The organism is Oscillospiraceae bacterium, assembly GCA_035353335.1.
In the GTDB taxonomy this organism is placed as follows: domain Bacteria; phylum Bacillota; class Clostridia; order Oscillospirales; family JAKOTC01; genus DAOPZJ01.
The window spans coordinates 1-51,395 of the sequence record DAOPZJ010000012.1 but is presented as its reverse complement, the minus strand read 5'-3'; the positions used below and the strand labels follow the sequence as shown (position 1 = coordinate 51,395).

Sequence of the window (51,395 nt, the reverse complement as noted above, 5' to 3'; positions counted from 1 at the left end):
CGGATAAACGAGCCCGAGTTTATCCCTTGCGGTTTGCTCAATCTGCTGCTGTTCATCGGCAGCGAGCAAATCGTCAAGTTTGGAATTCTGCATCTCCTGCTGCTTGAGTTGTTCGGTCAAAAGCGTCAGCTTCTGTTGGGCCTCGTTGATTTGCAGCCGCAGGCTGATTACGGAGACGATCACATAGACCACAGCAAGCAAAAAAAGCCCGCGCCAAAGAAACTTATTATTCTTTTTCTTTATTATATTTGCGCTTTTCAACCGATTCACCTCGCTTTGGATTCAGATACCAAGGGCACAAATATCCTTGTAAATTATACAACACCGTTTGATTCGAATTCAAGAGTTTTATCCTTTTTTTTGCGCGGTTTTTTCAATTTTTTAGGTCTTTTTACCCGTTCGGTCTCTCTTTTTAGACGGGCTTGTGCCTTTTCATGCTTTCTGCGTAATTTTACCGCATTCCGTTTCCGCTTTGCTGCCTCTGATTTTTGATGCAGGTCCTTCTGTATTTTATCCGATATACGTCTAAAAAATCCGGCGATTGCAGCCGTAGAATTTGTCAGGATATCGCCGATTGTCAGATAATAAACCAATGCACCGATCAAAGCGCCGATTAAAACATAACCCCGCACGATGCCGTCGTTTTGCCAAATCGCAAACATGAAAACCGCCATCCCGCTCAAAAACCAGAATACAAAATCCTGAATGGCAATCACGACTGTATTAAATCTAATGACTATACGCAAAATCTTCAAAAAACTGAAAAATACGGAAAGAGCGACGCCGAGCAGGCACGAAAACCCGAATACGCTCAGCGCATAAGACACTTCGGAGTTGATAATCGGATTCATTTAAACAGCCGTCCCAAAAATCCTCCGCTGCTTTTCTGTTCACCCGCTTCATTAATGTAAGCGATACCACCAATATTGCCTTCAACTACGAGTTCGCCGCTCTCGACCATCAGACGCACGATGTGCAACTCGCTGCCTTCGATGATCATATCACCCTGCTCGGTCTTTGCCTCGATTTTGCCGTCGTCGAAATTGTCCACGTCAAGCACCCCGGTGATGCTCAACAGATGACGGTCGTCCATAACAATGCGGTGCGGTTTGGGCTGCCGAACCGGTTCTTCAAATTTCATCGGCATTTTGATCTTCCTTTCACTTTCAAATTTGTAAAAGGTATGCCGATGAGGTTCGAAAAATGTTTACTTTTTTATCGGCTTATCGTTCTTCGAGAATGCGGAACATTTCCTGTGCCTGTTCCTTTCGAGCATTTTCAATCACGCAGAGCACTTCGGCTACCGTGGCATGCTCGCCGATTTCAATACTGATTTTATCGCCGATTTTAACGTCATATGATGCCTTTGCGGTTCTCCCGTTGACGGTAATCCTGCCGCCGTCGCAAGCTTGATTGGCTACAGCGCGGCGCTTGATCAACCTACTGACTTTCAGGTATTTGTCTAATCTCATAATGGATCCTTTCCGATTTTATGACAAAGGCCGTCCCGCTCAAAAGCGGAACGGCCTTCAGCATATAAAAAGTTATTTTACGCCGTCCTTGAGCGCTTTTCCTGCTTTGAAAGCCGGGGTTTTTGCGGCAGGAATCGAGATCTTCTGCTTGGTGCGGGGGTTGATGCCGACTCTGGCTTTTCTGGTTCTGACTTCAAATGTACCAAAACCCGCCAGTGCGACTTTATCGCCGGTCTTCAGGGCACCCGTTACTGTCTCGACAAAGGCCTCAAGCGCCTTGTCGGAATCCTTTTTCGTAAAGCCCGTTTTGTCGGCGATGGAATTGATAAGTTCCTGCTTTGTCATTTGTAGTTCCTCCCGATAGATTTTTATTTATTCACCGGTTAAAGCACCGGGAATAGACGTTATTCTTCTTCTCTTCCCCGAGAGATAAAGTCATTGAGAAAGTCGGTGAAGACTTCTTCGGCGTCCAGCTTTTCGGTTACCGCGGTGCGAACCGCTTCCCAGATGAGTGCGCTGATCTTATCTTCGGCACCGGACTGCCTTTGAGTCGGTTGCAAAATCTCGCCTTTTATCGCTGCTTTTGCGATCTTTTGCCCCCGCATTAATGCGGGCAGCGAACGCGCGACCGCGTTCATCACATCTGTGGTATCAGCTTGTCCTTTTTCAGCTTTTTTAATCTCAGCCCAGTTGTCTAAGACCTTTTCAGCCGTGTCGGCTTTAACTTCGCCGAAGACATGGGGATGGCGTAAAATCAATTTCCTGCAGATTCCGTCGCAGACCTTGTCAAAATCGAATTCACCGGTTTCTTTTGCCATCTGGGCGTGAAAGATGATCTGTAAAAGCACGTCTCCGAGTTCCTCGCACAGCGCCTCGTCGTCGTTTTGCCCGATTGCATCCGCGGCTTCATAAGCCTCTTCGATTATGTTCTTTTTGATAGTAGTGTGCGTTTGTTCCCTGTCCCACGGACAGCCCTCGGGACTGCGCAAAATCCGCATGATCTCGAGCAGATCATCGATTTTGTAATTGGATTTTTCTTCAAAAAGGACCAAATTATACCTCCGCCTCGGAATTGTCTTAATTCTAACCGATTAAATGATGTTTTTCAAGTACCTTTGCGATATTTTTTCCTTTTGGGAGCGATAAAACGTCTTCTTTGCTGATTGCCCGGAATAAAAACAGCGAGATGACATATACGACGACTCCGGCGATAATCGCCGCCGCAGTCGAAATCATCGCAGAAAGCGAAAGCACATTGTGTACAAGCAAATATCCTCCGAATGCCGCAGCAGCGCAAAGCGCCGCGCAAGTTAACGGTTTGAAAAACGTATTTCGGAAATTGAGATTGATTTTTCCGATTATACAGGTATACCAGAGTTCGCAAAAGAAGATGAACGCATAACATAAAAAGGTGCCGACCGGAGCGCCGTTAATATTGAATTGCGGAATTCCGATTAAAATAAAGTTTGTCAAAAGTTTGATACCGATGCCGCCAAATACGATTTTTACCTGAAGATCAGGTCTTCCGAGCCCTTGGAGAATACTACCGAGCGGCGTGCAGAGAGCGCCGAAAATTAAAGTAATGGCCAATATTTGCAATAGCGGCGCCGCAACCGCAACCCCTGCAATCCCCATCGAGCCCTTATAAAACATTGTCAGAATCGGTTTAGACAGCACTGCAAGCCCTAATGCACCCGGATAGGCAATCAACGCGGTTACCCGGATCGCCCGTTCGATATTCTCATGCAGTTTGTCATGATCGCCGATGGTCCAATAATGCGTGACCGCGGGCAAGGCGCTGATCCCGAAATTGAGCGTAATCATCGGGATTAAATTATAAAATATGAGACCGTAACCGTATAACCCCCAAAGATAGTTGGGCAGTTTATCAAGCGAGCCGGCGCCGACTTTAGGGTCACAGATAATGGCTGCATACATGTTTTGAAAATATTCGGGGGACTTTTGTATCAGTGAGGTCATCCGGGCGTTGATGGTGATATTGTCAATCAGCCCCGAGAGGTTGAGCGCAATTGCACCGATGGCAATCGGAATTGCAATTTTAAGCAGTGCTCGCAGCATCCGCTTGTTACTGTCTGCGTTCGGAGATTCGGCGAGTTGCTGGGCGGTAACACCATCGCCTTTTATCGTATAATGTAAAATCAAATAGATTAACCCGATAAACGCCCCGATGGTAACACCTGCGATACCGCCGGCGGCAGCATAAGGCAGGCAGGCCTCTTTTGCCTGCTGCAGCGTCTCGCAGACCTTTCCGTAAACAGGCAAACCCGCTTCAAACGCCGAAAGGCCGTGTTTGATCGATGCGTTCGCGAGGAATAATCCAAATCCCAGTTTACAGATGGTCTCGATGACCTGGGAATACGCGGTCGGGTGCATATCACGAAGGCCCTCGTAATATCCTCGAAACGCTGACATTAAACAGACAAAAAGCAATGTCGGCGAGAGTGTGCGAATCGCGTAAACCGCATCCGATGAGAACAATTCCACCGTAGTAGGCGTCCAACCGGTACTCTGTGCGATTCTTGCTGAGAGCGATGTCAGTGCGTCTGCAAGGCCGGACATCATGTTTTCAAAGAAGAACATTATGACCATTCCGACGAATCCGGTACAGAGGAAGAAAGCCAGCGCAATCTTTAATATCCGTCTGATATTTTTGTAATTGCCTGTTGAATATTGCGCCGAGACCATGCGGGCGACCGCTGCAGGAAGTCCGGCAGTGGCAAGCACATAAATCGGCAGATAAACGTTATAGGCGGTTGAAAAATAAGCCGTACCCTGCGGCGTCAGGATATTATAAAGCGGGATTTTATAGATCGCACCGATGATTTTTACAATCAAAGTAGCGATGACAAGTGTAAAAGCGCCGCTTAAAAAGCTCTGTTTGGTTGATTTGCTGTTGATCTCGGTCACCCCTTCTTTTTTTAATTTATAGTCCGATGTTTTTAGGATACGCCCAATTATACATATTGAAACCGCTATATAATACCACTTTTCGCCTGCGATGTCAAAGATTTTCCGTTGAGGCAATCGTTTGACATTTGGATTGTTGAATTCATTGATTACTGTTAACGTAACAGTTCGTCGAAGTCACTTCACATTTTAGTTTAATTTTTACGCCTGAAATGGTGTTCGTTTTTATTGACAATATCGGTCGATTTTGGTAAGATAAAAGCAGGTGTAATTTCGGTTGCACCGAAATCATTTTTGAGGTGTTTATTTATGTCTCAAGCGGCCAAAAAGAATATTAACGTGGCTTTCTCGGGCTTGGGTCAAAGAGGTATCGGCTTGATGAATCTGATGCTCGAGACCATGCCCGATGTCAATATCATTGCTCTTTCCGATCGATATGCCGACCGTGTCGAACAAGCTAAAAACGATGTTATCACAAAACGCGGAAATACACCCAAAGGTTTTCTCGATTACCGTGAAGTACTCACACTGCCGGAAGTGGACGCGATAATCACCCCATCTAACTGGGAGTCGCATTTCCCGGTCTGCCTCGATGCGATGAAGGCCGGAAAAGCCGTCGCAACCGAAGTCGGCGGAGCCTATTCGATCGAACAGTGCTGGGATCTTGTAAAAACCCATGAACAGACCGGTGTGCCGGTCATGCTGCTCGAAAATTGCTGCTACGGCGAAACCGAGATGACGGTTCTGAATATGATCAAAAAAGGCATGTTCGGCGAGCTCATCCATGCCGAAGGGGGATATCGTCACGATCTGCGCGAACAAGTCGCGCTCGGAAACGAATTGCGCCATTACCGCCTGAACAATTATAAACACCGCAACGGTGAGGTCTATCCGACCCACGAACTCGGGCCGATTTCCAAATGGTTCTCGATCAACCGGGGCAACCGGATGCTCTCTTTGGCCTCGTTTGCCTCAAAATCCCGCGGCGTCAACGAATGGATCAAGAAAAATCGCGGAAATGATTTTGAAAATGCCGAATATACTTTTGCGTTGGGCGATGTCGTGACCACCGTCATCAAGTGTGCTCACGGCGAAACCATCGTATTGACCCACGATACCTCTCTGCCTCGTCCATATTCACGCGGAAACCTTCTGCAGGGGACAAAAGGCATCTGGATGGAGGATAAAAACGGCGTTTTCTTTGACGGCATCAGCCCACGCGACGGGTGGGATCACAAATGGGAGAGCATCGAAGATTACTACGACCACTACCGTCATCCGCTTTGGAAATGGTTCCGCGAACACGGTGTCGAAGGCGGACACGGCGGAATGGATTATCTGGTCCTGCGCGCTTTTATCGAGTCCCTCCAAAACGGCACCAAAACCCCGATTGACGTCTACGATATGGCAGCCTGGATGGCCATCACCTGCCTGTCGGAGGACTCGATCGCAATGGGCGGCCAGCAAGTTCCGATCCCCGATTTTACCAACGGCAAATGGATTGACCGTGAGCCGCCGGTACTCGGAAAATACTGCCTTGACGAGATCTGCGACTGCTGATTTAAAACCGGAAGGAGGCATTTCGGTGAATCTCACCGACGAACGCAAAAAGAGTTTTATTCTTACCTGTTTTTTCTGGGCAGTTGTGATCGGACTGCTTTTTGTTATCTTTAAATATGTCTTCCCTTGGTTTTTACCTTTTTTAATCGGCTTTTGCCTTGCATCAATCGCAAACTTCTTCGCAAGAAAATTGCTCCGTAAAATTAAAATCCCGCTTAAAATCGGCTCTGCGATTGTGACACTTTTGGTTTTGGTGGTCTTCGCGGCGCTGCTGACTTTGATTGGTTATGAAATTTACAAACAAATCGCAAAATTCATCAACGACCGGGTGATCGATGGCAATCTGGTCAGTCAGATTACGCTGACGCTCTCGAACCTGATTGCAAAAATCCCAGAAAAGTTCCAGTCATCGGCCAATTCCATGGTCGTCAATTTTGTCTCCGGTTTCGGCTCCACGCTGACTCGGTTTGTCACAAATGCGGTCAGTGCCGCCCCCGGCTTCTTTTTGGGTTTGGTCATCACAATCATCGCCTCGTTTATCTTCAGCGGGGATTATAACAGGGTTACCGATTTTATCAAACTGCAGCTGCCTGAAAAAATCCGACAGATGATTCCCGGATTTAACAATTCGATGAAAACCTCTCTCGGTAAGCTTTTCAGGGCTTATCTGCTGATCATCCTGATCACCTTCACCGAATTAACCGTCGGCTTGATGATTCTCGGCGAACCGTATGCCATTGCGATTGCCGCAATCACCGCGTTTATCGACATTCTGCCCGTCTTCGGTACCGGTTTTGTGCTTTGGCCGTGGGCAATCATCTCGGTGATCAATGGAAATTATCTCTTTGCTTTGGGCTTGTTGATTCTCTATGTCGTCATTCAGGTCGTCCGGCAGATCATTGAGCCGAAAATCGTCGGTCAATCCATCGAAGTCCACCCGATCGTCACGCTGATGGCAATGTATGTCGGCGTTAAAATCATGGGCGGTATCGGCATTTTCATATTCCCGATCTCGATCGTCATCATCAAAAATATGCAGGACAACGGTTACATCTCGCTGTGGAAGCCGATGCAGAAATCTGATTCCTTGCTTGATAAGTTCGGAAAACGGTCGAAAAAGCAGCCGATTAAGCCGGAGGATGGTGACATAAAATAATGAACGTTTTAATCGCCACCTTGGGTTGCAAAGTGAATCAAAGTGAAAGTCAGGCCGTCGGAGAGCTTTTTTCTCATGGCGGCCATTTCGTTTTAACACCGAGTTCAAAAATGACCCCCGACATCTGCCTCGTCAATACCTGCGCCGTGACAGTCGAGAGCGAACACAAGAGCCGGCAGGCACTTTCGAAAATGCGCAGAACCTATCCAAACGCCGTCGTTGTGCTGTGCGGATGTATGCCGCAGGTCGCCGAAAATCCCGCTTCTTATGATGCGGATATCATCGTCGGATCAAAAGGCCGCAAAGATATCCCCGCACTGGTCGAGCGCTTTTTAAAAGATAAAAAGCGAATCATACAAATCAATCCGCATTTGGCGAACGATACTTTTGAACAGCTTTCCCCTGTTTGCTTTGAACATAAAACCCGCGCGTTTCTAAAAATCGAAGACGGCTGCGACCGTTTTTGTTCGTACTGCATCATCCCTTATGCGCGCGGACGGGTTCGTTCAATGCCGCTTGCCGAGATTGGCGGACATATCAAAAACCTTACAGCCGCGGGGCACCGCGAAATCGTCCTGACCGGAATCAATCTCGCTGCATACGGGCAGGATTTGTGCTGCAGTCTTGCCGATGCCGTGAAAGAAGCGGCCAAAGCCGGAGCTGAGCGGATTCGGCTAGGTTCGGTCGAGGCGGATTTGATGCAAGACCGCTTTTTACACGCGCTTGCGGAAATACCGCAGTTCTGCCCTCAATTTCACCTGTCACTTCAAAGCGGTAGCGACACGGTGCTTTCGCGCATGAACCGTCATTATACGACCGAAGAATATTATCGACTCACCCGAAAACTCAAAACGCTGTTTCAAAATCCGTCGTTTACGACCGACATCATGGTCGGATTTCCGGGCGAAACGGACAATGAATTTGCCGAGAGCGTGGATTTTGTGCAAAAAGTCGGTTTTTCAAGGCTGCACGTTTTTGCCTATTCCGCAAGGCCGGGAACGCCAGCAGCCAAAATGACGCAGGTGCCGCCGGACGTCAAAAAGCAACGCGCCGCATCTATGGCTGAAATCGGGGACAAGCTGGTCGCCGATTTCGCTGTTTCGCAAATCGGGCAGACCGTTTCGGTGCTGTTCGAAACCGTGAAAAACGGACAATATTTAGGCAGAGCCGAAAACTATGTCCCTATTATTGTAGAGAGTCCAATCGACCTCCGAAAACAGATTCTTTCCGTGCTTGTCATTTCGAGTGAGGGCGAAACCTGTTTCGGAACCGTAATTTCATAAAAGGAGTACTATTATGCCTGTCTTCAGAAGCTACACCGAAAAGAAAGCCGGCTTTCGCGCCGACTGCGAACGGCTGCGCGGCGACTTCGCCAACGAACTCGGAATCCGTACCGTCGAATCGGTTCGCATCGTCAACCGTTACGACATCGAAGGAATCGAAGAAAACTTCCTCGAAACCGTGCGCACCAAAGTGTTCGGTGAGCCGGCGGTTGACGAGATTTTTGAGACGCTCACATTCGAGAAAACCGAGTTTGCGCTTGCGGTCGCTTATCTGCCCGGGCAGTTCGATCAGCGCGCCGACTCCTGCGAGCAGTGCGTGCAGCTGATCACCAAAGGCGTACGCCCCAAGGTGAAATGCGCGAAAATTTATATTTTTTCGGGTGTTCTCTCCGACGAAGACAAGATGGCCATTAAAAAATATCTGATCAATCCGGTGGACAGCTGCGCGGTCTCACTCGACCCATTTGTAACACTCGACGAAAAATTTGAAACCCCCGCCCTGCCCGAGACATTGGAAGGTTTTTGCAAGCTAAACAAATCGGAACTGGAAGAACTGCGCAAAAAGCTCGGGCTTGCAATGGATTACGATGATATCACGTTCTGCCAAACCTATTTTTCGACCGAGGAAAAGCGCGACCCGACCATCACCGAAATTCGGATGATCGACACCTATTGGTCTGACCACTGCCGCCATACCACATTTTTAACCGTGTTGAACGACATTAAAATCGAGGATGAAGAAGTCAAAGCCACATACGAGCAATATTTAAAAATGCGCGAAGTTGTCTACGGCGAAAAAGCCAAGACCCGCCCGATCACCTTGATGGACATTGCCACAATCGGTGCGAAATACCTGAAAAAGATCGGCAAGCTCATACGCATGGATGCTTCCGAAGAGATCAACGCCTGCTGCGTGAAAATCACACCTAAAATCGACGGCAAGCCCGAAGCTTGGCTGTTGATGTTTAAAAACGAGACCCACAACCACCCGACCGAAATCGAGCCGTTCGGCGGCGCGGCGACCTGCCTCGGCGGCGCCATCCGCGATCCGCTTTCGGGGCGCGCCTACTGCCATCAAGCCATGCGCGTGACCGGCGCGGCTGACCCGAATACCCCGTTTGAAAAGACCCTGCCGAATAAGTTGCCTCAGCGTAAACTCTGCCTTGAGGCCGCTGCCGGATTCAGCTCCTACGGCAATCAGATCGGACTTGCGACCGGCATTGTCTCCGAAATTTATCACCCCGGTTATGCGGCGAAACGGCTTGAGACCGGCGCGATTATCGCCGCTGCACCCGCCAAAAACGTGCGCCGCGAGACCCCGATGCCCGGTGATGTGGTTATTCTGCTCGGCGGCAAGACCGGACGCGACGGCTGCGGCGGTGCGACCGGTTCATCGAAAGCGCATAACACCGAATCGCTGCAGACCTGCGGTGCGGAGGTGCAAAAAGGCAACCCGCCTGAGGAACGCAAATTGCAGCGGTTATTCCGCGATCCCAAAGTTACCGCGATGATCAAACGGTGCAACGACTTCGGCGCGGGTGGCGTCTCGGTCGCCATCGGCGAACTTGCCGACGGGCTGAAAATCGACCTCGACGCGGTCCCGAAAAAATATGAGGGCCTCGACGCCACCGAGCTAGCGATCTCGGAATCGCAGGAGCGTATGGCGGTCGTGGTCGCCAAAAACGATATGGACAAGTTCATCGAATACGCAGCCGCTGAAAACCTCGACGCAACCCTTGTTGCGGTTGTCACGGACGACGAGCGCATGACGATGATTTCAAAAGGACAGGCCGTGGCCTCGCTCTCGAGGGATTTCCTCAACTCCAACGGCGCGTCCAAACACGCCTCTATCCTTGTGAAAAAACTGCAAAAACCCGAATTTGCCTCCAAAAAAGGGGGACTGCCCGACCAGTTCAACGCCGCTGTCTCCGGCTTGAACGCCGCATCCCAAAAGGGCCTCTGCGAACGCTTTGACGGCTCCATCGGCGCAGGTTCGGTCTTTATGCCGTTCGGCGGCAAGACCCGCACCACACCCCAACAGGCGATGGTCGCGCTGCTTCCGGTGCTCGGTGGACAGACCGACGACTGCTCGATAATGGCTTACGGCTTTAACGCCGATATCTGCGATCAAAACCCGTTTTTCGGTGCGTTTTCTTCGGTAGTGTCTTCGGTCGGAAAACTCGTCGCGGCAGGTGCGCCGCTAAATACGGATGCCGAGAACTGCTGGCTCTCTTTACAGGAATTTTTCCCGTCGCCGCGCAAAGATCCGGAGCGTTGGGCATTGCCTTTCTGCGCGCTGCTCGGCGCTTTGAAGGCGCAGGTCTCGCTCGGGTTCGCCGCCATCGGCGGCAAGGATTCGATGTCCGGCAGCTTTGAGAATATCGACGTTCCCCCGACATTGATCTCGTTCGCGGTATCGGAGACGACCGCCGACCGGGTAATCAGCTGTGAATTCAAAGATTCAAATCATCCGGTCTATTTGATCGCTCCGAAAACAGGAAGCGACCTGACCGAATCCATACCCGCGACCTTTACCAAAGTCGAAAAACTGATCGGGGAGAAAAAGATTCTCTCCGCTTATTCACTGACCGACTGCTCCGCTGCGGAAGCGCTTTGCAAGATGTGTTTCGGAAACGACATCGGTGTCAAACTCGCCTGCGTACCCGAGCAAAAATTCTTCTTTGACCCTCTGCCCGGCGGCTTTTTGGTCGAGGCCGAAAGCGAGCTCAACGAGTTGCTGATCGGCACCACGACCACCAACGGAGTTATCCAAACTCCGGATGGAAATATTGAAATCGGTAAATTGCGCTCTGCCTGGGAAAAACCGCTCGAAGCGGTTTACCGCACCAAAGTCAGCGCACCGACCGAGATTCGAAAATATACCCTTTATGCCGAGCGTTCCAACATTGCGCCTTCAATCAAAACCGCCCGCCCGAATGTACTCATTTCTGTCTTCCCCGGCACCAACTGCGAATACGATGTCGCCCGCCGGTTTGAAGAGGCCGGTGCGAAAGCCGATATCTTTGTGGTCAAAAACCGCAGCGCTTCCGATGTCGCTGAGAGTGTGGAAAACATGGTCAGGCAACTTGAACAGTCGCAGATTCTGATGATCCCCGGCGGCTTCTCGGGCGGTGACGAACCCGACGGCAGCGGAAAATTTATCACCGCTTTTTTTAATAACCCCGATATTTCCTCGGCAATCAACGGCCTGCTTTACAAACGGGACGGACTCGCGCTCGGTATCTGCAACGGATTTCAGGCGCTGATTAAACTCGGACTCGTGCCGTTTGGCGATATCCGCGCGATGACCGCTGACAGCCCGACTTTGACCTTTAACGCCATCGGCCGGCACCAGTCGATTCCGGTGCGCTTAAAAGTCATCTCGGCCAAGTCGCCGTGGATGAAATACGCAAATCCGGGCGAGGTCTACACGATTCCGGTCTCGCACGGAGAGGGCCGGTTTGTCGCTGATCCCGCGCTGATTGAGCAATTGGCGCAAAACGGGCAGATCGCCACGGTCTATGTCGACGAAAACGGCAATCCGACCATGCAAATGCCCCACAATCCCAATGGCTCGATGGCTGCGGTCGAAGGCATCACCTCGCCCGACGGCAGAGTTTTCGGGAAAATGGGTCATGACGAGCGCTGCGGCAAAAACCTGCTGCGCAATGTCGGCGGCTCGTCGATTGATTTGTTCCGCGCAGGAGTGGACTATTTTAAATAGGCGTTCATAAAGCTGTAGGTGCGATCCTATTGGTCGCCCGCCGTTTCTTCATTAATAATGAAAATTAATACTTTAACAGGTGTTTTTATGGAGAAGTGTAAACTTATAAAACCCGATATTTCTTATCAAGACGATATTATTTCGTTTCGTCAGGAAATGTTGGAAGCAAATAGTTCAATGGACGGAACAGGTCCGCTCAGACATATGGAAAACATCGAGGAATGGTTGGAATTTAATCGAAAATCAGAGAATCCAGACACCGTTCAAAATGAGTTAGTAACTGCCGAGCAATTCATCTATGTGCGTGAAACCGATCATAAAATAGTAGGTATGATTCAATTCCGTCATTATTTTATGATTTTCTTGAAAAATACGGCGGGCATATCGGTTATTCGGTTCGGCAGAATGAGAGAAGTAAAGGATATGCAAAGCAAATGCTTTCCGATTGTCTGAAAGCTTGCAAAGAATACGGACTCGACAAAGTTTTGATTACATGCCTTCAAGAAAACGAGGGCAGCAAGAGAACCAAAATAGCAAACGGCGGAATCTATGAAAGCACCGTGTATGATGAACGTGAAAGCGAATATCTTGAAAGATATTGGGTGAATTTATAATTCCTATATCTTGAGGAACGCCCTGTTTTCTAATTCAACCCGCCTCCGGCAATCTCATTGCGAATCTCGGCGATCATTTTTTCCAAAATCGGTGGAGGGTTGACTGCGAGTTTTATTGCGGCATTTTTGGCGGCGGCTACAGCGGAAAAATCGGATAAACTCCCTGCTAAACGTAAAATCGGAAGACCGCTTTGGCGCTCACCGAGAAAATCGCCCGGGCCGCGCAATTTTAAGTCTTTTTCGGCAATTTCGAAACCGTTTGAACTGTCTTTCATGATGTTCAACCGTTCATACGCCGTGTCGGAACAGGCATGTGCCACTAAAATACAATACGACTCGTGTGAACCCCTGCCCACTCTGCCGCGCAGTTGGTGAAGTTGGGCAAGCCCGAACGAATCGGCATCCTCGATGGTCATGATCGTGGCATTCGGCACGTCAATGCCGACCTCGATGACCGTAGTTGAAACAAGCAACTGTGTATTCCCTGCGATAAAATCGGACATGACCGCGTTTTTCTCGGCGGCTGCCAGCCGTCCGTGCAAGAGCGCGGTTTTATATTGCTTGAACGCGGGCTGAATCGCTTTTTCGTAATAGACCGCTGCCGCCTGCTTTCCCGATTCATTGTCGTCGATGGCCGGGCAGACGATATAGGCCTGCCGCCCCTTGTCCAGTTCCTTTTTGATAAACTCGAACAGGTGTGCACGGCTTTTTTCTTTGTAGATATAGGTCTTAATCTCCCGCCGGCCGTTGGGAAGTGTATCAAGCACCGAAAGGTCGAGATCGCCGTAGAGCATCAGCGCCAGTGTGCGCGGAATCGGGGTTGCCGACATGACAAAAAAGTGCGGAGAGATGCCTTTTGCCGCCAATTTCGACCGCTGACGGACGCCGAACCGGTGTTGTTCATCCGCAACCACCAAAGCTAGATTTTGATAAATCACATTGTCGGAAAACAGCGTGTGGGTTCCGATTAAAATATCGATTTCACCCGAGGCAAGCGATTCTGAAATTCGTTTGCGCTCGGCTTGTTTGGTTGCGCCCGTCAGCAATTCACAGCGAACACCGAGCCCGGAAAGAAGACCGTTCAAATTTTTGTAGTGTTGATTCGCAAGCAGTTCCGTGGGCGCCATCAGCGCCGACTGATAACCGGCTTTTGCCGTTCTGTAAAGCAATGCCGCACAGACAGCGGTCTTCCCCGAACCGACGTCACCTTGCAATAAACGGTTCATCGGCTTTTCGCCAGCCATATCCTCAAATGCCTGTTTGATGGCGTTCTTTTGGCAATCGGTCAGTTTAAAGGGCAGCGCGGCGACGAACAGCTTCATATCGCAACGCGGAATAATAACGGCCTGCCCCTCCCGCGCGCCTGCTTTCATGGCCTCCATGATCAAGTTGAAAGTCAGCAGTTCACCGAAGATCAATCGCTGCTTGGCAAGCTCATATGCTTGACAGTCAGAGGGGAAATGGATATTACGAAGTGCGTAGTTCAGCGAACAAAGCCCATATTCTTTTCGGATTTCATCGGGAAAAGGTTCTTCTATTAAAGGCAGGAAAATTTCGAGCACGGCAGCGATGATTTTTGCGATGGCAGCGCTGTTTAAGCCCTTTGTCTGCGCATAAATCGGTACCAACAGCCCGCGGTTTCCTTCCAGTGAGACATACTTTGGAGAAATCATCTCTACCCTGCCGCTTGTTTTGTCAATCTTCCCTGTAAAGCAATATTCCTTGCCGTCTTTGAGCCCTTCGGCGGCATATTGACTGTTGAAAAAAACCATGCGTCCGACCGCCCCGTCGGCGTCAACAACCCGCACGTTATACAGCGTGATGTTTCTATTTATTGTCGGCACCCGCACCGCTTTTCCTGTCACGGTGGCGTTGACCGAACAGACCTCTCCTTTTGTCGCGTTCTCAAAAGTTGAACCGGCGGAGAAGTCCATATGGGCGCGCGGGTAAAAATCGATCAAATCGGCTGCGGTTTTGAGTCCCAGTTTTAAAAGCAGCGCAGCCCTTGCAGGGCCAACACCCTTGATGAATTGGACGCCGGTCTCTTTTGCTTTCGGGCAATAAAAACTATTTAGCATCCTGACTCACCGTCGTTATCTCCTGCGTATATGCCAAATTATAAAAAGCATTTTCAAAGGTGTCTGACTGCGTCACGACAAGATTAGACGAAAATGCGGCAGCGCCGTCGCGATAAACGAGAGGAATAAACGGTAGTTCCGACTCAAAAGCAGCGAGGAAACGGGTGCTGTCGCCGGTCCTAAGATAAGCGTTGCGAGTGTCGCAGAGATATTGCGAACATAAAATTCCCTGCTGCGGGGTGAGTGAATCGATCAGTTCGTTAAAGTTATAATCCGCAGAGAGTTTGATTTCTCCAATGTATATATCACATCCGCCATAAAGTACGGCATTCTGATAGGCGCCGAAATCCAATGAGAGGAGGTTGACCGAAATGCCGATTGCCGAAAGCTCACGCTGCAATTCATTTGCTAAATTCACTTTCGCCGCATTGTCGCTGTTTACAACGAGCCGTAAAGTTCCCGTGAATTCAGACGCTTGGAATCTCGAAATTGCCGCCGTGGTGTTTTGCATCAAGTTGGTGCAGCTTGTTGTGATCTTTGAAAAATTAGGATTAAACGGCGTGTCCGCAACTTCGGAATAACCGCCGAAAAAGGCATTGACGCGGGTTCGGTCAATAGCGAGCGAAATCGCCGTCCGCAAGTTCGGATCGGCGCATACGCCCGCAGCGGTAAAACCGATGTAGACCATCCGGTTCTGCGGAATCTGATAGACGTTGCCCGAAATCATGGGGAGAGTATCTCCGACCAGTTCGCTGTAACCGGCATTGATGATGTTTGCCGCGAGCGAATCATTCATCGCTGTAAAATCCGGAATGGCTTTTAATAAAAACTTTTTTACTTTTGCGGTCCCTGCTCTCGGATGAAACGGGTTCAGCGATAGCTCTGCTCCATTATTATAGGACGGAGCATATAAACCGCTGCCCATATAATCGATCTTTGTCGAAGTTGGAACAGAATAATTGGCTTTTTTTATTACGGGAAAAGTCGTAGCTGCTGGGAAATTGATATTTTCCTTTACCAGCTTGACAATTACATCGTTTCCGCTTGCCTCTACGCTCGTAAAAATTCCGGAAAGATAGGCATAATTTGAGCTTGTGACGGCTTTTGTATAGGAAAAAACAACGTCAGCTGCCGTGACCGCAGAACCGTCCCAAAAGGTACGGCTTGAATTTAATATGATTTTATACTCAAGATCGGAAACCTTTTGGACTGAAGCTGCCAAAACCGCATAGGTCATCATATTGCTGTCCAGATTAAAAAGCGGCTCATAACAAAGCTTGGCGATTTCGCGGTTCAAATCGGTAATTTCCGCATACGGATCCAACGAATAGGATGAATGATAAGCTAAAATCAGATTATCGGCATCCGCTGTTACAGTCTGATTTTCGGCCGTATCATCGGAACCGAGTAATTGTCCGGGTTCGGATCCGCAGGCGCAATATGAGATCAATAGGATTGCCGCAATTAAAAACGAAATTCTTTTTTTCATCGCCCACTCCCGTTAATTTATTGACCGCAGATATCGCAGGTCTCAATATATTGCGATTTTTTATACCATCCATAGGCGGTGTTTTTGCAATTCGGGCCTGCCATCAGACCGCTGACTGTGCAATAAAGCCGACGCTCGACCAGATCCGAAGTAAAAAAGTCGGAGTCAGGTTTACCCTCATGAATCACCTTCATGATCTTGAGCCAAGCATCAAGCGACGGGTTTGCCAAGCTCTCGTCCATCTCGGTCTTGGTGTCGTAGCCGGTCCAGACGACGCCGACATAATACGGCGTGAGACCGACAAACCAACGGTCGTTGTAATCGGTGGTGGTACCGGTTTTAGCCGCTACCGGATATCCGAGCTGCGAAGCTTTGCGGCCTGTGCCGTTTTCACCTTCCACCACTCGCTGCATCAACCGGTTCATAATGAAGGCGCTCTCCTCGGTCATCACCCGGGTCGCGGTAGGATGTTTGGTTAAAATCACGTTGCCGCTGGCATCTTCAACTTTGGTATACGTGTACGGTTCGGTATAGAGACCGCCCTCGCCGCCGTAAATCTGATAAGCGGCCGCCATCTCCAACACCGTGACGCCGTTTGTCAGCGAGCCCATGCTCAGAGGTGCAAGCCCGATGTCGGAGAAAGTTTTGCCGTTGATCCTTTTGGATTTTACAAGGGTGGTCATGTGTAGTTTATTATATACGAAATTAAAGCTGACCTCCGGTGTGACCATTTGAAGCACACGGGCTGCAACGGTATTGGTCGAACGCTGAATCGCATAATCGAGGGTTACAAGCCCCTTATATCCGCTGTAATAATTATTCGGCCAATCGTAAGATACTCCGTAATCATCCTGCAGTTGAATCGGTCCATCGAGCAGTTTTTGCGACCAATAGATTAAATTTAGTTCGATTGCAGGTCCGTAAACAGCAAGCGGTTTAATCGCGGAACCCGATGAACGCGTGGAATCGGTCGCCCGGTTCCAAAGCAGATTGGCGGTTTTTTCGCCCTTTCCGCCCACGATACCGAGAACCCTGCCGTTGTAGTCCATGATTGCCATCGCCGACTGCGGCTGTTCGTCACGATTCTCTTTGATAAAATTGGCCTCGTTGTAATATTGGTCTTCCATGGCTTTCTGGATATTCTGGTCGACCGCCATATAAATGCGAAGACCGCCGTTTTGCAATAAATATTTAGCCGTTGTCGCAGTATAGCCGAGTTCGGATTGCAAATCTTTTAAAACATCTTCATAGACTTGATCCTCGTACCAGGAATAGACGTCGGTGGTCCTGACGGTTCCCGCATCGCCGACGAACACCAATTTTTGATTAATGGCTTCCTGATATTCCGGCCTGGTGAGCCAGCCCTGCTGATACATGACTCTGAGCACATACATGTAGGCCTGCTTGTTTTTCTCGGGATGCAGAAGCGGATTATTTGCGGTTGGGTAACGCGTGATGACAACAATGCTCGCCGCCTCTGCTACGGTCAGCTGCGAGACATCTTTTCCGAAATAGAATTTAGCCGCCGACTGGATGCCGTTGCAGCTGTAGCCCAAAAACATGGTGTTCATATAGGCCTCGAGGATGATGTCCTTTGAGACCGTCTTTTCAAGGTTAAGCGCGCGCATAATCTCCTGGACTTTCCGCTCGATCGTGACCTCGTCATCGCCCGTGATATTTTTAATCAGCTGCTGGGTCATTGTGGAACCGCCCTGCTTGTTGCCCCAAAAATTGAAAACCAGGTTAGCTGCCGCTCCGAAGGTTCTGACCCAGTCGACGCCGTGGTGGTCGTAAAACCGCTTGTCCTCCGAAGCCACAACGGCTTTTTGAACATGCTCCGGCACATCGCCGATGTCAACCCAGATGCGGTTTTCGTCGCTGTAGACTTTTGCGGTCTCGACATATTCGCCGGTTGTCGGATCCTGAGCAAGCATTAATGTCGTGTATTTCAATCCGGAGATATCGATGGTCGCGGTCGGATCAACGTATTTGATCACATAGACGGTCATCACGGCGCCGAATACACAGCCCGCGATGATCAGCATCATCATAAAGCCGGCGCAGAACTTCCAAAACTTCGCCCATCCGGCGCTTCTCTCTTTATTGTCCGGCCTCTGCTCTGCTCTTTTCGCTCTGAGTTTTTCGGCCAGGCTACTGATTTTCTGAATCATACCCGTTCCCGTCTCTTTTTCGGCCATATTTTCCTCCGAATATAAACTAAACACTGATCGAAAACGACCCATTATTTGTCGTCTCAGACATTATAACATACCCGCTTTGGTTTTGCAATCGAGGAAATCCGGACGGTTTCAAGCGCTCATTACGGTTTCAACAAATCAAAATCGGTGTTCCAAGATTCTGGGATTGTCGGTTCAAATAACCGACAATCCAAAACGAACCGAAACCAAGCGTCCTAAACACTAAATCTTCAACGGTTCGTTGCGCTTGAAGACTGCGCACTTATGAGGTATAATATACGGGCATTGTCACGATTGTGTGATTGGAGAGGTTATTTTTGTATTCTGAAACAGAGAAATATTTGATGAATGTCTCGAAACCGGGGCGGTATATCGGACATGAGACAGGCTGTGAGATGAAGGACAAAGCGGACGTCAAACTCCGCTTTTGCTTCTGTTTTCCCGATATCTACGATATCGGAATGTCTTACTTAGGCCAGAAAATCCTGTACGGCCTGCTCAATAACGACTCCGAAATCTGGTGCGAACGGGCATATGCCCCATGGCCGGATATGGAAAAAGTACTGCGCGACCATGATATCCCGCTCTACGGACTCGAAAGCGGCGACCCGCTGTCCGAATTTGACGTGATCGGTTTTACGTTGCAATATGAGTTATCCTATACCAATATTCTGAATATTCTCGATCTCGCGAAGCTGCCGCTTCGCGCCAAGGACCGCAAAACCGCATTTCCGCTGGTAATCACAGGCGGTCCCTGCGTTTGCAACATGGAGCCGATTGCGGATTTTGTGGATCTGGCCGTGCTCGGCGAAGGTGAGGAAGTCTTGCCGGAGTTGATGGCTGTTTGTAAAAAGGCCAAGGCAGATAGTTGGGACAAAGACAAGCTGCTAAAAGAAGCCGTTAAAATCACGGGCATCTATGTCCCCTCTTTTTACGATGTTGTTTATAATGATGACGGCACGATTCAATCGGTCACGCCCAAAAACGACGCGCCCGCGAAAGTGAAAAAGCGCATTGTCAAAGATCTTGACAAGATGTATGCACCGCCGCCCGGGCCGGTACCTTATATCGAAGTCGTCCAATCGAGAGCCGCAACAGAGCTGTTTCGCGGGTGCATCCGCGGCTGCCGGTTCTGTCAGGCGGGTTACATCTACCGTCCGGTGCGCGAGCGCAAAGCCGACACCGTGCGAGATATTCTGATCGACGAATGTACCGTCTCGGGCTATGAGGAGATGGCGCTCTCATCGCTTTCAACCAGCGACTATACCGAAATCGTTCCGCTGCTCGACGAGCTCACGGCGAAAACCGATCAACAAAAAGTCAACCTCTCACTTCCGTCGCTGCGAGTAGATAATTTTTCTTCCGAGGTATTGGATAAGGTCTCTGCGGTGCGGAAAAGCGGCCTGACATTTGCCCCGGAAGCCGGAAGCCAGCGCCTGAGAGATGTCATCAACAAACAGGTCACCGAAGAGGAGTTCGAGCGCACCTGTAAAGTTGTCTTCAACGGCGGATATACCTCCCTGAAGCTCTATTTTATGATCGGGCTGCCGACCGAATCCGACGAGGATATCATCGCAATCGCCCAAATGGCACAGAAAGCGGTGGATCTCTATTACCAAAACGCCGAGAACCCGAAGGGGCATCTGTTGAATATCTCCATCGGCGTGTCGACTTTTATCCCGAAACCGTTCACCCCGTTCCAGTGGGTCGGGCAGGATAGCGAGGAAGAGATTGTGAGGAAGCAGAAGCTGCTCGCTTCCTCGATCAAGACCCGCAAGATCACCTATAATTATCACGATATGGAGACCAGCCGCCTTGAAGCGGTCTTCGCGCGCGGCAACCGGACGCTTTCGACTGTCATCGAGACGGCTTTTCGAAACGGCTGTCGACTGGACGGTTGGAACGAGTGGTTCAAATATGATGTATGGCTTGACGCGTTCAAGACTTGCGGCGTCGATATGGACTTTTTCGCCGCGCGTACCATTGGCGAAGATGAGATTCTGCCGTGGGAACACTTGGACGTCGGCGTAACCAAGGCGCATTATCTGCGCGAATACCACCGGGCACTCGAGGGCGTTACCACGCCGAACTGCCGCACGAAGTGCGTCGGCTGCGGAGCGGCGGTTTATGGATTCTGCGGGAAAGAAGGCAGCAAATGAAATATCGCCTGTGGTTTGTAAAAAAGGGCGTTTTGCGCTTTATCTCACACCTGGACGTCAACCGCACGATGATGCGCGCTCTGCGCAGTGCAGAGCTGCCGATGACCTATTCGCAGGGCTTTAATCCGCGCCCCTTGTTGACTTTCGCACTGCCGCTTTCGCTCGGGATTGAAAGCGACTGCGAGAGCATGGACATCCAGACCGAGAGCGAGATCGACTGCGAAAAAGTTGTGGAAAAACTGAATCGATTTTTGCCGCCCGAACTGCATATGATAAGCTGCGCGCCACCTGTGAATGACCCGAAGATCATCACCGAGGCGACTTATCGGATCGTGTTCACCTACCCCGGCGTAAAAGTAAAGTTCAAACAGTTTTGGAATGCGGACAAGGTGATCGTAATCAAAAAGACAAAATCGGGGACAAAAGAGATCGACCTGAAGTTACTCGTGAAAATCGGCAAAATCACAGGTGACAGTGAAAAATGCGAATTCGAGGCAATATTACCGACCGGAGTGGCCGAAAACATCAACCCCACCCTTCTGACAGATGCATTTTGCGAACAGTGTGCGACCGAAGCGGATGTCAGCATTACACGCATTGAAGTGCGGATGAAAAACGGGGAGAAATTTGTCTGATATATTCTTGACAGACCGGTGATTTTGTGATAGTATGTTCGAGCGCCCCAACCCGGAACACTTGAATCGTGATTTCGAATTGGACACAGCGATGCGGAGAGATGGCTGAGCTGGTCTAAGGCGCACGACTGGAAATCGTGTTCAGGCCAATACCCTGACGAGAGTTCGAATCTCTCTCTCTCCGCCAAATAAAAGAAGCACCTCCGGGTGCTTCTTTTATTGTCTAAATGAGATACGAACATTGCTCTTTTTTTGGCAATATGTTATAATTTGGTTAATTGGCGTAAAGGAGGTGGGTCAATGAAAAAATATTCAAGTTCACATATTTTCGTTTTTTAATGAAACATAATCACATATCAGATTTCCGAAAATCCTAATTCCTAATTCCACATTCCCAAATCGGGCAGTTGCGGGATGCTTGCAACCGGGATAAACCCGGATGTTTTTTAAAACTCCTCTCTCCGCCCGAAAGGGACTCGAACCAATATATACACAAGTGATGGAATGTATAATAATTCTTATGTGGACTTCTTTCCGAAAAACACTTTAAACGGTATGGCGAACAAATCACCGATAATAACCGCCAAAAAAATTGCGATTACCGGTATCATATCTGATGTTATTTCCCGGGCAATTAAAAGAGGAAGGGCGACAACGCATAGCCAGACGGTCTTATACAGCAGCTGCATAAACAGGATCGGTATATACTTTACCGGGTCTCTCAAGCCCAAAACCGATATCAATGCAAACGACAAAAAGACACTGGCGACGAGACCGGAAACCACTCGAGGACAATCGACACCGAAAATCCACTGCGTTGTGCCGGATACGGCCAGTATTCCGATTCCGAGACCACCCGCAATCAGAATGGTCACTGTGTACATCAGTTTCAACAAAAATGAGTGCGTTTGTTTGGTATCGCTCATATCAATCCGTCCCTTCTTAGTTTTTTGTCAAACTTATTCATTTAATCACCTTTGAATGTTTTTATTTCCCACATCTCCCGAAAGCGCTCACTGATTTCAAGGGCTTCTTCTTTGTTTTCTGCAGTCGCATCGCAGACGATTCGGGCATTCTCGGGACGCTGGCTCGGCCAGGTCCATGCCGGGCCGTCTCCGCACCAGCAGTGATACTGCGCGGTAAAATCGGCAAAGAATTTGTATGCTTCAACTAATATATCGTTTGGTCTTGCCAGATTCAACAAACGCAGATTGGGGATCAGTTTGAAGTTTTCCCACTGGTGCCGGGAATCCGCGCAGCAGTGCATGCCGAGCCCGCTGTACCGGTCGGAGAGCGCGCAAAGCTCCGGAAGATAAAATTCTTTGAAAATCTCCGAACTGACGATACCGACCTCGTCGTCCGCTAAGGTGATGCCGTGATCCATATAGTAATTCGGATAATGGGCAATATGGTTCTTCCCATAACGGCGAAACCACTCGTCGAAAAACTCGGTCTGCAGCAAATAAACCTTATATGCCAGTTCCTTCACGGCTTCGGGTTCCTCGAGGATGGCGATGTAAAACTCATTTTTATCCCAGATCAGAGTTGCGATATCCATCGGGCTCTGATTGTCGGGCACTTTGAAAACGGCGTCTTTCCCCGTTCTCTCCTGAATCTTATCCGCCATTTCGAAAAGGTATGCCAACGACGAATCCCACAACATCGGTACTTTAAGCTTGGCCGCTTCGGATGCGGTATGAACCAGGGGACGTGCAGAAGGCATGGCAAAGTCCGGTCTGTAAACAGCGCAGCCGAACGCCTCCGGGAAAATATCGGTGCCGGTCAGCATATCCAAAAACGGGACGGTGTCGTCGTCCAGCCATTGCGCTCTTTTCATCAACATTTCATATTTACGCAAGATCCAATCAATACGCTCCTGCTTTAACTCAGGCCATATACTGGGTCTTTCTTCTTCGAGCCAAGGGGTATTGACCATCAGGATTTGACGAACATTCCCGTTGCCATAGAGAAATTCGTTCCAACGCGCTTTTCTTTCGCCGATTCCGTTCATGAAAATCTCCCAAAATGATTATTTCATCATCACCATCATCGAGAAGATGACGGTATCCTGCATAAAGTGAATGATCCACGCAGACACCATGCCCTTGGTCTCGGCCATGCTCCTCGCCATATACCAACCGAGCAATCCGCTCATCACAGCACCGAGGGGACCGCCCGGGACTCCGTAATAATGAGCGATGCCGAAAAACACCGCTGACATCAGCACGGCATACCCTTGCGGCACGATTTCTTTCAGCGCGCCGAGTATTCCGCAGCGATAAATCAGTCCCTCGCTGAACGAGTTGCACATTGCGAATAATAAAATTACCGGAATATAGCGCAACAATTGTTCGGCATTTTTAAATTGAAACCCGAGCGCGGTCGCCATTCCGAGCAATCCGGTGCCGAGTGTGATCAAAACACCTGAGATCACAGCCAGTTTGCCCCAGCCGATTATTCCCTCCGGAATCCCCAGCCAGACGATTTTATGCGCTTTTGTTCGAAGGTCACCGCGGCAGAGATAAAATTCCTCGGATGATTTAAACAGAAAGAAAAATGACGCGGCAATCGGGATAACGGTGATAAACTTGAGCAGCATGCTGTTCCCGACTGTGTCGATAAAGCTGTCTGAGGAAAATGCCGATTTCCAAAAAGCCGAGCCGGAGACCCATTTGACGATCAAATCCATGACCGTATAAACGGTGCCGATCGCCGAGATTCTCCAAAGGCCGGAGAGTTCATTCGAAAGCTTAAAGAAAATCAAGCAAGCAATCAATAATGCGATTTTTATGTATGGCAGCCAAAATGGAATTGAACCCAATAACAACCCACAGATGATGTCTGTAAAAATAGAGATAACAAGAATGACAGCCGCACTAAGAATAAGCTTTTTCTTCAAGAATTTCGCCGCTTTCATCATACTATTTTCGGATATGCGCTTCTTTGATTATAAACGATTGAGTAAAAAAGGCAATATGATTTTCGGTTTGAAGAAGCAATTTCTAATGTTGTATTCCGAATTGCTTTTCGCTATAATATCCTTAACGCCTTTATTCGTATTTTATTTGCCGTTTCGGCAGAAAGAGAAAAAGATGCAGGAAATGAACGCCGTCGAGCGCGTCACCGCTGCAATGGAATGCAAACCCGTTGACAGGCCGCCTGTCTTTCCGGTCATCACGTTTATGCACGCCTCTCGTGTAAGCGGGCACAAGGTGTCTCAGGTCATCCTCAATCCCCCGTTGAATTATGATACGTTATACGCCGCATGGGAACTATACGGATTTGACGGTTTTGAGGTTGCCGCTTATAATGAATTCCCGGTCTTTTATGAGCAACTTACCGGAAAGTACATCGACGGGATGCTGCATCTTGTCAAAAAAGATACCGGAGAACCTGTCAGCCGCTTCCCTGACGAAGACGATCAAGACCTTTGGATAAATCCGACCCGTGTGCCGCTGGAACAGATTCCCTCGCTCAAATACTTGACTGCCGACGAACTGCTTGAAAAAGGATATATGGACGGCGCGCGAGATTTGGCAAAACGGATTAACAGACGGGCTTTTTTAGCCGGACATGCAGCGGGACAGACGATGAATCCGCTGGTCGCGCTGCGCGGTTCCGAAACTGCGATTTTTGATCTGCTCGATTCACCTGAGTTGGTGCATGAGGCCATGAAGCACTTTACGCTTCAGAGCATTGAGGTGGGCAAGGCATTCGCCCGCATCGGATTTCAGGGCATCTATATGGGAGATGCCTGGGCCAGCGCCTCGGTCATCTCCCCGCAGCTTTTCGAAGAGTTTTGCCTGCCCCGCTACCGGCAGGCGACCGATGCTTTTCACGCGCTCGGCATGAAGGTCTACTTACATATCTGCGGCAATTCCGCACCGCTTTTCGATCTGATGGCAGCAACCGGTGTCGACGCGATTGAACCGCTCGACCCGCTCGGCGGAGTTAAACTGGAAGACGCAAAAGCGCGACTCGGAGGCCGCGTCTGCCTCAAAGGCGGCATTAACACGCTTACGCTTTTGAACGGCACAGTCGAGCAAGTATGCAATGAAACCCGCTGGTGTCTGGAACTGTTCCGCAATCAAACCGGTTATATTTTCGGCACAGGCGATGATATCCCGCGTGATGCGCCCGTTGAAAATGTGCTTGCGATGTGCCGGGAATGCAAAAGCTTTTCAAATTAAGTTGTTCTCTTCTCCGATTTTTTATATTATATTGACTACAAAATTTAACTTCTGAAAGGATGTAACACATATGTCATATGCCGATGGGATGTCCGCAATCAATCTGGAGATGCCGGCCAGAGTGCCGCGTACCGAATATTCTGCGCACGGCCACTGGGATCTGATCAAAGCCGTGACCGGTATCGAAGTCAGCCCGAACAGCCCCGACGAGGTGAAAAACCGAGCCAGTCAAACATTTATAAAGGCGTGGAATTATGATTTTTTCTGGAATATTTTAATCGGAGAAGATATTTTCGGGGACAGGCGAACCCGGATGGGGCATGCCGTCTATGCAGCAGGCGGGGTCGATTATGACAATAAGCTCATTTCCCTGTTCTCCGACCCCGAGGATGTGTTTGATTTTGACCCGATGGAGTTCTACGGCGAGATCGACAAGCGCGAGTGGATTGGGAAATTCAATAAGCAATACGCTAAAATGAACGGCGAATTTACCGATCTGGTCAATATGACCGGTATCTATGTCACCTGCATGTCCGGACTGATTGCGATGCTCGGCTGGGATACCCTTCTGTCAGCGGCGGGCATTGATCCAAAAAAATTCGGCGAATTCGCGAACCGTTATTGCATATGGATCAAACAATTCTTCGATGCCCTGGCCGAGTCCGATGCACCGGTTGTGATGATTCACGACGACATTGTCTGGACCGAGGGCGCGTTTTTACACCCCGACTGGTATCGGAAATTCCTGTTTCCGAATTATAAAAAGATGTTCGCGCCTTTGATTGAGAGCGGCAAAAAGATCATGTATACCTCCGATGGTAGTTACACCGAATTCATCGACGACATCGCGGGCTGCGGTGTCCACGGGTTTGTAATGGAGCCGACCACAGATATGAAGTACATTGCCGAAAAATACGGCAAGACCCATGTTTTTATCGGCAACGCAGATACCCGCATTTTATTGCTCGGCACCAAAGAGGAGATTCGGGCCGAGGTCAAGCGCTGCATGGACATCGGTAAAAAATGCCCGGGCTTCTTTATGGCTGTGGGCAACCACATCCCCGCCAACACTCCGGTCGAAAACGCGCTTTATTATAACGAAGTTTATGAGGAACTGAGCAGAAGATAAGGGGAGTTATGATGACTGAGAGTGAATCGCGTTTCCCTGTACGCACCGTACATATAGATTTTCACACAAGCCCGCATATTCGCGACGTGGCGTGCGATTTTAAAGCCGACGAATTCGCGGCCATTTTTGCAAAGGCAAACGCCGACAGTGTTTGTGTCTTCGCTAAATGCCACCACGGCATGCTCTATTATAATACAATACGCCCCGAGCGCCATCCGGGACTGCCTGCGGGATTGGATTTGCTTTCGGAACAGGTTGAAGCGCTGCATAAACAAAGAATTTTGGCACCCATTTATCTTAGTGTCCAGTGCGACGAATATGCAGCCGAAAATCATCCCGATTGGGTTGCCGTCGACTCGGACGACAAACAAGTGAAGTGGGCCGCGCCGTTCGAAGCGGGCTGGCGGATCATGGACATGTCAAGCCCCTATCAGGATTACCTTGCCGATCAGCTGGATGAAGTTTTAAAGAAATTTGCCCCGGCGGACGGAATCATCTTTGACATGTGCTGGGATCAACCCAGCATCTCCAAATACGCCTGCGACGGGATGAAAAAGCGCGGTTACGATCCGCAGAATGAGAATGACCGAAATAAATATGCCCGCGAAGTCGCGTGCGGCTATATGGAGCGTTACCGGAAGATGGTCGACGATGCCCACCGGGGACATCCTGAACCGATGGTCTGGTTCAACAGCCGCCCCAAGATGAACTTGAACATCGAGAAAAAATATATCAATCATATCTTAATCGAGTGCCTCCCGACAGGCGGCGCGGGTTATTCGATGTTTCCGTATGTCGTCCGTTATGTCCGTCCGTTCGGTCTGCCGACCATCAGCCACTCCTCTCGCTTCAATAAGGCCTGGGGGGACTTCGGCGGACTGAAACCGGACGCCGCTATGAGATATGAGTGCTGCCTGATGATGAGCCAGGGCATCGGTTTGGGAATGGGCGATCAGCTGCACCCGCGCGGCACATTGGACAAACCGGTATACGAAATGCTTGGCAAGATCTACGGGTATGTGAAGGACTGTGAGCCTTGGTATCGCGGCGGGAAACTCAAGAGCGAAGTTGCGGTGCTGATCGACCCCGAACTCGGCGACAGCCCCGGACCCGCCGGAATCGGTATTACGCGTCTGATGCAGGAACTGCGCTGCCAATACGATCTCTTGCCGCCCGAAGCGGATTTCCAAAACTACCGGCTTGTGATCGTCTCCGAAATGGTCAAAGCAGACGCTTTCCTCAGAGATAAACTTCGCGAATTTGCTAAAAATGGCGGCGCGTTGTTATTTTCGGGAAGCGCAGCGCTCTGTGAAAAAGGACAGCCCGTAATGCAGGAACTCGGCATCTCCGCCCACGGGGATTCGCCCTACTCCGTCTCCTATTTGAAACCCGATGAGACAATGGCAAAGACCTTGCCGGATATGGTTCATGTGGTCTATGAGCGCGCTTTCAGAATGAAAGCCTCAGACGACGCACAAACTTTATACGAGGCGATTGACCCCTATTTCGAGCGGACCTACGAGCATTTCTGCTCTCATGGCCAGACGCCTTACGATAAACCGTCAGGATATTCAGCGGTTGTTCAAAAAGGGCAAATCGTCACATTCGCGTTTCCGATTTTCACGGATTATGGCAAGAATGCGAGTTTCCCCCACCGCCTGATCTTGAAAAACTGTATCAATCGGATCATGCCCGAACCGCTTGTCAGAGATAACGGTCCGACCCATCTTGAGACGACTGTGGTGGAGAAAGACGGTAAAACGGTGGTGCACTTGATCAGCTATTACCCCTTGCGTAAAACCGAGACCATGGATATCATCGATAACCCTTTCCCGCTCGTGAATCTACGATTGTCGGTCCGGTTATCGAAATCACCCGCTCATGCAATCCTTGCGCCGTCCGGAAAAGAAATCCCTTTTGAATATAAGGACGGACGAGCCGAGGTGACCGTCGACTGCCTTGATGGTCATGTCATGGTGGTTTTTGACGCAGTATAAAACTAATCTTAATACGAACAAATTCTATGAAAGCCGATTAATAAAATGAATTACGAAATCACTATCAAATTAGCAACTCCTGCAGACGCAAAAGAACTCTTGCAAATTTACGCGCCTTATGTGCAAAACACCGCAATTACGTTTGAATATGAAGTTCCCTCGCTTGAGGAATTCACCAAGCGGATTCAAAACACGCTGAAAGCATATCCCTTCCTGGTCGCTGTTGAATCAGGTAGGATTGTGGGATATGCGTATGCGTCATTATTTAAAGCGCGGGCGGCTTACAGCCGGTCGGTTGAAACTTCAATTTATATTAAACAGGATTGCCGCGGCAAAGGAATCGGGAAAATGCTCTACAAAGCATTGGAAGACACCCTAAAGCGCCAGCATGTGATCAACCTGAATGCCGGTATCGGGTATATCGAAGCCGAGGATGAACATCTCGATCATACGAGTGTTTTCTTCCATAAATCCATGGGTTACAAACAAGTTGCTCATTTCACAAAATGCGGTTATAAATTCGGCAGATGGTATGATTTGATCTGGATGGAGAAGATGCTCGGTGAACATCCCGAAAAGCCCGAGCCGTTTATTCCGTTTTCTAAATTACAGGATGGTTATCAAATGATTAAAATCATCACCGCTTCCGAAAAAGACATCCCCGTCATCGAAAATATTCTCGGAGATGCCGCCCATTGGCTGGACAACGCCGGAAAACATCTTTGGAGCGAAGAACATATCACCTGGGCGGGGCTTTCGGAAGAGTATACGCCCTCCGATTTTCAAATCGCTTTGCTCGACGGTGAACCCGCCGCCTGTATGGCCGTGGTGGATTACGATCCGTTTTTCTGGCCCGATATTCCGAAGGGCAAGTCCCTGTTTGTACACCGGCTGGCGGTCAAACGTTTCGCCGCGGGAAAAGGCCTTTCTAATATGATGTTGGATCATGCCAAAGCTATGTGCAAGGAGAGAGGTTTTACCATGCTCCGGTTGGATTGTATGGCACACATCGAAAAGCTGCGTGCCCTATATGAGCGAAACGGATTCATCTGCATCGGTGAAAAGCAATTATTCGGAAAATTCCTCACCGCATTTTATCAATTTAATATTCATTATCAATAATCAACAGCGAAGAATGTTTTCGGCGTTTGGGCCTCTTTTATAGATTTTAGTTTAGTAATTCAATTGTTTACTTTATTTTTTTATTCTGTTTACAGACGCCCTTTTTTGGCAGGTCGTTTTATACACTGCCAATAGAACTCTATGAGTAAAGGAGATAAACATGGATTTTGACAAGGCGGCTAAGGCTTTTGACAGCCCATTACGAATTGAACGGGCAAACACTCTGGCGAAAGCAATCCGGGAAAATTGGGCTAAAAGACCAAAAGCCGTCCTCGATTTCGGCTGCGGAACCGGCCTGCTGTCTTATGCGCTCTGTCCTTATGCGGATATGATTTACGGATATGATACATCCGAGGGCATGCGTAATGTTTTCGAAGATAAAAAGGCACTGAATCACACGGATAATGTTCAATTTCTGACGGCGGAAGAGTTAAGCGTACGATCTTATGATGCCATTTTCAGCTCGATGGTATTACATCATATCATAGATATTCAAGTGCAAATTGCTTTCTTAAAGACATTGCTTACACCGGGTGGAATTTTCATGTGGATAGATTTATGTAAAGAAGACGGTTCTTTTCATAAAAACGATCCGGACTTTGGCGGACACAACGGTTTTTCGGAAGATGATGTGAAGAACACCTTGCGGTTATGCGAGTTTCAAAGCATTTCGATGCAAACCGTGTTTTCCGGCAATAAACCCATTGACGGAAAGCTTATCCCCTACTCGCTTTTTCTGACAAAAGCCCAATGAAATTCTAAAAAACGGAGGAAATAAGAACATGATTATAGGAAATATCGATCAGTTGAAAGAAGATTTTATTTGGCGCGATGAAGTCGGACTGATCACGCAGTCGCTCGGCGCTGCTGTCGGAAGCCAAAAGTTCTATGTGAACATTGACCGGGTTCCGGCGGGCGCTTACAGCACCAAATACCACAGCCACTCGCAGCAGGAGGAGTTCTTTTTGATTATGGACGGCAGCGGTACGCTGCGATTCGACGGGCAGGAATACCCGATTAAAAAAGGAGATTTCATTTCAAAACCCGGCGGAAAAAACCTAGCTCACCAATTTTATAACTCCGGCAGCGACGTCTTAGTGATCCTCGATATCGGTACAAAAGAACCGGAAGACACCTGCTTTTATCCCGATGAGAGGGTCTATTTACATAAGTCAAACGGAGAACGTCATATCTTTTCAAACAAATCTCTTCTTGAAAACTGGACATCTGACCCCAACCAAAAATAAAAAAGCGAGGAGTGAATTTTTATGGATTATACCGTTCCGGTTTCCTCCGTAATCTGCATGGGTATTGTCTCGTTGTTCGGCCTCGCAATTCCGCTCGTGATGTTCCTGGCGCTGCGTAAAAAGCACAAAGCGGACGTCATGCCGTTTTTCATTGGATGCGCGGTTTTCATCGTGTTCGCGCTGCTGCTCGAGGGCGGAGCGAACCTGCTTATATTCAACTCCTCTCTCGGAGCTAAAATCAAGAGCAATCTCTGGATTTATGCGGCGGTCGCCGGATTGATGGCGGGAATCTTTGAAGAGACGGGGCGCTTCGTCGCATATAAGACGGTGCTGCGCAAAAAGATGGGCAACGATCGAAACGCGCTGATGTATGGAGCGGGACACGGCGGTTTCGAGGTGTTTTATCTGCTCTATATCGGCATGGTGAGCAACGTTGTGATCTCGCTGATGTTAAATTCGGGGTATTATAACACGCTGTCCGCTGGAATCACCGATCAAGCTACACTATCAACTTTGAATTCATCGCTTCAGTCGCTTGCGACAACCCCACCCTCGATGTTTTTTGTGGGCGTCGTCGAACGTTTTGCGGCGGTTGCGGCGCACCTTTCGTTCTCGGTGCTGGTCTTCTTTGCGGTAAAAAAAGCGAAAGAAAAGAAGTTTTGGTTTTATCCGTTGGCGGTCATTCTGCATGCAACGCTCGATTTTATCGCTATGGTATTGATGAGATATAAACTCAACGTCTGGTTAGTTGAAGGCGCTCTCTATGTTTTCACCGGACTTTTGGTGATACTTGCTATCGTGGTCTGGAGCAGAAACGCAGCAAAACATGATCCGTTCGCTGAGACATCGCCAATTGAAACCCTGTAAAATTCTGTAATCTTTTTGATATCATCATTTTACCATATTCTTATTTGTCTTGAAAATATTATGCGGCTTTCAGAAAGGAATCTGCCATTTTGAAATATTCCTTTCATTCTTCCATTTAACTGAATTGATCTTATCAGAGATATCTATAGAGCGCATAAGCGGACGGTGAAAACCGTCTGCCTATGCGTTTCCCGCCATGATGAATAAACAGACCGAGCCCTCACCGTACTAGATCAGCTGCCGGCTTGCGATACAGTCCGGTTTATGGTACAATTTTTATGGCATAATCAAGATATCATCATGATTGAAGGCGGCACACAAAAATGGGGAAATTCATTTTGCACAGCGACATGAACCATTATTTTGCCGCCGTCGAGACCATCGATCATCCCGAGTATGCCGACATCCCGATGGCGGTCTGCGGCGACCCCGCAACCCGGCACGGTATCATTTTAGCTAAAAACGACGCGGCGGGAAAATGCGGCATCATGACCGGAGAGAGCGTTTACAGCGCAAAACAGAAAGCCCCCGGGCTGACGCTGGTTAATGCCGATTATAATAAATATGTGCATTACGCCAAACTCGCGAGGGCGCTTTATGCCGAATACGGGGTTGACGTGATTCCTTACGGGCTCGACGAGGCGTGGATTGTATTGAAAGACTATGTTACTTCATACGAAAAAGCAGCCGAGACCGCCTTTGAGATCAAAGAGCAGATTAAAAACGAACTTAAACTCACAACCTCGGTCGGCGTCAGCTATAACTACATCTTTTCGAAACTCGCCTCCGATTTAAAAAAGCCCGACGCGGTCACCGTGCTGCGCAAAGACGATTTGAAGACCGTGATTTGGAATATCCCCGCATTCGATTTGCTGTTCGTCGGCCCCGCCACGCGTAAAAAGTTGAAAAACCTGAACATTCTCACGATCGGTGATTTGGCGCAGAGCGACCCTGCTCTGCTCAAGCGGCGGTTCGGAAAATCCGGCATCGCGCTGTGGCAATTTGCCAACGGCGACGACAGTTCGTTTGACCCGAAAGTACCCGCCGATATGCCGTTCAAGAGCTTCGGAAACACGATTACACTGCCGAAAGATACTTCCTCGGAGGACGATTTGCTGCTGATGCTCTACATTTTGGCGCGGGCGGTCAACTCGCGGCTGATCAAGCACTCGCTGGAAGCAAGGTGCATCGGGATCAACTTGAAATACGGCGATTTTACGGCAATAATCCGGCAGACCACGCTGGACCGCCACACCGCTGATGAGACGTCGATCTTTTTAAACGCAAAGTTGCTGTTTGAAAAGAATTATATCAAGGACAACCCCGTCCGCAGCATCGGCATCCACCTGAACGACCTTCAGGATAACCGTTTCGGGCAGCTCTCGCTGCTCTCGGAAGAAGAGAACGTGCCGCCCGACATCAAGGCCGTGATTGCGGAGTTAAAAGAACGGCTCGGGAATTTTGAACTCAACAAATCGGCTATGACCACCGATGAGGACATCGGTTTAAATATCTTATAGGAGGGGCATTATGTGCGGAAGATACATCCCGAACACCGAAGAGGAGATTATGGAGATCCGTGAGATTTTGCGTGCGATCTCGGTTCGGCTGTCACAGAGCGAAATTGAAATCACCCCGAAAAAGGACGATGACGTCTTCCCCACCGACGTCGTGCCGATTATTTTGATGCAAAACGGCGAACCCGCCGTTCAGATGGTCAAATGGGGGTTTGCAAAGTGGGACGGCAAGGGCGTCATCATCAATGCCAAGAGCGAAAACGCGGCTTCCTCACGCTTTTTTGCGCCGTTTGTCAACCACTACCGCTGCGTCATTCCGGCGCACGGGTATTACGAGTGGAAGACCCTGCCCGACAAGACCAAAATCAAGTTCTCATTCACCAACGAACAGGGCGGCGGCATCTTTATGGCAGGGCTCTACCGCGTCACAAATGAAGGTAAAGAGTTTGTGATTCTGACCAAGCCCGCAGATGATAACATCACCGATATCCATGATCGGATGCCTGTAATGCTCAATAAAGAGCAGCTTTCCGCATGGCTGGACGGCTCGGTAAAATACCAACTGATCAATACCGGCAACGCTTATCGTATGATTCCGAACCCGACGGCATCATAATATAAATAATTCCTTGATTTTCCATCCTATATATGTTATGATGGAAAACAGAGGTGATTATTACATGAAAAAGTTCGTTCTTTTTGTTCTTTCGGCGATATTGTTGATCGGCGGCTGTGCGATACCGAAGTCCGGAAGCATTCCTTCGGGAGGTTCGAGTTTACTATCGGCAAACAGTGCTGTTTCAAGTTACATTGCCATTCCTTCTCTGCCGACAGGAACAGTCGTATCAAGCTCGCAAATTTCTGCGGCTTCCTCAAAAACCTATTCACCTTCAACCGCATCTAAAAACGAACCGATGACGCAGGCCGAGTTTGACGATTTTTTTGAAAATGTGCTACCACAAGTTATGATCTTGCTCGGCGGTGAAGAAACATATGACCCGAACGACTCTATTGAAATAGACGGGGTGACTTATTATAAAATAACGGATGAAAAATATAACACCGTCGAAAAACTCAAGGCAGTATTAGCGAAATTCTTCATCGCAGAATACACTGACGCTGAGATGAATCGATTATTTATCAATCAACATTTTGAAAATTATATAACCTATACCGAAAAAGACGAGTTTGTCTATGTCTATCCGAAAACCGCGGGCGCTAACCGCGAATACGACAAAAAGTGGTTTGGTCGTGATGATGAATCAAATGATGATACAATCACTTTATTAACGATTAAAAACGGAACGGATCCGTTTCTAAACTACCGTTTTGAGATAAAACGCATCAATGGTGAATGGAAAATAAAAGATGCGGTTTGTAATGTTTATCCGGCAGACGGGTTTTACTTCCCACCGATGGGCAAACCGGTGCTTTACCTTTATTCCGAAAAAGTCACCGATGTGACCGTCAAGCTCGATATAAACGGTACATTGGGCTGCACCTATCCGGCGTATCCGAAAGTCGGCTGGAAGGTCACGGCTTATCCGGATGGAAAGCTGATTGTCGGAGGCGAGGAATATCACTATTTGTTCTGGGAGGGTCATTTGAACACCGTTTTCACCTTTGACAAGGGTTTCTGCGTCAAGGGGTCTGATACGGCGGCATTTTTGAAAAAAGCGCTCTCCGAGATGGGGCTGATTCCGAGCGAATACAACGATTTTATCGTCTACTGGCTGCCGAAATTACAGGGCAATGCCTACAACTTGATCTCGTTCGTCGGCAAGGATTATACCGATAACGCCAAGCTCGAAATCACACCCAAACCTGATTCGGTTTTGCGGGTCGCCATGGCATATCGACCGCTCGAAAAGCCGATCACGATTGCGCCGCAGACCTTTGAAAAATTTGAAAGGAACGGGTTCACGGTCGTCGAATGGGGCGGCGCGGAGATTGATTGAAAACAATTTGTGTTAATATTTATCAGGAGGAATTGCTTTGAAAAAGATACTTCCGCTTCTCATTGCCATTACCATCATTGTATGCGGTTGTGCTGTCCCGAGTAACGAGAGTGATCTTTCGGGAAATTCGAGTACACCGAACTTTGAAGCTGCTTCCTCTCTGACGGTGACATCCGTCGCCTCGTCGGCAGCATCGACGGTTTCGAAAGTATCTTCTTCACCATCAACCGTTTCGAAAGATATCGACCAAATCATGACGCAGGCCGATTTCAATGACTTCATGGAAAACGTGTTCCCTCAGGTAATAATTTTAATCGGAGGAGCGGAAACATGCGACCCGAACGATTCAATCGAAATAGACGGCGTGACATATTATAAAATTACTGATAAAAAGTATAACACTGTTGAAAAACTCAAGGCAGAATTTGCAAAATACTTCACCGATGAATATGTTAATGAAGATTTCAGCTCATTCTTTGAAAGCGGAAAGCCCTATAAAGAAAAAGACGGAATCATTTATTCTCATGTTGATGATTCGATAACAACTTTTGAAGTTGCTTATAAGGATCATTATAGTGATCATGAATACGTGGATTCTATTTACCTTTCTTCGGTTCCAAATAAAGATCACCTGTATTTTTATTTTAATTTTACGATGGTGCCTAATATCAGAAAATGGAAGATCGGTTTGGCACAATATGGAATTGTTCAAACTACCCCTGCGAAAAAACCGGTACTTTACCTCTACCCTGAAACAGTTACCGATGTGACGGTCACGCTCGATTTAAACGGTACATTGGGCTGTACCTATCCGGCATACCCGAAAGACGGCTGGAAGGTCACGGCTTATCCGAACGGAAAGTTGATTGTCGGCGGCGAGGAATATAATTACCTGTTCTGGGAGGGCAATTTGAATACGGTTTTCACCTTTGACAAGGGTTTTTGCGTCAAGGGCTCGGACACGGCTGCGTTTTTGAAAAAGGCGCTCTCCGAGATGGGGTTGATTCCGAGCGAATACAACGACTTCATCGTCTGCTGGCTGCCGCAGATGGAGAAAAACGCTTTTAACTTGATTTCGTTTGCTCATGTGAGTTATACTGACAATGCGAAACTCGAGATCACTCCGAAACCGAATTCAACGCTTCGGGTATTTATGATCTTTAAACCGCTTCAAAAGCCGGTTACAATTGCACCGCAGACATTTGAAAAATTCGAAAGGAACGGGTTCACGGTCGTCGAATGGGGCGGCGCAGAGATCGACTGAACACGAACACTAATGAACAAAAATCCAAACCACGGCGTGTATCCGACTATGATTACGCCGTACAACAAAAATGGCAACATCGACTTCGGCGCGGTGGATGCGCTGGTCGAATGGTACTATCATAAGGGTTGTGACGGAATCTTTACCGCCTGCCAATCGAGTGAGATTTTCTTTTTATCGCTCAATGAGCGGGTATCGCTGGCAAGAAACGTGAAAGAAAAGGCCGATGCCCTTGCAGCTATCGGTGGTTCACGCAAGGCCATGACGGTGGTCGCTTCCGGACATATCTCCGAAAGTTTTGATGATCAGGTCAAGGAATTGACGTTGATTGCCGAAACCGGCGTCGATGCAGTAATTTTGATCTCCAACCGATTCGACATCGACAACACCGGCGACGCGAAATGGGTATGCGATTTAAATGCTTTAACCGAGCAATTGCCCAAAGATACCGCACTCGGCGTCTATGAGTGCCCCTATCCGTATAAACGGCTGCTCACCCCCGCAATGCTCAATGCCTGTATCAAAACCGGGCGATTCACTTTTATCAAAGACACTTGCTGTGACACCAAAACGATTGCCGGACGCATCAAGCAGCTGGACGGCACCGGTGTTAATCTTTTCAATGCCAACTCACTGACGCTGCTGGATTCCCTGCACAGCGGAGCGGCAGGATTCAGCGGCATTATGGGCAATTTTCACCCGCAGCTTTATTCATGGCTCTGCCGTAATTACATGACGCAGTCCGAAACCGCCGAAAAAGTTCAAGCATTTCTAACTTTAGCGTCGCTGACCGAGACGATGGCATACCCCTGCACCGCCAAATACCACCTCTCCGAAATTGAGGGAATAAAGATGGAATACACCTCCCGCGCCCGCGATGTAAATCAATTGACGGACTACCAAAAATCCTGCGTCCGTCAGATGGATTTATTAGCGAGAATGATTTATACGCAATTGCCAAAATAGTAGAGGTTTGGTGATATCGGGATTTTTTCGATTCGAATTATTATACGCAGAAAAAACCGCGCGAACGCAAGTCTTACGTTTGCGCGGTTTTTTTCAATCGTCCTCCGGGTCTGTTGTGAGATCGGGAAACAGATCCAGCGGGCCGTCGGCATCGATCGGCATATTGCCGATCGACGGCACCGCACCGGTCATCTCATTCGCCGACGCCGTTGTATTCATCGTAAACATCGCGATATTTCCTTCGACGCCGTGAGACCGGCTGCGCTTTTTCGGGTCTTTCTTAGGATCACCAATCATGAGATCAACCTCCCAGCCGAGAGTCGTCTATAGTGTTCGGCGAGTAGGAAAAAATATACCTATTTTTATTCCAAAATCGACAATATTCAATAATTCATTTTTATAACCCAATATGAATATTATATCATTCTTTATAATTTTCCGCTTGTGAATTAAAAAGCTTGAAATATAAACTGTCTTTTTTAGCCATCAGGGCGGTGTGAGTGTCAAAATCAGCTACCATACCGTCTTGAAGGATCAGTATCCGGTCACAGAAGACACTGCTCGACATCCGGTGAGAGATGTAAAACGCTGTTTTATCCCCGACGAGCTTATTGAAGTTGGCATAGATATCCGCCTCAGCGAGCGGATCCAGCGCAGAAGTCGGTTCGTCGAGGATAATAAACGATGCGTTTTTATACAGCGCACGGGCGATGGCCACTTTTTGGCTCTCACCACCCGAAAGCTCGACGCCATCAGGTGAATAAGCCTTGCCTAACGTTGTCTTGATGCCGTTCGGCAGAGATTCGATCTTATCTTTTAGGCCGACTTGCGTCAGCAGATTGTCAATAGAAATATCATCGGTTCCGCTGGGCTTGCAGGTAATATTTTCGTCGATGCCGAATGCGAAGAGGCGATAATCCTGAAATACCGCTGCGATGCGCGCCAAATAGCTTTCATGGTCATATTCGAAAATATTCATGCCGTTGATTTTAATCATGCCGGAATCGGGTTTATACAGTCGGCAAAGCAATTTAATCAGCGTTGTCTTGCCTGCTCCGTTTAGGCCGACAATCGAAATTTTTTCGCCGCCTTCGATCTTGAAAGAGATGTTTTTTAAAACAGGTTTTTCGCACTTGGGATAAGTGAAGGTGACGTTAATAAACTCTATGCTTTTAATTCCGTCCTCAAAGACGACATGCCCGCCTGTTTCTCTTTGGTCGGGGATGCGCATGAATTCAAAGAACGGATCGAGGTAACCGAGCATCTGGTTGATGGTGATAACACTGTTTCCAAGCTGTGTAAAGGTGGTTGAAAAGCTGATTGCCGACGAAACATACATTGTAAATGAACCGAGACCGATTCTCGAACCCAGTTTATCTGTAATTACCCGAATTCCGACATAACCGTAGGCAAGCGCAGCCTGAAGATCGCCTATAATGCCGACAAGTCCGCTAAAACGCCCGTAGCGCCGGTTGAATTTCGTAAACCAATTATTAATATCGGCATTATAATAAGTGATCCGGTCGGTAATCATCGGCGCCATGTTATAAAGCCGCGCGTCCTTTTGAATCTTATCATCAAAAGTCAGCCCGACATAATAACCGTAGCGCCGGTTGACCGGGAGCAGTTGTTCAAAGAATTTAAGTTGATATTTTTTAAAATTTCTATTGAATAATAAAGTCGTGGCGAGTGCCGTGCAAAGCAGCAACACCAGCACCCAACTCAGCGTGAACATGACTGTCATCAGGCCGATTAAAGTTACCGCGCTTTTAAGCGCTGTCGCCGCACTGTTAATTAAATTTTCAAGGGCTGATTGGTTGTTGATGGCGAAGACACCGCGTTCTTTTAAATCGAGATAATAGGGATCTTCGAGATGTCCGTATTCGATATTCATGATTTTATCAGCCATTGCCCGCGACAAGCTATGGCGCACATAAATATTTCTTACATCCAACAGACGTTTGACCGTGTTATTTAAAAAGGCAAACAGCAGATTTCCGCAGATAATAATCCCGGCGAATATTAACAATTCACGTGAGCGCATCTGCCCTACGAGCTCCTCGACCAAAAACTTTGGCAGAATGACGTTCGCAAGCACCTGACCGCCCCCGATCACAGCGTTCGCGATTAAAATCAAAATATAAGCCGGAGAGATTTTCCAAGCCAGAGAAAAAAACAAAATCAGCATTTTGAGGTTTTGCCCGCGCCTGCGCTTTTTCTCATCCATTCACAGAGGCTCCTTCTCTGTAGTATTTCCCCTGTACCGTGAACATCTTATAATAACTTCCGCGTTTCTGCATCAGTTCTGCGTGATTGCCGTATTCACACAGACCATCGATGTCAAACAAGGCGATTTTATCGCAGAATTTGGTGCTTGCAAGCCGATGAGAGATATACACAGCCGTCTTGCCTTTGACCAGATGACTGAAGTCCTCATATATTTCGGCCTCAGCCAGCGCATCCAGCGCTGCGGTCGGCTCGTCCATAATCACCATATTGGCATCTTTATAAAGCGCCCGGGCAATCACAAGCTTTTGGCTCTCTCCGCCCGATAACAGCGCGCCATCTTCTTCGATGATCTTTAACATCATCTGATCGAGACCTTTTGCGAAGCTTCCGATTTTATCCGATAATCCGACCTTGTCTATTGCCGCTTTTACCCGATGCTCATCAATCCCGTCGGAGCGGCAGGCGACATTTTCTTTTACAGTGAACGCAAGAATGTTGATATCCTGAAAAACCACCGAGAACATCGACCAGAGCGCAAGCCGATTATAATCATTCAACGGCCTTCCGTTGATTAAAATTTCTGCCTCTGTAACCTGGAATAAACCCAGCATCAGTTTGACCAGCGTGCTTTTACCGGCTCCGTTGATGCCGACGACCGCCAAACGCTCGCCCTTTCTGATTATTAAATTCAAATGTTCGAAGATATAGCGATCAGTTTTGGGATATTTGAAGCTCACGTCTCTGAATTCGATCTCCAGCGCGTCATTTTTCACCGCGGGCAGATCGCCGCCCTTTTCCCCGAGGTCCTTATCCAGGAACACGAAAAGGTCATGGGCATACTGGCCCTCGTTAATAACGAAGGTCACATTGTCAATCAGCGTTTTCAATAAACCCGATAGGGAGACCATTGCCGCAAGATACATAGAGAAATCGGCGATAGACATTCCAGCCCTCATTTTCACGATTAAAAGACCGTAAGTCGCAACATCGCTGATGAGCAGAGTCAGCAATCCGAAAAATCCGAGTCCGTATTCACGGTTTTTAATCGATCGCCAGATATCGGTATACCCACGGATTTCGGTTTCAAAATTCTTTGAAATGCGGCTGCGAAAATTATAAAGCCGGATGTCTTTACCATAAGAAAAATCATGTGTTGTGGTATCGTAATATCGGATCCTGCGCTCTCCGTGTTTTAACTCGGAACGTTTATTGTATTGAAAAAAATGCCCGAACCGGCCGATTAAATATACCATTCCGACATTAGCAAGCAGCGCGACCAAAATCCAAATATCCAGCATGCCGATAAAGACGATAAAAGAGATTGAAGTCAAGAAAATCGCAGGCGTTTCAAATAATTTATGATAAACGCCCTCGATTCCGTTCATATTGCTGCTTGTTGAATCAAAAGCCTTACCGTTCTCCTCATTAAAAGAGGCGTCCTCACAATATTTGTAATCCATTGTCATCAGTTTGACGGCCATATCCCGCAGATATTCAATTCGGATCATCGTCATTCGCGGATAGGTGATGCCGTATAGGACGCTTTTCAGATATCCGAACAGCGATGCCGCTCCCAAAAAGCTAAAAACGATAAAAATAATATGAATAATCCGGGGATTTGAAGTAATTAATTCGCCGATTAAAAGTTTAGGCAGAATTACGGCTAAAATCGGGTATATGCCGGCAAAGAAAGTATATAGAATAAAATAACCCCAAAGAGGTTTGTCCACCGCTCCGAGATGTTTTATCAGCCGATTGATCGTTTTCCCCACAGGATATGTATTTTCTTTCTTCACTTTGCGGGGCACCTCCGTTTTTTATATAATTATATAAACGGAATAATATCATTTCCGCTTCGGCTTGTCAATGATATCCATTCGAATTATATAATTTTGTGAATTTTTCTTGTTAAAGCTCGTTACAAATATAAATAAATACGCCTTTTATGTGATGAATATGTGACATTTCGTACCATTCCATAAAAACCTGTTGACTTTTTACGAGCTCTATGGTACAATCACACAAACTTTATCAGAATTGTAAAGTTGAATTATGAATTGGAGGTAGGTCTTGATGAAATTGTCCCTCAAGCGTGTCTTGGGAATCGCACTGGCGGTCGTAATGTGCCTCGGCATGATTGCCGGCTGCTCTGCCCTTCCGAAAAAAGCGACGATTAAAACACCATTGGTCGTTGCGTATGATCCCTTCAGCGGAAAATTCAGCCCCTTCTTTTCCGACACAGCCATGGATACAGACGTTGTCTCATTGACGCAGGTCTCCTTGATGACAACAGACAGAACCGGCGGTATTGTTTATAAAGCGATTGAAGGCGAGAAAATCTCTTATAACGGAACCGAATATACATATAAGGGCATTTCCGATCTGAAAGTCACTCAAAACGCCGATGGTTCGACTACTTACCAAGCCAAAATCAGAGACGACGTGAAATTCTCCGACGGCGAAAAGTTGACTGCAGATGACATTATTTTCACATATTATGTTCTCTGCGACCCGACCTATGTCGGCTCCACCACTTTGTCCTCTTACGGCATCGTCGGTCTGCAGAATTATCAGACCCAGACGACCGATGAGGTCTATGCCAAATATGAGAAGATGGCTGCGGATATCTATGCCGCGGGTCCGACTCATGTCTGGGCAGCGACAGACACCTGGTCTCAGGCACAGCAAGATGGTTTCTGGGCACTCGTTAAATCGGTTTGGACCGAAGATGTCCAGGCAATCGTCGACTATTGCATGGCCAATTATGTCAGCGCCGATTCCGGCAACGGAGTCACTTACGGCGAAGCCATGACCGGTAAGACAGTTGATGAAATCACTGCGACTCCTGGTCTTCAGATTACATTCGGTATTGCGATTTGGGGATTCGGCGAAGTGAAAGACGGCGTTTTGACGACTCTTTCCGGCAAGACATTTGACATTAAGAATGGCGTTTATCCCACTATTGAAAATTACTATGAAGAAGCATATGCGAAATATAAGGGCGATCCGGTTGCTTATTTTACCACCGAAGCAGCTGATGAATCCGACGTTCTCGGTACCGCTTCCGCCAAGTTCATCAGCGAATACGGTCCCAAAGACGAAAGCATGGGCGGACAGGGCGTTCCGAACATCGCGGGCATCAAGAAGATCGACGATTATACGATTGAAGTAACTACCACCGGTTACGAAGCTCCGGCGATTTACTCCATTCTCGGCATCTCCGTTACCCCGCTGCATTATTACGGCGACAAGGCCCAGTATGATTACGCCAATAATAAGTTCGGCTTCCCCTTCGGCGATCTCTCCGGTGTTCAGGCAAAGACCTCCAATCCGGTGGGTGCAGGCCCGTATAAGTTCGTGAAGTTCGAAGATAAAGTTGTCTATTTCGAAGCAAATCCGAATTATTACAAAGGCTGCCCGAAACTTCAATACATCCAGTTCAAAGAAGTCGGCGAAGCCGACAAGATCACCTCGATTCAATCCGGCGCTGTCGACGTTTCCAACCCGAGCGGCAGCAAGACCAAGTTCCAGCAGATTCGTGATATCAACGGCGGCGAGCTCAACGGCACGGTCCTCACGACCAACTCCGTCGACAACCTCGGCTACGGCTATATCGGCATGAATGCAGATACAATCAAAGTCGGCACCGATGGTTCTTCCGCCGCTTCCAAGAATCTTAGAAAAGGTATCGCAACTCTGCTTGCCGTTTATCGCGACGTCGCCATCAACAGCTATTACGGCGATGCGGCCGCAGTCATTAACTATCCGATTTCCAACACCTCCTGGGCTGCTCCGCAAAAATCGGATGCCGATTATGCGGTTGCGTTCTCTAAAGATGTCGACGGAAAAGACATCTATACTTCCGCAATGGATGCCGAAGCCAGATATGCTGCGGCGCTCAAAGCTACAATCGGCTTCCTGAAAGCGGCCGGTTATACTTTCAACGATGCCACCGGTAAATTCACCGCAGCGCCCGAAGGTGCCAAACTCACTTATGAAGCCCTGATCCCCGGCGACGGCATCGGCGATCACCCGAACTTCCAGGTGCTTTCCAACGCAGCCGCTGCGCTCGGAACCATCGGCATTACACTGACGGTTTCCGACCTGGCTGATTCTTCGATCCTTTGGGATCGCCTTGACGCCGGAACCCAGGAAATCTGGACGGCTGCATGGCAAGCCACCATCGACCCGGATATGTACCAGGTCTATCACAGCTCCGGTATTGTCGGTAAAGGCGGCTCTGATTCCAACCACTACCATATCAACGATGCCGATTTGGATAAGTCGATCGTTGACGCCCGTGCAAGCGCGGATCAGGCGTTCAGAAAAGCGACCTATAAGGCTTGCCTGGACATCATCCTCGATTGGGCAGTTGAAGTTCCGTCTTATCAGAGACAGAATATTATCGTCTTCAGCACCGAACGTGTCAACATCGAAACGGTTACGCCGGATATCACGACATATTGGGGCTGGATGAGCGATATCGAAACTCTTGAGGTCTACGAAGCCAAATAAAACCCTGCGGTTTATTCAGTTATTATCTATTGAGGAAAGCCCGCCTGACGGTGGGCTTTCCTCTTAGACCGCGCTTTCCGGAAGATTCTATCCTGTTTGCAAGGAGAAAACGCACAAATGTGGAAGTTTTTAGTAAGACGCCTGTTGTTGAGCGCAATCATTCTCTTCATCGTCGCTTTGATTATCTATACCATTCTTCGCTGTCTACCGACTTCGTATATTGAATCGGTTGCACGTGAACTCTCCAATAAACCCGGAAGCAAGAGCTATACCGAGGTTTTGGCGCAATTGAAAGAAGTCTATAAAATGAACGGCTCCATCCTTGAGGGCTTTTTCGCCTGGATTGGCGGGTCGCTTTTAAAAGGTGATTTCGGCGTCTCGTGGGTTTATAACGTACCCGTCGTGGATAAGTTCAAAGATGTCATTTGGGATTCTTTTTATCTCGGATTTGCTTCTTTGATTTTGGAACTAGTCATTGCTATCCCGCTCGGAATTATAGCCGCACGGAAACAATACAGCAGGACCGATTATTCGGTCACCGTATTCGCTCTCGTCGGCATTTCGCTTCCTTCGTTTTTCTTTGCGACGCTCTTGAAATTGGTTTTTGCATTTAAACTCAATTGGCTTGAGCCCGTCGGTAAGGTCAGCCGCTTCCATGACCAGATGACAGGTTTAGGGCAGGCGATGGATGTCTCGGCGCATTTTCTTCTCCCCGTGCTGACGCTGACCATTGTCAGCATCGGTTTCCTGATGCGTTATACCCGCACCAATATGCTTGAAGTTCTCAATTCGGACTATATCCGCACCGCCCGTGCAAAAGGCCTTTCCGAGCGGTCGGTTATTAATAAACACGCCTTCCGCAACACTTTGATTCCGATCGTCACGATCGTCGGCGGTACGCTTCCGAGCTTGTTTGCCGGCGCGATGATCACAGAGCAACTTTTCTCGATTCCCGGTATCGGATATACTTCTTATAACGCCATGATTAAAGGGGATCTGCCTTTCTCCATGTTCTATATGCTGTTTTTAGCGGCACTGACTCTTCTCGGAACTCTGATCGCCGACATTTTATATGCCGTGGTCGATCCGAGAGTCCGTGTTAATTAGAGAGGAGGCGCCGAAAATGGACGATAAGATAAAGAAAACCAATTTACCCGAAGAGTTAAACAGAGAAATAAACGACCCCAACGCTCAAAACGGATCCTCTTCCGCCGAAAAAACGCTCGACGATGTTCAGCGCATAAAGGTCCTTTCCCCATCGATGATGGTCATGAGGCGTTTTATACGAAACCGCCTTGCCATTGCCGGTCTGATCATCATTATCGCAATGTTTTTGTTCTCGTTTGTCGGCGGCCTTCTGCATCCGTTCGGAGAGACACAGATCTTCTATAAAAAAGAAGATCAATCTTCCCGTTATGCAAGCGCAACCGTCAACAACAACTACTATTACGATGTAGCAGAGGGCAAAAATTTTAATTCGCTCGGCCTTGCGCAGTTTATTTTGGCTAGAAATAACGGCACGCCGACTTTCTCCGCAAAAATAAACGGCAAAGATCTCACATTCTCGATCCAACAAGTCGGTGATGATTCTTATCTCCTCAATGAGGGCAACCCGGTGTTGAAAATTACCCTGCTCGGCGGAAATATGAATTACTCGCCTGCTTCCGGCTTCAATTTGTCAGAGGCTTTTAAGAGCGCTTTCTTTAAAGCATATAACGCCGGAGAGACCATTTTTAGCTACGGCAGTGAGGATTATGCGATTCAAGCCTCAAAACTCGAAATCACCGTTTCAACCTTCAAACCTGCGGTCCTGCTTTCAAAGAATATATATGATGCTTATAAAGCAGCTTTTAAACCCGATTTCAGCTTTAAATTAGCCTCAGAAACGACCCTGACCGCTTTGAAAAAGACGATGGCGGAACAGAATCTGGGTCAATCATCTTCCTCCTTTGAATATAACGGCGAGAGTTATGTTCTTGAAGTTCGTTCGGGTTCCGATATCTCGGTAATATCCTCAGTAAAAGACGGAGTTTCCGCACCAATCGCTAACATCAGTAAAATCGTCGTCACTCCGTATGCCTCCGACATCTTCCTGACGGTCGAATATAAATCAACGGTGGCAAAGGCTATCAGCGAAGGTCTTACGGAATTTGAAGCACTCGACAACAAAGGGGAGGCGGTGCATTTTTCCGTCGAACGCAAAGACCTTGAATATGTCATCCGCACTGATCTTACGCTCGATTTAATCGATTCTTATGCGCTGCCGAGTACCACGCACTGGCTGGGCACAGATGGCTCCGGCATGGATGTTTTGGTCCGACTGATGTACGGCGGCCGTATTTCGCTGATGATCGGTTTTGTCGTCGTCGTCATCGAAACCCTGATCGGTATCGTGATCGGCGGAATTTCCGGTTATTTCGGAAAATGGATCGATACGCTCTTGATGCGCCTGGTCGAAATCTTCAATTGCATCCCGACCCTGCCGTTGTTCATCATCATCGGCACAGCGATGAGTGTGATGAAGATCGATCCGACCGTGCGAATCTATCTTTTGATGGTTTTGCTGGGTGTGACCGGCTGGCCCGGAATCGCCCGCGTCGTCAGAGGTCAGATTTTGTCGCTGCGCGAGCAGGAATTCATGACGGCGGCGGAAGCCAGCGGCCTTTCGACCTCACGTAAAATTTTCAAGCACCTGATTCCGAACGTAATTCCTCAATTAATCGTTTATGCGACCATGGGTCTCGGCAGTGTCATTTTAACCGAGGCAACCTTGAGCTTTTTGGGACTCGGCGTAAAATATCCATATGCCTCCTGGGGCAATATCATCAATTCCGTAAACGACAGCTATGTACTTCAAAATTATTGGTTCGTTTGGATCCCTGCCGGATTTTTAATTCTGCTGACAGTGCTCGGATTCAACTTTATCGGCGACGGTCTGCGCGATGCGTTTGACCCGAAAATGAAAAGGTAGGTGATCGCTTTGAAAAAGAACGATAAGAGGTCCGTTAAAAGCATCAATTACCTTTCCGCTCAGGAAGCACGCGCAATTTCAAAGCGAAACCGCAAGATTACCGATGAGCTTGATAAAAAACGTAACCGCAAGGACGTTCCGATTTCCGAGTTTACCGCCGTGATGCGCGATTCCGGCAATGTCGTCGAATTCGATGATCTGCACACCTATTTCTTCACCGATTTGGGCATCGTCAAAGCGGTCGACGGCGTTTCATTCGACGTACCGAAGGGAAAAACCGTCGGCGTTGTCGGAGAGTCCGGCTGCGGTAAATCGGTCATGAGTTTGTCTTTGATGCAGCTTTTACAACGTCCCACCGGCCAGATTGTCAGCGGTGAAATACGTTTTGATTCGGGGGACGGCATATACGACATCGCAAAAACGCCGACGTATTTTATGCAGAAGATCCGCGGCAACAAAATATCAATGATTTTTCAAGAGCCGATGACCAGTTTGAATCCGGTCTTTCGAATCGGAGATCAAGTCGACGAGGTCATCACGCTCCACAACCTTGAAATGAATAAAGAAGCCGTTAAGAATCGCACTATCGAAATGCTCAATATGGTCGGTATCGCAAATTCCGAGGGCGTTTATAAGATGTATCCGCATGAGCTTTCCGGCGGTATGCGCCAGCGCGTAATGATCGCAATCGCGCTTGCCTGCAATCCCAAACTGATCATCGCGGACGAGCCGACTACGGCGCTCGACGTCACGATTCAAGCCCAGATTCTCGATCTGCTGCGTACACTGAAGGATAAGATTAACGGCAGCATTATGTTGATTACCCACGATCTCGGCGTCATCGCGGAAATGGCTGATTTCGTCGTAGTCATGTATGCGGGCCGCATCGTCGAAAAAGGCACCGCAACCGAAATTTTCACAGACCCGAAACACCCTTATACCATTGGCTTGATGAAGAGCAAACCGATTGTCGGCAAAGTCACCGAACGCCTTTACAACATCCCCGGTCAGGTTCCGAATCCGATCAATATGCCTAACTATTGTTATTTCAGAGACAGATGTGAAAAATGCATCGATAAATGCAGCGGGCAATATCCTCCAGAAATAAGAATATCCGACACCCATTTCGTCTCATGCTATCTTTATGACGGGGAGGGTTCGAATAAATGAGCGAGCTTTTAACGAAAAACGAATATAAACCAATGGTGCACAATAAAGATAATCTGATCGAGGTCCATGCGCTTCGCACTTACTTTCCGATCAAAACCGGTCTTTTCGCCCATGTCACCGGCTATGTCAAGGCGGTCGACGGGGTCTCGTTCAACATAAAACGCGGACAGACGATGGGGCTTGTCGGCGAATCCGGCTGCGGAAAAACCACGATCGGCAGAACCATTCTTCGCCTGACGCCTCACACCGACGGAGAAGTTCTTTTTGACGGAAAGCCCGTCTTTAAACTCTCGAACAAAGAGCTGAAGGCCATCCGTCCCAAGATGCAGATCATCTTCCAGGACCCGTATTCGAGTCTGTCGCCGCGCATGCCGGTCGGCGAGATCATCGGCGAAGCCGTCCGCGAACACGATCTGGTCGACCCGAAAGAATTTGATCGGTATATCACGGCAAAGATGAATGCCTGCGGACTTCAGGAATATCATAAGGACAGATATCCGCATGAGTTCTCCGGCGGTCAGCGGCAGCGCATCTGTATTGCCCGGGCTCTTGCGCTCAATCCGGATTTTGTGGTCTGCGACGAACCGGTCTCGGCATTGGATGTATCGATTCAAGCTCAAATCATCAACTTGCTAAAAGATTTGCAAGAAAAATTCCATCTCACTTATCTGTTCATCTCGCACGACCTCTCTGTCGTAGAGCATATCTCCGATACGATCGGAGTCATGTATCTGGGTTCTATGGTGGAGACCGGCACCAAGGAAGACGTCTTCCGCGAGCCGCTGCACCCATATACCCAAGCCTTGTTCAGTGCCATTCCGATGCCGGATCCCACGGTTAAGATGAATCGTATCATTTTGCAGGGTAGTATCCCATCTCCCGCGAATCCGCCGTCGGGATGCAAATTTCACACCCGCTGCAGACACTGTATGGAAATTTGTAAAAATATCAATCCGGAACCCGTCGATGTCGGAAACGGCCATATCGTTAATTGCCATTTGATTAAAAAATAAAGTTGTTTAAAAGGAATCGATAAGATATTCGACGATAACAGACGCATGCAGTGCAATCTCGTTTAGAAAAAGACTAACGTTATATGTTTAGAAAAAAAGACAAAAAGACTTATGATGACGATGACGGGCGTGTCATAGCGCCTATGAATGTCGAGGGAATGCCTTGGTATCGCAAAGGCAAATCGCTCGGCGATTCGGAGTCCAAACAACCGCCGCTGACAAAAAGAGAGGCTCTGGTTCTGATTCTCAACGGCGCACTTGCCGGATTAGCCATCGCATTGATTCTCGGCGGCCTCGGTGCATTATTTATCCTGTTTCTGACGAATGTCTGGTTTAAATAAGGTGATTGCTTTGGCACAAAAACGAATCATTGGAACGAAAATATTCATGTTCGCTGTAATCATCCTGCTGATCGGAGGAATTACCTGGATTATCGACACGGTGGTTACCCGTTACGATGTCATGCGATATGAAGACTCGGTGGATGTTTTTATCGGCAAAGGTGTTGAAAGCGGGAACGTAACCGCTGTTTACGGCGAACAGAAGATATTGGTGAACCTCAATAATTTTCAAGCCATGCGCAGCCTGCTCACGATTACCGAGCGGCAAAAACTTCTCTCGCCTCCTTCCACCGAAAATAGATTATCGATCATGGTTACAGTGGATGAAGAGAATTATTTTATTGTTTATTACCTCAACGAGAACGGAGATACGCTCCTGCGCACCTGCCTTGACGGAAAGATACGTAATTTTTTCATCGACGGGCCCCATTATCAGGTCTTCGACCGAATGCTGAAATACATGTCACCTGGCGGAGTAAACGATAATAATTAATTAAATTAGGTAAATTATTTATTGAATATCGATAAATATATATTGACATACAAAATTTTTCGTGCTATACTGTCTTCATCCCGGTTACGATTCGAGTCGGAATCAGCATTAAGGAGTGAAATGATGTATGGTAAAGTCATTTATCGATTTAAAATTTTATAAAATTCTTCGAATTGTTTTGAACATCGGAGTATGGATTGCAGCGGGTGCTTTTTTGATTTCTTTTTTTGTGCTGCTGTTTATACCGGAAACGGAATTCAATCTGGCCTTCGAAGGATTTACTTTGAGCGAAATCAATACGCCCGAAACAGCTTTTCAAAGAGTCACTTTCTTAGTCAGCGCCGGTTTGATGATGCTTTCAGGCGTCTTTTGCATATGGATGCTCCGAAATATCGTCAATTCGTTTAAATTCGGTTCGCCTTTTTCGAAAGATAATGTCAGGCGGATCAGACTGTTCGGGTGGGCTTTGATCGTTATGGCATATCTAAAGCAATTCGCATGTTTTATAACAGCGGACAGAATCAGCCAAACACTAACCGGGAGAGGAACAAATTCATTAATTCAAGCGCGGTTTTCTGTAATCCCTGAAGGCGCAGTGTTGGCTTTATGTGTTTTACTGTTAGCTGAGATTTTTCGATACGGCTGCTTACTTCAGTCCGAACACGACACGACCGTTTAGGGAAGGAAAGTTTTTTTATGCCGATTATCATACGTCTGGACCGAATGATGGCCGACAGGAAAATGTCATTGAACGAATTGTCCGAACGGGTCGGAATCACCATAGCTAATCTGTCCAATTTTAAAAACGCTAAAATCAGCGCCGTAAGGCTCGGCACGATGGAGGCAATCTGCGAGGCATTGAATTGTCAGCCCGGTGATTTATTTGAGTATCGGAAAAGCGAAAAAAAAATATGAAACAAAGCGCCTGCTGCGACAGGCACTTTGTTTTGCATATTAAATAACTAAATATGAAACAAATCTTTGCTCACTGATTTTTCAAAAACAATCAGCGGCACATGCATCTCATCGGAAGTAAAGCCGGCATGTGCGGCTTTGAAACCGTGCGAATCGGCTCTCGGTAAGGAATCAATGGAAACCATCCCTGTTGCG

The 51,395-nt window shown here is 48.1% G+C and carries 43 protein-coding genes, 1 tRNA gene and 1 pseudogene; 29 read left to right on the top strand and 16 right to left on the bottom strand.

The window, feature by feature from the left end; genetic code table 11:
• The 7 genes from PKH29_04170 to PKH29_04140 form a co-directional block, all read right to left on the bottom strand.
• The coding region (locus PKH29_04170; protein ID HNX14029.1) for a hypothetical protein at positions 1-261 on the bottom strand (261 nt) is incomplete at its 3' end.
• Positions 262-314: 53 nt separating this feature from the next.
• Positions 315-851: a spore cortex biosynthesis protein YabQ gene (locus PKH29_04165; GenBank protein ID HNX14028.1), complete on the bottom strand. Its 537-nt coding sequence runs from the start codon at positions 849-851 to the stop codon at positions 315-317.
• Positions 848-1,147, bottom strand: a complete 300-nt coding sequence (gene yabP / locus PKH29_04160; GenBank protein HNX14027.1) for a sporulation protein YabP — start codon at positions 1,145-1,147, stop codon at positions 848-850. The genes PKH29_04165 and yabP overlap by 4 nt, the downstream gene beginning before the upstream one ends.
• A 76-nt stretch (positions 1,148-1,223) precedes the next feature.
• Entirely contained in the window at positions 1,224-1,472 is a 249-nt protein-coding gene (locus tag PKH29_04155) for an RNA-binding S4 domain-containing protein (protein ID HNX14026.1), read from the bottom strand.
• Between the two features lie 72 nt (positions 1,473-1,544).
• Positions 1,545-1,817, bottom strand: a complete 273-nt coding sequence (locus PKH29_04150; GenBank protein ID HNX14025.1) for an HU family DNA-binding protein — start codon at positions 1,815-1,817, stop codon at positions 1,545-1,547.
• 59 nt (positions 1,818-1,876) lie between these two features.
• On the bottom strand, positions 1,877-2,524 hold the full coding sequence (locus PKH29_04145) for a MazG family protein (GenBank protein ID HNX14024.1): 648 nt from the start codon (positions 2,522-2,524) through the stop codon (positions 1,877-1,879).
• A gap of 31 nt (positions 2,525-2,555) precedes the next feature.
• Complete coding sequence (locus tag PKH29_04140; GenBank protein ID HNX14023.1) at positions 2,556-4,400, bottom strand: polysaccharide biosynthesis protein; 1,845 nt, start codon at positions 4,398-4,400, stop codon at positions 2,556-2,558.
• Between the two features lie 309 nt (positions 4,401-4,709).
• On the opposite strand from PKH29_04140, the gene PKH29_04135 reads away from it, so the two are divergent.
• The 5 genes from PKH29_04135 to PKH29_04115 all read left to right on the top strand — a co-directional run bounded on the left by PKH29_04135 (position 4,710) and on the right by PKH29_04115 (position 12,576).
• Entirely contained in the window at positions 4,710-5,960 is a 1,251-nt protein-coding gene (locus PKH29_04135; protein ID HNX14022.1) for a Gfo/Idh/MocA family oxidoreductase, read from the top strand.
• A 25-nt stretch (positions 5,961-5,985) separates the two neighbouring features.
• Complete coding sequence (ytvI, locus tag PKH29_04130; GenBank protein ID HNX14021.1) at positions 5,986-7,116, top strand: sporulation integral membrane protein YtvI; 1,131 nt, start codon at positions 5,986-5,988, stop codon at positions 7,114-7,116.
• Positions 7,116-8,399, top strand: coding sequence for a tRNA (N(6)-L-threonylcarbamoyladenosine(37)-C(2))-methylthiotransferase MtaB (gene mtaB / locus PKH29_04125; GenBank protein HNX14020.1), 1,284 nt, complete (start codon positions 7,116-7,118; stop codon positions 8,397-8,399). The genes ytvI and mtaB overlap by 1 nt, the downstream gene beginning before the upstream one ends.
• Positions 8,400-8,412: 13 nt before the next feature.
• The gene (locus tag PKH29_04120; protein HNX14019.1) at positions 8,413-12,123 is read left to right on the top strand and encodes a phosphoribosylformylglycinamidine synthase; all 3,711 of its coding nucleotides are present in this window, start codon (positions 8,413-8,415) and stop codon (positions 12,121-12,123) included.
• An 87-nt stretch (positions 12,124-12,210) separates the two neighbouring features.
• The gene (locus tag PKH29_04115) at positions 12,211-12,576 is read left to right on the top strand and encodes a hypothetical protein (GenBank protein HNX14018.1); all 366 of its coding nucleotides are present in this window, start codon (positions 12,211-12,213) and stop codon (positions 12,574-12,576) included.
• Positions 12,577-12,766: 190 nt separating this feature from the next.
• Here the strand turns inward: PKH29_04115 and recG are convergent, their stop codons facing one another.
• The 3 genes from recG to PKH29_04100 are packed head-to-tail and all read right to left on the bottom strand — an operon-like array spanning position 12,767 to position 18,502.
• Positions 12,767-14,815, bottom strand: coding sequence for an ATP-dependent DNA helicase RecG (recG, locus tag PKH29_04110; GenBank protein ID HNX14017.1), 2,049 nt, complete (start codon positions 14,813-14,815; stop codon positions 12,767-12,769).
• Positions 14,805-16,304, bottom strand: coding sequence for an ABC transporter substrate-binding protein (locus tag PKH29_04105; protein ID HNX14016.1), 1,500 nt, complete (start codon positions 16,302-16,304; stop codon positions 14,805-14,807). The genes recG and PKH29_04105 overlap by 11 nt, the downstream gene beginning before the upstream one ends.
• Before the next feature lie 17 nt (positions 16,305-16,321).
• Positions 16,322-18,502, bottom strand: a complete 2,181-nt coding sequence (locus PKH29_04100; GenBank protein ID HNX14015.1) for a transglycosylase domain-containing protein — start codon at positions 18,500-18,502, stop codon at positions 16,322-16,324.
• A 344-nt stretch (positions 18,503-18,846) separates the two neighbouring features.
• Here PKH29_04100 and PKH29_04095 point away from each other — a divergent pair, with 344 nt between their 5' ends.
• The 3 genes from PKH29_04095 to PKH29_04085 all read left to right on the top strand — a co-directional run bounded on the left by PKH29_04095 (position 18,847) and on the right by PKH29_04085 (position 21,483).
• The gene (locus PKH29_04095; protein HNX14014.1) at positions 18,847-20,661 is read left to right on the top strand and encodes a TIGR03960 family B12-binding radical SAM protein; all 1,815 of its coding nucleotides are present in this window, start codon (positions 18,847-18,849) and stop codon (positions 20,659-20,661) included.
• Positions 20,658-21,296, top strand: a complete 639-nt coding sequence (locus PKH29_04090) for a TIGR03936 family radical SAM-associated protein (protein HNX14013.1) — start codon at positions 20,658-20,660, stop codon at positions 21,294-21,296. The genes PKH29_04095 and PKH29_04090 overlap by 4 nt, the downstream gene beginning before the upstream one ends.
• A 95-nt stretch (positions 21,297-21,391) precedes the next feature.
• A tRNA-Ser gene (locus PKH29_04085) sits at positions 21,392-21,483 on the top strand.
• 331 nt (positions 21,484-21,814) lie between these two features.
• On the opposite strand, the gene PKH29_04080 is transcribed toward PKH29_04085, so the two are convergent.
• Genes PKH29_04080 through PKH29_04070 form a run of 3 tightly spaced genes read right to left on the bottom strand, consistent with a single transcriptional unit; the run spans position 21,815 to position 24,195 of the window.
• Positions 21,815-22,222: a hypothetical protein gene (locus PKH29_04080; protein ID HNX14012.1), complete on the bottom strand. Its 408-nt coding sequence runs from the start codon at positions 22,220-22,222 to the stop codon at positions 21,815-21,817.
• Positions 22,223-22,263: 41 nt separating this feature from the next.
• Positions 22,264-23,307: a uroporphyrinogen decarboxylase family protein gene (locus PKH29_04075; GenBank protein ID HNX14011.1), complete on the bottom strand. Its 1,044-nt coding sequence runs from the start codon at positions 23,305-23,307 to the stop codon at positions 22,264-22,266.
• 18 nt (positions 23,308-23,325) lie between these two features.
• Entirely contained in the window at positions 23,326-24,195 is an 870-nt protein-coding gene (locus tag PKH29_04070) for a CPBP family intramembrane metalloprotease (GenBank protein HNX14010.1), read from the bottom strand.
• Positions 24,196-24,388: 193 nt separating this feature from the next.
• Here PKH29_04070 and PKH29_04065 point away from each other — a divergent pair, with 193 nt between their 5' ends.
• From PKH29_04065 to PKH29_04005, 13 genes and pseudogenes are all read left to right on the top strand, one after another.
• Positions 24,389-25,486: a uroporphyrinogen decarboxylase family protein gene (locus PKH29_04065; GenBank protein HNX14009.1), complete on the top strand. Its 1,098-nt coding sequence runs from the start codon at positions 24,389-24,391 to the stop codon at positions 25,484-25,486.
• Between the two features lie 70 nt (positions 25,487-25,556).
• On the top strand, positions 25,557-26,615 hold the full coding sequence (locus PKH29_04060) for a uroporphyrinogen decarboxylase family protein (protein ID HNX14008.1): 1,059 nt from the start codon (positions 25,557-25,559) through the stop codon (positions 26,613-26,615).
• 8 nt (positions 26,616-26,623) lie between these two features.
• Positions 26,624-28,612 carry an alpha-L-fucosidase gene (locus PKH29_04055; GenBank protein ID HNX14007.1) on the top strand — a complete coding sequence of 663 codons (1,989 nt, stop codon included), beginning with the start codon at positions 26,624-26,626 and terminating at the stop codon, positions 28,610-28,612.
• 45 nt (positions 28,613-28,657) lie between these two features.
• Positions 28,658-29,221 (top strand): annotated as a pseudogene (locus PKH29_04050) (N-acetyltransferase family protein).
• 15 nt (positions 29,222-29,236) lie between these two features.
• On the top strand, positions 29,237-29,734 hold the full coding sequence (locus PKH29_04045) for a GNAT family N-acetyltransferase (protein ID HNX14006.1): 498 nt from the start codon (positions 29,237-29,239) through the stop codon (positions 29,732-29,734).
• A 160-nt stretch (positions 29,735-29,894) separates the two neighbouring features.
• Positions 29,895-30,488, top strand: coding sequence for a class I SAM-dependent methyltransferase (locus PKH29_04040; GenBank protein ID HNX14005.1), 594 nt, complete (start codon positions 29,895-29,897; stop codon positions 30,486-30,488).
• Between the two features lie 28 nt (positions 30,489-30,516).
• Positions 30,517-30,981 carry a cupin domain-containing protein gene (locus PKH29_04035; protein HNX14004.1) on the top strand — a complete coding sequence of 155 codons (465 nt, stop codon included), beginning with the start codon at positions 30,517-30,519 and terminating at the stop codon, positions 30,979-30,981.
• Between the two features lie 21 nt (positions 30,982-31,002).
• Entirely contained in the window at positions 31,003-31,848 is an 846-nt protein-coding gene (locus PKH29_04030) for a YhfC family glutamic-type intramembrane protease (GenBank protein ID HNX14003.1), read from the top strand.
• Positions 31,849-32,171: 323 nt separating this feature from the next.
• Positions 32,172-33,368, top strand: a complete 1,197-nt coding sequence (locus PKH29_04025; protein ID HNX14002.1) for a DNA polymerase IV — start codon at positions 32,172-32,174, stop codon at positions 33,366-33,368.
• Between the two features lie 10 nt (positions 33,369-33,378).
• Positions 33,379-33,981: an SOS response-associated peptidase family protein gene (locus PKH29_04020; GenBank protein HNX14001.1), complete on the top strand. Its 603-nt coding sequence runs from the start codon at positions 33,379-33,381 to the stop codon at positions 33,979-33,981.
• Positions 33,982-34,045: 64 nt separating this feature from the next.
• On the top strand, positions 34,046-35,323 hold the full coding sequence (locus PKH29_04015; GenBank protein HNX14000.1) for a hypothetical protein: 1,278 nt from the start codon (positions 34,046-34,048) through the stop codon (positions 35,321-35,323).
• A 37-nt stretch (positions 35,324-35,360) separates the two neighbouring features.
• A complete protein-coding gene (locus PKH29_04010) occupies positions 35,361-36,587 on the top strand; it encodes a hypothetical protein (GenBank protein HNX13999.1) in 1,227 nt (408 codons plus the stop codon).
• Between the two features lie 12 nt (positions 36,588-36,599).
• Positions 36,600-37,553, top strand: a complete 954-nt coding sequence (locus tag PKH29_04005; GenBank protein ID HNX13998.1) for a dihydrodipicolinate synthase family protein — start codon at positions 36,600-36,602, stop codon at positions 37,551-37,553.
• 93 nt (positions 37,554-37,646) lie between these two features.
• Here PKH29_04005 and PKH29_04000 read toward each other — a convergent pair whose 3' ends face one another.
• From PKH29_04000 to PKH29_03990, 3 genes are all read right to left on the bottom strand, one after another.
• On the bottom strand, positions 37,647-37,850 hold the full coding sequence (locus tag PKH29_04000) for a hypothetical protein (GenBank protein ID HNX13997.1): 204 nt from the start codon (positions 37,848-37,850) through the stop codon (positions 37,647-37,649).
• 124 nt (positions 37,851-37,974) lie between these two features.
• Positions 37,975-39,780, bottom strand: coding sequence for an ABC transporter ATP-binding protein (locus tag PKH29_03995; protein HNX13996.1), 1,806 nt, complete (start codon positions 39,778-39,780; stop codon positions 37,975-37,977).
• Entirely contained in the window at positions 39,773-41,578 is a 1,806-nt protein-coding gene (locus PKH29_03990) for an ABC transporter ATP-binding protein (protein HNX13995.1), read from the bottom strand. Before PKH29_03990 ends, PKH29_03995 begins: the two co-directional genes overlap by 8 nt.
• A gap of 277 nt (positions 41,579-41,855) precedes the next feature.
• Here PKH29_03990 and PKH29_03985 point away from each other — a divergent pair, with 277 nt between their 5' ends.
• From PKH29_03985 to PKH29_03950, 8 genes are all read left to right on the top strand, one after another.
• Positions 41,856-44,297 (top strand): ABC transporter substrate-binding protein, encoded by a 2,442-nt coding sequence (locus PKH29_03985; GenBank protein HNX13994.1) that lies wholly within the window; start codon positions 41,856-41,858, stop codon positions 44,295-44,297.
• Between the two features lie 117 nt (positions 44,298-44,414).
• Positions 44,415-45,404 (top strand): ABC transporter permease, encoded by a 990-nt coding sequence (locus tag PKH29_03980; protein ID HNX13993.1) that lies wholly within the window; start codon positions 44,415-44,417, stop codon positions 45,402-45,404.
• 16 nt (positions 45,405-45,420) lie between these two features.
• Positions 45,421-47,268, top strand: coding sequence for an ABC transporter permease (locus tag PKH29_03975; GenBank protein ID HNX13992.1), 1,848 nt, complete (start codon positions 45,421-45,423; stop codon positions 47,266-47,268).
• A 9-nt stretch (positions 47,269-47,277) separates the two neighbouring features.
• On the top strand, positions 47,278-48,438 hold the full coding sequence (locus PKH29_03970; GenBank protein ID HNX13991.1) for an ABC transporter ATP-binding protein: 1,161 nt from the start codon (positions 47,278-47,280) through the stop codon (positions 48,436-48,438).
• Complete coding sequence (locus tag PKH29_03965) at positions 48,435-49,451, top strand: ATP-binding cassette domain-containing protein (protein HNX13990.1); 1,017 nt, start codon at positions 48,435-48,437, stop codon at positions 49,449-49,451. The genes PKH29_03970 and PKH29_03965 overlap by 4 nt, the downstream gene beginning before the upstream one ends.
• Positions 49,452-49,534: 83 nt before the next feature.
• Entirely contained in the window at positions 49,535-49,792 is a 258-nt protein-coding gene (locus PKH29_03960; GenBank protein HNX13989.1) for a hypothetical protein, read from the top strand.
• A gap of 46 nt (positions 49,793-49,838) precedes the next feature.
• Positions 49,839-50,285 carry a hypothetical protein gene (locus PKH29_03955; GenBank protein HNX13988.1) on the top strand — a complete coding sequence of 149 codons (447 nt, stop codon included), beginning with the start codon at positions 49,839-49,841 and terminating at the stop codon, positions 50,283-50,285.
• Positions 50,286-50,981: 696 nt separating this feature from the next.
• Positions 50,982-51,200 (top strand): helix-turn-helix transcriptional regulator, encoded by a 219-nt coding sequence (locus PKH29_03950; GenBank protein ID HNX13987.1) that lies wholly within the window; start codon positions 50,982-50,984, stop codon positions 51,198-51,200.
• Positions 51,201-51,395: the final 195 nt, after the last annotated feature.

Excerpts from the sequence above, each read along its gene's own strand:
- PKH29_03955 (HNX13988.1), top strand. The coding sequence starts at position 49,839 with ATGTTCGCTGTAATCATCCTGCTGATCGGAGGAATTACCTGGATTATC.
- PKH29_03985 (HNX13994.1), top strand. The coding sequence starts at position 41,856 with ATGAAATTGTCCCTCAAGCGTGTCTTGGGAATCGCACTGGCGGTCGTA.
- PKH29_04120 (HNX14019.1), top strand. The coding sequence starts at position 8,413 with ATGCCTGTCTTCAGAAGCTACACCGAAAAGAAAGCCGGCTTTCGCGCC.
- PKH29_04115 (HNX14018.1), top strand. The coding sequence starts at position 12,211 with ATGGAGAAGTGTAAACTTATAAAACCCGATATTTCTTATCAAGACGAT.
- PKH29_04035 (HNX14004.1), top strand. The coding sequence starts at position 30,517 with ATGATTATAGGAAATATCGATCAGTTGAAAGAAGATTTTATTTGGCGC.
- PKH29_04055 (HNX14007.1), top strand. The coding sequence starts at position 26,624 with ATGATGACTGAGAGTGAATCGCGTTTCCCTGTACGCACCGTACATATA.
- PKH29_04080 (HNX14012.1), bottom strand. The coding sequence starts at position 22,222 with ATGAGCGATACCAAACAAACGCACTCATTTTTGTTGAAACTGATGTAC.
- PKH29_04030 (HNX14003.1), top strand. The coding sequence starts at position 31,003 with ATGGATTATACCGTTCCGGTTTCCTCCGTAATCTGCATGGGTATTGTC.
- PKH29_04060 (HNX14008.1), top strand. The coding sequence starts at position 25,557 with ATGTCATATGCCGATGGGATGTCCGCAATCAATCTGGAGATGCCGGCC.
- PKH29_04165 (HNX14028.1), bottom strand. The coding sequence starts at position 851 with ATGAATCCGATTATCAACTCCGAAGTGTCTTATGCGCTGAGCGTATTC.
- PKH29_04090 (HNX14013.1), top strand. The coding sequence starts at position 20,658 with ATGAAATATCGCCTGTGGTTTGTAAAAAAGGGCGTTTTGCGCTTTATC.
- PKH29_04025 (HNX14002.1), top strand. The coding sequence starts at position 32,172 with ATGGGGAAATTCATTTTGCACAGCGACATGAACCATTATTTTGCCGCC.
- PKH29_04045 (HNX14006.1), top strand. The coding sequence starts at position 29,237 with ATGATTAAAATCATCACCGCTTCCGAAAAAGACATCCCCGTCATCGAA.
- PKH29_04155 (HNX14026.1), bottom strand. The coding sequence starts at position 1,472 with ATGAGATTAGACAAATACCTGAAAGTCAGTAGGTTGATCAAGCGCCGC.
- PKH29_03980 (HNX13993.1), top strand. The coding sequence starts at position 44,415 with ATGTGGAAGTTTTTAGTAAGACGCCTGTTGTTGAGCGCAATCATTCTC.
- yabP (HNX14027.1), bottom strand. The coding sequence starts at position 1,147 with ATGCCGATGAAATTTGAAGAACCGGTTCGGCAGCCCAAACCGCACCGC.
- recG (HNX14017.1), bottom strand. The coding sequence starts at position 14,815 with ATGCTAAATAGTTTTTATTGCCCGAAAGCAAAAGAGACCGGCGTCCAA.
- PKH29_04040 (HNX14005.1), top strand. The coding sequence starts at position 29,895 with ATGGATTTTGACAAGGCGGCTAAGGCTTTTGACAGCCCATTACGAATT.
- PKH29_03965 (HNX13990.1), top strand. The coding sequence starts at position 48,435 with ATGAGCGAGCTTTTAACGAAAAACGAATATAAACCAATGGTGCACAAT.
- PKH29_04095 (HNX14014.1), top strand. The coding sequence starts at position 18,847 with ATGAATGTCTCGAAACCGGGGCGGTATATCGGACATGAGACAGGCTGT.
- PKH29_03995 (HNX13996.1), bottom strand. The coding sequence starts at position 39,780 with ATGGATGAGAAAAAGCGCAGGCGCGGGCAAAACCTCAAAATGCTGATT.
- PKH29_04065 (HNX14009.1), top strand. The coding sequence starts at position 24,389 with ATGCAGGAAATGAACGCCGTCGAGCGCGTCACCGCTGCAATGGAATGC.
- PKH29_03975 (HNX13992.1), top strand. The coding sequence starts at position 45,421 with ATGGACGATAAGATAAAGAAAACCAATTTACCCGAAGAGTTAAACAGA.
- PKH29_03950 (HNX13987.1), top strand. The coding sequence starts at position 50,982 with ATGCCGATTATCATACGTCTGGACCGAATGATGGCCGACAGGAAAATG.
- PKH29_04020 (HNX14001.1), top strand. The coding sequence starts at position 33,379 with ATGTGCGGAAGATACATCCCGAACACCGAAGAGGAGATTATGGAGATC.
- PKH29_04000 (HNX13997.1), bottom strand. The coding sequence starts at position 37,850 with ATGATTGGTGATCCTAAGAAAGACCCGAAAAAGCGCAGCCGGTCTCAC.
- PKH29_04105 (HNX14016.1), bottom strand. The coding sequence starts at position 16,304 with ATGAAAAAAAGAATTTCGTTTTTAATTGCGGCAATCCTATTGATCTCA.
- PKH29_04015 (HNX14000.1), top strand. The coding sequence starts at position 34,046 with ATGAAAAAGTTCGTTCTTTTTGTTCTTTCGGCGATATTGTTGATCGGC.
- PKH29_04075 (HNX14011.1), bottom strand. The coding sequence starts at position 23,307 with ATGAACGGAATCGGCGAAAGAAAAGCGCGTTGGAACGAATTTCTCTAT.
- PKH29_04135 (HNX14022.1), top strand. The coding sequence starts at position 4,710 with ATGTCTCAAGCGGCCAAAAAGAATATTAACGTGGCTTTCTCGGGCTTG.
- PKH29_04150 (HNX14025.1), bottom strand. The coding sequence starts at position 1,817 with ATGACAAAGCAGGAACTTATCAATTCCATCGCCGACAAAACGGGCTTT.
- mtaB (HNX14020.1), top strand. The coding sequence starts at position 7,116 with ATGAACGTTTTAATCGCCACCTTGGGTTGCAAAGTGAATCAAAGTGAA.
- PKH29_04005 (HNX13998.1), top strand. The coding sequence starts at position 36,600 with ATGAACAAAAATCCAAACCACGGCGTGTATCCGACTATGATTACGCCG.
- PKH29_03960 (HNX13989.1), top strand. The coding sequence starts at position 49,535 with ATGTTTAGAAAAAAAGACAAAAAGACTTATGATGACGATGACGGGCGT.
- PKH29_04100 (HNX14015.1), bottom strand. The coding sequence starts at position 18,502 with ATGGCCGAAAAAGAGACGGGAACGGGTATGATTCAGAAAATCAGTAGC.